Here is a 57,671-nt window from a genome sequence, read left to right on the forward strand (position 1 = left end):
TCGCCGTGCGCTACGAAGCCACCCTCACCATCGCCGCCATCAACCAATGGCTTCGTGCCCTACGAAACACGGCCTAGCGCGGTGCCGGCGACTGTTCAGGACCGACCGGTCACGGACGATGCGCCCCTACCCGCTGACGTGACGCGTCCGGCCCCGCAGCAGGCCCGATACTGGTGATCGAACCTGTGCGGGACCGGACGCTCCCACCTGATCGGATGATCAGCCGAAGCAGTTGGGCACGGGAGGCGAACTGGGTGTGCAGTTGGTGGGCCGGTTGCCGGTGATGGCCGACTTCTGGTCCACCGTGACCTGGCCGCCGTCGTTGAAGATCCCGCCGGGGGCCAGGGCGGAGATGTTCTCCGTGACCTTGGTTTCGGTGAGGATGACCGTGCCGCCGTTGTAGATTCCGCCGCCCTGCGAGCTCGTACCCACGGCCCTGTTCCGGTCGACGTGGCTGCGCCGCAGTACGACGGTGCCACTGCCGACGTGGACGCCGCCGCCGTGCTCGATGGTGCTGTTCGTGCTGGCGGTGTTCTCGCTGATCCAGGTGTCGTCGGCGACGAACTGGCCGATCTGGTTGAAGACGCCGCCGCCGCGTTGGCCGGCTTCGTTGTGGTGGACCTTGCCGTGTTCGAGGCGGAAGGCGCCGTCGCTGAAGATTCCGCCGCCCTCGCTGCCGGCTCGGTTGTCGTTGACCTCGATGTTCCGGGCTTCGGTGGTGGAGTTGATGCCGCCGCGGATACCGCCGCCGCGGAAGCCCGCGGTGTTGTTGTCCAGGCGGACGTGGTCGAGGACGGCCACCTTGCTGTTCGACAGCCCGCCACCCGCGCCACCGATCGGCAGGATGTTGACGACCCCGATCGTGTTGTTGTAACTCAGTCGGGTGTTCTCCACGGTGAGGTCGCCGTTGTTGTAGATGCCTCCGCCGTCGTACAGGGCGCTGTTGTTGCTGATGTTGCTGCCGCCGTCCTTCTTGTCCTTGTCCCAGTCCTTGCCGTCCCAGTCCTTGCCGTGATCGCTCCGGCCGAGGATCTTCGCGAAGCCGAAGTTGGCGATTCCGCCACCCAGGCCGTTGGTGCGGTTGTAGACCACGTCGGTGTTCTCGATGGTGGCCCTGCCGCCGATGTCGATCCGGATGCCACCGCCGCCGGCGCCGACCCCACCGTCGGCCTGGCCGCCCTTGATGGTGACGTCGCGCAGTGTCAGGTCGCCGCCAACTCCGACCTCGAGAATCCGGAACGGTGTGGCGTTGGCCGCGCGGACGATGGTGGAGCCGTTCCCGTCGATCGTGACCGGCCGGGTGATGATCGGCAGGCCGACGGCACCGAAGGGTACGGGCGGAGGGGGTGCGGACCTGGTGAGCGTGTAGGTGCACTTCTCGGCGAGCCGGAGTTTCACGCCGCTGCCGGCGTTCGCCCGGACGATCGCCGCGATCAGCTCGTCGGCGCCACAGGGTACGGACCGGAAATCGTCGTCCTTGCTGTCCTTGTAGTCGCCGTCCTTCTTGCGGTCCTTGCCGTCGCGGCCGCCCGGGTCCTGTTTTCCGTTGTCGTTGCCGCTGGCCCGGCTGCCGTCGGCGAGTGCCTGCGTTCCGGTGCTCGACAGGCCGGTGCCACTCTTTCCGAACGCTCCGCTCACCCCCGGCGTGAAGGCGGCCAGGCCGGCCAGCCCGGTCAGTCCGGCCACCCCGGCGACGAGCCAGCGCGCGCGCCTCCTCTTCGGTGGACCCGGCTGCTCCGCCGCTGCTTCGCTGATGTTCGGGTGTAGATAGTTGGACATCGAGCTACCTAGCCCTTCTCCGTACACCGTGTCTCTGCACGCCACAGTCGGTGCAGAAGGCGACAAATCGGTTGCCGCCACCAGGGTGAACGTAGTCGAGCGTTCTTCGCATCAACCGGCCTTATACGAAAAGTACCTGCATTCGGTACATACATCACCGCTGGGCGAGAAAGCGCAGGTACTCCACCCGGTCGAACGGGTTGCCGTCGGCGCGGGTCCGGCGCGGCGGGTCACCGGACACCGGGCGGTCGCCACCGGGCACCGACGACCACAACCCCTCCCCGCTGGACAGGTCCGGCAGCCGCCGCTGCGCCTCCGGCTCGGCCCGCGCCGGCAGCACCCCGCCGATCCGCCAGCCGGCCGCGATCTCGTCGGTGCTGTCGACCCGGGCGCCGAGTCGACCCAGGTACGACGTGACCGGTCCGAGCCGGTCGGCCGGTACCTCCGCCTCGAACCGGCGGCACGGCTCGAAGACCCGGGTGCCGGCCTCGGCGAGCGCCTGCATGAGGACGTACGGCGCCAGGTCCCGGAAGTGCCCGGCCGTGGTGATCGGCGACCAGTAGCCGCTGTGGGTGAGGGTGACCCGGATGTCGGTGACCGGCCAGCCGTGACATCCCTGGTCGAGAGCGGCCCGGGTGGCCTCCTCGATGGCCTTGTGGAACGACAGCGGCAACGCGCCGAGTCCGACCGCCAGCCGGTAGACCACCCCGGAGTCGGGCTCGACACGGAACCCGACGGTGCCGAAGAAGCCGTGGCCGATGATCTCCACCGCCGCGCCGGTGCCGGTCGGCCGCTCGACGTGCAGGAGCCGGCCCGGCCCGAACTCCGCCTCGATCCCGTACGTCTCGGCCAGCGTGGCCGCCAGCACCTCGCGCTGCACCTCGCCGTAGAGCAGCACGCTCGTGCCGCCGTCCGGGGCCACCCGGGTCCGGATGAGCGGGTCGGCGTCCGCGATGTCCAGCAGCGCGGCGTGCAGCGCCAGCGTCCGGGCCGGGTCACGGGGTCGAACCACCGCCTCCAGGGTCGGCGCCGGAAAGTACGACCGCCCGTCGAGTCCGGTCGAGCTGCCGACCTGGTCGCCGAGGCGTACCCCGGTCAGGCCGGCGACCCGGGCGATGTACCCGGCGGTCAGCGCCGCCGGCTCCTGGTTCCGCCCGGTCGGGTCGGCGTGCTCCGTGGCCGCGTCGAGCACGTCGAGCCGCGTGATCCGGGCGCGGGTAGCGGTGATCCGGCCGTCCGGCTCCCGGCGGTACGCGACGACCCGCTGCCGCGCCCGGAGCCGCCCGCCGTACGACCGCAGGTACGCCACCCGCTCGCCGGCGGAGTCGCGTTCGATGGCGAAGACCCGGGCCCGCGGCTCGGGCTCGGCCGGTGGCGACGCCGGGAGCAGGGCCGCGATGGCGTCCAGCAGCTCCGGTACGCCGGCCCCGGACATCGCCGAGCCGAACAGCAGCGGGTGGACCTGTCCGGCCGCGGCCTGCACCCGAAGCGCCCGGTCGATCCGGTCCGGGTCGGGCGGCAGGTCGTCCACCAGGGCGGCCAGCAGCTCGTCGTCGTGCTCGGCGAGGACCTCGGCGAGTCGGAGGGCGCCGCTCCGGTCGTACCGCGGATCGGAGAGCTGGAAGGCGGCCCCGGGGGTGCCGGGCGCGCGGACCGTGCCCAGCGGGGCGACGGCCGGGGTGAGCAGCCGGCGCACGTCCGCGACCAGCTCGTCGCTGCGGGCACCCACCCGGTCGATCTTGTTGACGAAGATCAGCGTGGGGAGCCGGAGCGAGCGGAGGATCCGCATGATCCGCCGGCTGTGCGGTTGTACGCCCTCGACGGCCGAGAGCACCAGGATGGCCGCGTCGAGCACCCCGAGCGCGCGTTCGACCTCGGCCACGAAGTCGCTGTGCCCGGGGGTGTCGAGCAGGTTGACCTGGCGGTCGCGTACTCCGAACGCGGTGACCGCGCTGCGGATGGTGATGCCACGGCGGCGCTCGATCTCGCCGGTGTCGGTCTGGGTGGTGCCCGCGTCGACGCTGCCGAGCCGGTCGATCACGCCGGTGGCGTGCAGCAGGCGTTCGGTCAGGCTGGTCTTACCGGCGTCGACATGGGCGACGATGCCAAGGTTGACGGTCTGCATGGGCTGACGGGTCCTCGAAAGCTCGCGTCCGGATGGGCGGGAAGGTTTCGAGTCCTCGCATCGCCGTGCTCCCGTCGGTCGTTTCGATCCCGTGTTGGCACTGTGCCGGTGGCCCCGGTCCAGCCGGGCCCAGGGTCAGGCTGGCACGGCCGGGCCGGCCGTGCCACCGAATTGCTACGCCGGCGACTCGATCGCGTCGAGGAGCACCTGGAGCACGTGCCGGTACGACTTCCCGGTGGCCCGGCTCATGCCCATCTCGCAGGTCCGGTTGCAGGAGGCGTACGCGTCGTGGTCGCGCTGGTTGACCTCGGCGGCCTGAGCCGCGGTGGCGCTGGCGGTGACCTCGGGATGCAGCAGCCCCCGGTCGCCGGCGAAGGCGCAGCATCCCCAACTGTCCGGCACGGTCACGGTGTCGGCGACAGCCCGGGCGACCGTCCGCAGGTCGTCGATGCCGCCCAGGTGCACGGTGGAGCAGGTGGGGTGCAGGGCCAACGAGCCCAGACGCCGGGGCTCCGGCAGCGTCGGCAGGAGGTGCTCGGCGGTGAACGTCACGCTGTCGACGAAGCGCAGAGCGGCATATCGGGCCCGGTCCCGCTCGGCCAGCGCGGCGGTCAGCTGCGTCAGCCCGTGCGTGCAGGATGACGCGTCGCAGACGATCGGCAGGCGGCCCTGGTCGCTGGCCTCCCAGAGCACCGCGAGGGTCCGCTCGGCCATCTCGCGGTGACCGGCGGGGTAGCCCTTGGACTGCCAGGGCGTCCCGCAGCACAGGCCCGCGGTGCCGGCCGGTACGACGAGCGGCACCCCGGCCAGTTCGGACAGGCGCAGGAACGCCGCCGCGGAGCCGCCGGACGGGCCGTCCTCGGGGGCGAAGATGCTGCCGATGCAGGCCGCGAAGAACACCGCGCGTGCGTCCGGCGCGCTGCGGGGTCCGGGGCGGCGAGCGCCGGCGCGCGGCATGTCGGCGCTCCACCGCGGCACGAGTTCGGTGGCACCGAGCCCACGGATCACCTCGGTGGCGGCGCGGGTCACCGGTGTCGGTACGACGTGTGCCGCGTTCAGCCCCACCCGGACGCCGGCCACGGCCGCCTTCCAGTGCCGGGCGGCACCGCGGGCGGTGCGCTGGGCGAGAGGGCTGTGCCGCTCGGCGCGCAGCCGCTTCATCGCCGCGCCGGTGTCGATGCCGACCGGGCAGGCGGTGACGCAGAGGCTGTCCGCGGCGCAGCTGTCCACCGCGGCGTACGCGTAGTCGGTGGTCAGCTCCCGGCGGCGCTCCTCGTCGCCGGCGGCGGTGGCGAGGGCGATCTGCCGTTGCAGGACGATGCGCTGACGGGGCGTGGTGGTGACGTCGGCGGTGGGGCAGACCGGCTCGCAGTAGCCACACTCGACGCAGGCGTCCAGCTCGGGGTCGACCGTCGGGACGGCCTTGAGCTGCCGCAGGTGCACGGTCGGGTCGTCGTTGAGCAGGACGCCGGGGTTGAGCATGCCGCTCGGGTCGCACAACCGCTTGAGCTCGCGCATCACGTCGTACAGCTCGTCGCCGTACTGCCGGCGGACGAAGGGGGCCATGGCCCGGCCGGTGCCGTGCTCGGCCTTGAGTGTTCCCCCCTCGGCCAGCACGAGCTCCACCATGTCGTCGGTGAACCGGGCGTAGCGGTCGATCTCGGCCGGTGTGTCGAACGACTGGGTCAGCATGAAGTGCAGGTTGCCGTCGCGGGCGTGTCCGAAGATCACCGCGTCCGGGTAGCCGTGCTGGTCGAACAGGCGGATCAGCCCGTCGCAGGTGCCGGTCAGGCGCGGCAGAGGCACCGCGACGTCCTCCAGCAGGGCCGTGGTGCCGGGCGTACGGGCACCGGCGACCGCGGTGTAGAGGCCCTTACGCAGGTGCCAGAGCCGCGCCCGTTCACGCGGCTCCCGGGTCAGTTCGGTGCCGGTGACGGCGGGCAGCTGGTCGAGCACGGGCCGGGCGTCGGCCAGCGTCGCGGCCAGCCGCTCCGCGCTGTCCTCGGTGAACTCCACCAGCAGCGCGGCGTGCCCGGTGACCGTCAGCTCCCGCAGGGCCCGGCTCGCGTCCGGGTCGCGTTGGCTGACCCGTAGCGCGGCCGCGTCGAGCAGTTCGGCGGTACGCGCGCCGGCGGCGAGCAGGGCGGGCAGCGCGTCGGTGGCGTCGGTGAGACCGGGCAGGATCAGCAGGCCGGTGGCGGCGTGGTCGTGGATCTCGACGGTACGGAAGACGGCCTCGGCCACGAAGCCGAGCGTGCCCTCGCTGCCGATCATCAGGTGGGCGAGCATCTCGACCGGGCTGCTGTGGTCGAGCAGGGAGTTCAGCCCGTACCCCATGGTGTTCTTCATGGCGAACAGCCGCTCGATCGTGGCGCGCGACCCCGGCGTCGAGCGCACCCGGTCGCGCAGGCGCAGCAGCCCGGCGTGCAGCTCGGGCTCGTCGGCCCGCAGCCGGTCGTCGGCGTCGCGCGCGGCAGAGTCGACGACGGTCCCGGACGGGAGGACGAAGCGCAGCGACTCCATGGTGCGGTACGCGTTGTCGGTGGTGCCGCAGGTCATCCCGCTGGAGTTGTTGGCCACCATGCCACCCACCGTGCAGGCGGCCTCGCTGGCCGGATCGGGGCCGAGCCGGCGTCGGTAGCGGGCCAGCCGGGCGTTGGCCTGCCGGATCGTCAGGCCGGGCTGGAGCCGGATGCGGCGGCCGTCGTCGAGCACCTCGGCGTGCCGCCAGTCGGTGCGGACGTCGACCAGCACGCCCGCGCCGCCGGCCTGCCCGGCGAGGCTGGTGCCGCCGCCGCGCAGGGTCAACGGCACGCCGGCCTCCCGGGCGCCGGCCATCAGCGCGCCCACCTCGGCCGCCGAGGTGGCGCGGACCACGGCCTGCGGCTCGAAGAGGTACGGCGAGGCGTCGTGGGCCGCCGCCAGCCTGCGGGGCAGCTCGGTGCTCGCCCGGGTCGGATCATCGAGGCGCGAGCGCAGCAGCTCGGCAACCTCGCGGGCATGGGCGTCGGCCGCGGTCGGCGTGGGTACGCGTACGGGTCTCATCGGCGGATCCTCCCGGGAACGTGGTCAGCCGGCCACCGGAGGCACGGCGGGACGGTCGACGATCACCAGCCGTCGCGGCGCGCTGTCGACCGGTGCCGGCAGCCGCAGCGGCTGTCGGCCGGGGGTGATGCTGCCGAGCACGGAGGCGTGTCGCGCGCCGGTGCCCGACGGCAGGGTGCCCGGCAGCCCGTGCACGGTCAGGTAGCCCAGCAACGCGAAGGCCAGCGCCTCCTTGGCGTCCGACGCGACGCCCACGTCGTCGCTGGACGACAGGTGTACGCCCGGCAACTCATCGGCGATCATGCGCATCAGCGTCGGGTTGTGTGCGCCGCCGCCGGAGACGACGAGCCGGGTGACGCCGCGGTCGCGGCAGGCGTCGGCCACCGTGACCGCCGTGAGCCGGGTGAGCGTGGCCAGCACGTCCTGCGGATCGGGCGTCGGCGCGTCGGCGAGGGCGGCGAGCAGGTAGGGCAGGTGGAACAGTTCCTTGCCGGTGCTCTTCGGGCCGGGCAGCCGGTAGTACGGCTCGTCGAGCAGCCGCCGCAGCAGGTCCGCGTCCACCTGCCCGGCAGCCGCCCCGCGCCCGTCCCGGTCGTACTCCTGGGCGCCCGCGCTGAAGTGGCGCGCGGCGGCGTCGAGGAGCGCGTTGGCCGGCCCGGTGTCGAAGGCCACCGGATCGGTGTCCGGCGCGACGACGGTGATGTTGGCGATGCCGCCCAGGTTCAGGGCGGCGGGGACGCCGGGCAGGCCACGCAGCAGCAGCGCGTCGAAGAGGGCGACCAGGGGGGCGCCCTGGCCGCCGGCGGCGACGTCGCGGCTGCGCAGGTCGGCCACGACCGGAACACCGGTGGCCTCCGCGATCCAGGCCGGCTGACCGAGCTGGAGGGTGCCACGGACCGTGCCGGCCTCGACCCAGTGGTGCATGGTCTGGCCGTGCGAGACGACCAGGTCGGCGTGGCCGTCGCAGAGCTCCGCCAGGGCCCGTACGCCGGCCTCGGCGAAGGCCTGGCCGATGCCGGTGTCCAGCACGCAGATCGCCTCGGTGCTGGTCGGCGCGGGCGGCAGAGCGGCGGCGATCTGCGTGCGCAGCTCGTCGGGGTACGGGTGGCTGAGCCGGCCCAGCGGGCGCATCCGCAGGGTGTCGCCGCTCAGCTCGAACTCGGCGGCGGCGGCTTCGATGCCGTCGTACGAGGTGCCGGACATCAGGCCGATCACGCGCATCAGGTCCTCCTTCACGCCCGGCCGCCGGGCGCCGTCGCCTCGGCCGCCTCGTCGCTGCGCCGGTGGTCGTACGGCACCGCGGGGGCCGGGTGGAACCGGCTCGACACCGCGCCGACGAGCAGGGTGATCAGGACTCCGATCGGCACCAGCCACTGCGCGGCGATGGCGGTGGGGACGGTGGTCCCGGCCGTCGTGACGTCGATCTTGACAGAGCGGACGATGTAGGTCATCACCGCCACGGTGACCAGGAAGGCGATCACCGCGTCGACCTGGTTGGCCCGCCGGACCAGGCGGCCGAGCAGGAAGGCCCCGAGCAGGGCCCCGTAGGTGTAGCCCGCGATGGTCAGGCCGGTCAGGTAGACGTTGCCGGTGCTCGAACTGAACGCGCACGCGAAGATCGCCATCAACACCGCCCAGACCAGGGTCATCACCCGGGCGAGCCGGAGCATCACCTCGTCCGACGGGACCTTCCGGAAGAAGCTGTGGATGAAGTCGGCGACGGTGGAGTTCGACATCGAGTTCAGCGCCGACGACAGTGAGCCCATCGCGGCACCGAGGATGCCGGCCACCAGCAGACCCGAGATGCCCACCGGCAGGGCATGCAGGATGAAGCTCGGGTAGAGGTTGTCGCTGCTGTCCAGGCCGAGTTCCTTGAAGGTCTGACCCTTGTTGTACGACCACAGCAGCGCGCCGACCAGCGAGAACGCCGCGAACTGGATCACCACGAAGATGCCCGAGGAGATCATCGCCTTCTGGCCCTCGCGCAGCGTGCGGGTGGACAGGATGCGCTGCACGATCAGCTGGTCCGATCCGTGGCTCGCCATCGCGAAGATCGCGCCGCCGATGATCGCGGTCGGCAGGGCGAACGGGCTGGTGAGCACGTGTGCGAGCGTGAAGTTGGTGTCGAAGAGCTGGAACTTGCCGGCGTCCAGCGCCTGCGTATAGCCGTCGAAGCCGACGGCGTGGCTGAGCACCGCGATGGCCAGGATCGCCCCGCCGAGGTAGAGCCCCATCTGGATGGCGTCGGTCCAGATGACCGCCTTGATGCCACCGAGGTAGGTGTAGACCACCGTGATGAGGGTCAGCACGATGATGATGGCCTGGTAGCCGACATTCAGCCCGAGCTCGTCCAGGAGCAGCTTGATGGGGATGGCCGAGGCGAAAAGCCGTACGCCCTCGGCGAGCAGGCGGGTGAAGACGAACGTCACCGACGCCAGACCCTGGAGTTTCAGGCCAAACCGCTCACCGAGGTACTGGTAGGCGCTGACGAAGCCACCCCGCTTGTAGAGCGGAATCAGCACCGCGGCCACGACGACGCGACCGATGACGTAGCCCAGGGCCAGCTCGACGTTGCCGAACCCCTGACCGCTGTAGGCCCCACCGGGCACGCTGATCACGGTCAGGACGCTGGTCTCGGTGGCGACCACGGAGAACGAAACGGTCCACCAGGGCAGCCGACCCTCGCCCACGAAGTAGTCCTTGGCGGATTTCTGCCTACCGGACAGGCGTAGTCCGACGAAGGCGATCACCACGAGGTACAGCACGATCACGACGAGGTCGAGTTGACGCACAGCTCACTCCCAACCAGCGGTTGTCGATAAGTGACGTTAGTCGAGGGTAACGCGAAACTTTTTGCCACTGACCGGCCAGCCTGGCTACGCTGTGGTCTCAGCCTGCTGGTATGGGGATGGGGCGGTGGTCCAGCAGAGCACACCCGGCGCGCCCGGCGGCCGGCGACTGGACACCAGCGAGAGGAACGATTGCCCCGTGGACCTCAGCACCCTCGGCACCGAGACCCGCAACGACAGGACCACCGATCTCGACCGGATGTCGCCCACCGAGCTGCTCCTCGCGATGAACGACGAGGACCGCTCGGTCGCACAGGCCGTCCGCCGGGCCGTTCCGGAGATCGCGGCCGCCGTCGACGTCGTCGTGGCGTCGCTGCGCCAGGGCGGGCGACTGATCTATCTCGGCGCCGGCACCAGCGGCCGGATCGGCATGCTCGACGCCGTCGAGATCCCACCCACCTTCGGTACGTCGCCGGACCGGGTCATCGGTCTGCTCGCCGGCGGGGCGGGAGCCTTCGGTGTGGCCGTCGAGGGCGCTGAGGACAGCCCGGCCGGCGCCGTCGCGGACCTCGACGCGGTTGGCCTGACCGCCCGCGACACGGTGGTCGGGCTCGCCGCCAGCGGTCGTACTCCGTATGTGGTCGGTGGTCTGGCACACGCCCGCGCGCGCGGAGCGACGACCGTCTCCGTGGCCTGCAACCGGGACGCGGTGATCAGCCGGTACGCCGACGTCGCCATCGAGGTGCCCACCGGCCCCGAGGTCCTCACCGGCTCCACCCGGCTCAAGGCCGGCACCGCCGAGAAGCTCGTCTGCAACATGCTCTCGACCGCCACGATGGCCCGGCTCGGCAAGGTCTACGGCAACCTGATGGTGGACATGAACGCCACCAACGAGAAACTCGTCGACCGGGCGCGTCGGATCGTCGCCGAGGCCGCCGACACCGACCTCGACACCGCGGCGCGGGCGCTCGCCGCGGCCCACGGGCACGCCAAGACGGCCATCGTGCTGCTGCTCGCGAACTGCACCGCCGAGGAGGCCGCGGCACGGCTGCGCGACGCCGACGACGACGTCCGGGCGGCCGTGGCGGCCTGACCCGGGGCGACGGGGCGACGTCGTCCCGTCCGGTCAGTTGGAGACCGAGCGCAGCCGTTCGGTGAGGAAGGCGCGCTCGACCTCGTTCTCGGTGAGGGCCAGGGCCTCCTGGTACGCGTCGGCCGCCGGCGCCCGCTGGTTCAGCTGGCGCAGGAAGTCGCCGCGGGCGGCGCTGAGATAGCCGTAGGTGGCCAGCACCGGCTCGGCGAGCAGCGGCGTGAGCGCGTCGAGACCGGCCTGCGGGCCGTCGCGCAGACCCACGGCCACGGCACGATTGAGCTCGACCACCGGCGAGGGCCAGAGCCGCAGCAGGACGTCGTACAGCCCGACGATCTCCGCCCAGTCGGTGTCCTGCCAGGTCGGCGCCTCAGCGTGTACGGCGGCGATCGCGGCCTCCACGGCGTACCGCGTCGGCGGCTGGCGGCGCAGCGCGTCGGTCAGCAGGGCGACGCCCTCACTGATCAGCCGGGTGTCCCAGCGCCCGCGGTCCTGCTCCGAGAGGAGTTGCAGCCGCCCGGTGGCGGACCGGCGGGTGTCGGCACGGGCGTGGATGAGCAGGAGCAGCGCCAGCAGGGCGCTGATCTCGGCATCGTTCGGCATGAGCAGGTGCAGCAGGCGGGCGAGGCTGATCGCGCTGTCCACCAGGTCCCGGCGGACGAGCTGCGCACCGGTCGGTGCCGTGTGGCCGGTGGTGAAGATCAGATGGAGGACCTCGAGGACCGCGCTGACACGCTCGGCGAGGTGCTCAGGAGGCGGCACGCGGTACGGGATACGGGCGGTGGCGATCTTCTTCTTGGCCCGGGTGATCCGCGCGGCCATGGTGGACTCCGGCACCAGGAACGCGCGGGCCACCTCGGCCGTGGACAGCCCGCAGACCAGCCGCAGCGTCAACGCGACCTGAGCCTCGCGGGACAGGGCGGGGTGACAGCAGGTGAAGACGAGCCGCAGGCGGTCGTCATCGAGGCCGTCCTCGGGGCCGGGCACCGCCTGCTCGGACACCAGCAGCGGTAGGGCCCGGCGAAGCACCGACTCCCGACGCAGCACATCCAGCGCCCGGTTCCGGGCGGTGGTCGTCAGCCACGCAGCGGGGCGATCGGGGATGCTGGTCGGCGTCCAGGTGTGCAGCGCCTGCGCGTAGGCGTCCTGGGTGCACTCCTGGGCGAGATCCAGGTCCCGGGTCAGGCGTGCCGTCGCGGCCAACACCCGGGCCCAGTCGCGGCGGTGCGCCTGCGCGACCGCCGCGACGACCTCGGCGCTCATCCGTGCTCGACAACCGGACGGATCTCCACCCCACTGTGACCGGCGGACACCTCGTACAGCCCTGAGGTCAGAGCGATCACCTCGTCGAGGTCGGCGGCTTCGATCAGGTAGTAGCCGCCGACCGCTTCCTTGGTCTCCAGAAACGGCCCGTCGGTGATGGCCAGCCGACCGGTCGGATCCGCGCGCAGTGCGGTCGCGACATTCGCCAGCTCCAGCTGCTGGCCGTCGAGGATGGCCGGCCCCGCTGCGACGGAGAAGGCGTGGTGGGCCTCGTCGCGCTGCCGCAGCTCCTGCGGGGACATCGCGGCCCACTGCCGCTCGTCGCCGTAGATGAGGATCAGGTACTTCGCCATGTCGGACATCCCATCGTCTGGAGCCCTGCCCGGGCCCGCCTACCTGTCCGACGAGTCAACCCGACCGTCGATCGACATTCGCGGGAACAATTTCGTCAGCGTGGAGATTCGCTGCCGCGACCTGGACCGAGCACCGCGACCTGGACCGAGCACCGGGGCCTGGTCAGGTGAGCCGGCCGTCGTGGGCGAGCAGCGCGATCTGGGTACGGTTGTCGAGGTCCAGCTTGGTCAGGATGTGCGAGACGTGGGCCTTGACCGTGGTCACGTTCATCAGCAGCTCGCTGGCGATCTCGGCGTTGGAGCGGCCGTGCGCGATGGCCAGCACGACCTCGCGTTCCCGGGGCGTGAGCAGGGCCAATTGGTCGCGCGCCCGCTCGTAGGACTCGGCGCCGAACGCCACCCGCTGCATCAGGCGGCGCGTCACGCCCGGCGACAGCATCGGATTGCCGGCCGCGACGGCGCGGACCGCCTGGCTGATCCGCTCCGGCGGGGTGTCCTTGAGCAGGAAGCCGCTGGCGCCCGCCCGCAGGGCCCGTACCACGTGTTCGTCGGTGTCGAACGTGGTGAGCACGATGACCTCGGGCGGTCGGTGGCGGCGGCGCAGGCGCTCGGTGGCGGTGATGCCGTTCACGCCGGGCATCCGGATGTCCATCAGCACCACGTCCGGCATGTGCCGGTCCACCGCGGTGATCGCCGCACCGCCGTCGGCGGCCTCACCCACCACGACGATCCCGTCGGCGCCGTCGAGCATCATCGTCAGCATCCCGCGTACGAGGGGATCGTCGTCGACGATGACGACCCGGACCACGCCCGTCACCTCGGCCACGGCAGCCACGCGGTGAGGTGGAACCGACCCGAGGCGTCGATGTGGTGGCCGACCCGACCGCCGGTGAGCGCGGCCCGTTCGGCGAGACCGATCAGGCCGGCCCCGCCGTCCCCGGTGGCACCGCCGTCGAGCGTGGTCGGGTTGCTGACCTCGATGCTCAGGCCGGAGCCCGGCGCGCCGCCGAGAGCGAGCAGGACCGGCTGCCCGGCGGCGTGCTTGCGGGCGTTGGTCAGTGCCTCCTGCGCGATCCGGTACGCGGTGCGGCCGACCGTCGGGGGGATCTCGACCGGTGGGCCGAGCGGGTCGTCCACCTCGATCTGCTGCCCGGCGGCCCGCGCCTCCTGGACCAGACGCGGCAGGTCGGCGAGGGTCTGCCCGGGTGGCGCGTCCGCCGGGGCTTCGGCGTCGTCGCTGCGCAGCAACGTGATGACCTCGCGCAGCTCGTCGAGGGCGTGGTGTGCGCTGGCCCGGATCACTCCGGCGGCGGCGCTGAGCCGCTCGGGCGGCGCGTCCGGCCGATATTCCATCGCGCCGGCCGCCGCCGCCAGCAGGGACAGCCGGTGGGCCAGCACGTCGTGCATTTCCCGCGCGATCCGGCTGCGCTCGGCCGCCCGCGCCTCGACGACCCGCCGTTCCTGCTCCTGCTCAGCCCGCCAGGCCCGGTCGCGCAGTGCCGCCAGCAGGGCGTGCCGGGCCTGTGCCCAGGTGCCCCAGCCGAGCAGGGCCGCGTACGCGGCTGTCATCAGCACCAGCCGCCACCCGTACGGCAGGCTGGGCATCGGCCGCCAGAGCGCCAGCACGGCCTCGCCCACCACGCCGAGCGTCGCCACCGCCGCGGCCTGCCGGAACGGGCGACTGCGGGCGGTGAACAGCACCGCGAAGCTCGCCACCGGGGTGGCCACCGGCGACAGCGCGACCAGGAGGCCGGCCAGCACGCCACCGACCTCCGGGCGGCGGACGACCACCGGAACGAGGGTCAGCGCGGCCACCGCCAGCGCGACGTCGGCACCGACCAGGACGGTGGAGCTGGAACGGGTGGCGGACCACAGCGCGGTGGCGACGAGGACGCCGATCGCCGCGGTCGTCACGCCCACCGGGGTGGAACGCCATGCCCGCGGTGGGTCGACCACGCACCTCGCCACATCCACCAGCGCAGGCTACTGGGCGCGCAGCGCGCCGGACCACCTCCTTTGGTAGTACGCCGCGCCGCCGACGGATGTACCCGCCGTGGCTCTCGGACCGACGTGCCCGGCCCGGCCCGATCGACAGACTCGGGGAATGACGAACACGCTTGTCCTACGTCGAGTCGCGGTGGCGGCCGGCGCGATCCTGGTGGCCGCGGCCGAGTTCGCGATCCTGCACTCGGCGGCCGGCGTCGAGCTGGCGGTCAACTCCGGGGACTCGACCCGGCAGGTCACCGTGGCCGCGGTCGTCGTGGCCGCCGCGCTCGCGGCACTGGCCGGTCGGGTGCTGCTCGCGGCGCTGGAACGCTTCACCGGCCGGGCCCGGATCTGGTGGACCTCGATCGCAATCGCGGTCCTGCTGCTGTCACTGCTGGTCGGGCCGCCGAGCGGTGTCGGCGGGGGAGCGAAGGCGACTCTCGCACTGCTGCACCTGAGCGTCGGCGTCGTCCTCATCGTGGGCCTGCCCCGGCCGCGCTCGCAGGGGCGGAACCGATGACCACGCTGACCGTACGCAAGCAGGACGGGGCCTTCGTCCTCGACTCGGGCGCCGGGCCGCGCGCCTCGCTGCGTACCGGCTGGACCTGGCGGTGCGGCGAGATCCGTACCGGCGCGGGCCTCTGGACGGTCGAGCCGACCGACCGCCGGCGGATCGGGTTCGCCGCGCAGGCCGAGCACGGCGCGGCGGTGCGGCTCGACCCGCGCCGGTCGCACGTGCCGGGGCCCGGCGGGGTGGCGCACTGGGCGTTCGGTCGCCGCGGCGGTGAGCTGACCCGCGACGGGCATCGTCTCGCGGTGCGCCTTTCCGGCCGGCTCGGCGGGCCGGTCCGTGTCGAGGTCACCGGCGAATGGGCCGAGGTGGAGCTGGTGGCGCTCACCGCCTGCTTCGCGCTGATGAGTCGCCGTCGGCGGCAAACGCTGATCATGATGGCGGTCATCGGTTCCGCCAACGGCGGCCCGATCGGTTGACCCGAGGCGTGTCCGGCGATGCGACCGGGGGCGGCCTAGGACCCGCCTTGCCGATCCTGGACCGGTGTCCCCGTCCGGGCGGGTGTGACCCGGCGCGTAGCTGCGGGGCGGGTGGGGGGACGGGCGGTGGTCGGCGTCGGCCCGGCGGCGCGGCCCGGCCCCGGCCCGGCGGCACGGCCCCGCCCCGCGTCCACGGCGAGGAGGGCGAGGGCGACCAGCGTCAGCAGCCCGCCGACGAGTGCCAGCGGGCGTGCCCCCGAGGTGGGCAGAAGCGTGCCACCGAGCAGCGATCCGCCGGCGATGCCGGCGTTGAAGGCGGTGCTGACGCCGGCCGACGCCATGTCGGTGCTGCCCGGAGCCAGTTGCAGCATCCGGTTCTGCACGGCGGAGCCGAACGCCGCGTAGGCGAGGCCGATCCCGGCGAGGAGTGCGACCACGGCGGGCCGGAGCGCGCCGAGCGCGTACAGGCCGAACAGCGAGGCCGTCCCGATGCTCAGCGGCGTCAGCAGGGAAGCGACCGGCCGGGTGTCCAGGGTCCGGGTGGCGGCCAGGGTGCCGACGACGCCGGCCGCGCCGGAGACGAACAGCAGCGGTGCCAGCACCGCGTCGGCGAAGCCGCTGACGTCGAGCAGGAACGGTGTGACGTAGGTCTGCAGGGTCATGAAGCCGCCGATGCCGAGGGCGGTCGCGATCAGCAACCAGGCGAAAGCCCGCCGGTCCGGTGCGGTGCCCCGGGCGGCGCCGCCGGCGGCCGGGGGATAGGAGGGAAGGAGGACGAGTACCGCGGCGGCGATCGCCAGACCGATCCCGGCCAGCACCGCGAACGCCACGCGCCAACCGGCCTGCTGTCCGAGCCAGGTGCCCAGGGGTACGCCGAGCACCGGGGCGAGCGTCGCCCCGGTCGAGAACAGCGCCACCACCCGGCCGCGTACCGCGACCGGGAAGGGCCCGGTCACGGTCGCGGTGGCGATGGACCAGAACAGCGCCTGGGCGAGCGCGGTCAGGAGGCGGGAGCCGGCCAGCACGGCGTACGTCGGCGCGAGCGCGGCAGCGGCGTTCGCGGCGGCGAACAGGAGCATCGTGACGCCGAGCAGCTGACGCCGGGGGATCCGCTGGGTCAGCCGGGCCAGCGGTACGGACGCCAGCACGACCACGACGGCGTACCCGCTGACCAGCAGACCCACCTGGGAGCGGGACCGGTCGAGATCGGGTGCGATGTGGGTCAGCAGGCCGACGGGCAGCAGCTCGGTCGTGATGAACGCGAACGCGGCGAGCGAGAGCGCGACGAGCACGGCCCTGGCCCTTCGCGGCGACACCTGCGGCGCCATGGCCCACCCCCTCAGGTTGGTCACCGTAATCGAGGGGCCCGACACCGTTCGAACCGCCGCCGGGGGGTCTGGACGTTTCGCCCGCGCGAGAGGGGTATTCAGGCGTACCGGCGTGGCCGGCGGTAACAGCGTCACGGAGTAAGGGAGCGCGTGTCATGCCCGATCCGCAGCCCACCATTGTTCTCGTGCACGGCGCGTTCGCCGAGTCGTCGAGTTGGAACGGTGTCATCGAAGGGCTGGGCGCCGCGTACAACTCGGTGGCCGCCGCCAACCCGCTGCGGAGCGTCGCGGGCGATGCCGCGTACCTGCGGGACGTGATACGCGGGATCGGCGGGCCGGTCGTCCTCGTCGGCCACTCGTACGCCGGCATGGTGATCACCCAGGCCGCGGCCGACGAGTTGTCCGTGCGTGCTCTCGTGTACGTCAACGCCTTCTGCCCGGACACCGGCGAGTCGGCGCTCGCGCTGTCCGCAAAATTCCCCGGCAGCACGCTCGCCGACACGCTGGTGCAGTATCCGGTGTCGACCGGCGGCAACGAGGTGGCGATCGGCCAGGACACCTACCACGAGCAGTTCGCCGCGGACGTGTCGGCCGACCGGGCCGCGCTCATGGCCCGGACCCAGCGGCCGATCACCGAACAGGCCCTGAACGACAAGCTCTCCGGCGCCCCCGCGTGGCGATCGCTGCCCAGCTGGTTCGTGTTCGGGGACGCCGACAAGAACATCCCGGTCGCCGTGCATCAGTTCATGGCCGAGCGGGCCGGCCCGCGGGGCCAGCGCGAGATCGTCGGCGGTTCGCACGCGGTGGCGGTGGCCCGGCCGAGCGAGGTCGCCGAGACCATCATCGAGGCGGTCCGTGGCGTGGGCGGTTGACGGGCAGCCGGTGCGGCCGGGGGACGCCGGCCGCACCGGCTGCCCTGGTGGTGGTCCGCCGTCACGGAGGGGACGGTTCGACGACGGGCCCGATGGGGCATCGGTGCCTCGGTAGGTGAGGCAGCGGAAGGGGACCGGCGGCCCACGGGACTGGGCGACCGGCTCAGGTGCCGTGGACCTCCAACTCCCACAGCGAGTAGCCGTACGCGGGCAGGGCCCGTTGGGTGCCCTGGACGCGCACATAACGGCCGGTCGCCGAGATGGCGATGTCGTCCACGCCGCCGTCGCCCGTGGTCGTGGTGTGGACCGGCGACCAGGTGACGTTGTCCGGGGAGACCTGGATCTGGTATGCCCGCGCGTACGCCGCCTCCCAGGTCAGCCGCACCCGTTCGAGGGTGCGGGACGCGCCGAGGTCCACCGAGATCCACTGCGGGTCGGCGTACGCGCTGCCCCAGCGGGTGGCCGCGTTGCCGTCCACCGCGTTGGCCGCCACGTGCGCGCTACCGGGCTCCACACTGGACGCGGTGACCGGCCGGCCCCGGGAGAGCAGGGTGCCACCGGTGGCGGTGCCGTAGACGTTGAGGTCCCACAGCGAGTAGCCCCACTGGGTGGCGCGCTGGGTGCCGTACACCCGTAGGTAGCGGCCGGTGCCGCTGACCGTGAGGTCGTCCACCCCGCCGTCTCCGGTGGCGGTGCTGTGGATCGGTGACCAGGTCACGTTGTCCGGCGACACCTGGACCTGGTACGCCCGCGCGTGAGCCGTCTCCCAGGCCAGCCGCACCCGGTTGATCGCGTACGTGGCACCCAGGTCGACCGAGATCCACTGCGGGTCGGCGTACGCGCTGCCCCAGCGGGTGGCCGCGTTGCCGTCCACGGCGTTGGCCGCTGCGTGCGTACTGCCCGGCTCGACGCTGGACGCCGTCACCTGCCGGCCCCGGGCCAGGTCGCTCGCGGGTGGCTCGCTCGGGCCGTCCGTCCTGATCCGGACGTTCCGGTAGTTGATGTCCATCCCGGCCCCGTCGTTCTGCAACCCGATGTAGCCGTTGGCGATGGCCCGGCTGCTGACGTAGTCGTTGATCTTGACTCCGTTGAGCCAGATCTCGACCCGCTGGCCGTGCACACCGATCTCGTAGGTGTTCCAGGAGCCGGGTGGGTTGAGCGCCGCCGCGCGGGCGGCCTGGTCGGGTGCCTGGAAGCTGTAGACGCTGCCGGTGGTGCGCGTCGGGTCGCCGTCGGTGGCGTCGATCTGGATCTCGTGACCGGCGTTGACCGGGCCCCACGGGTCACCCTGCGGATCGGGGAATCCGATGAAGACCCCGCCGTTGTCGTCGCCCGGCATCATCCAGTCGACCTTGAGCGAGTAGTTGCCGAAGGTGCGTACGGGGTACCAGAGCAACCCCATGCCACCGTTCGACGTGAGGGTGCCGTCGGCCAGGGTGAAGCCGCCCGGCCCGGCCTGGCGCCACTGCCCGAGGCTGGCCTGCGTGCCGTCGAACAGCGGGGTGTAGCCGGGCTCCGGCCGGCAGTCGGCCGCCACTGCCCCGGCCGCCACCTGGATGCCGCCGAGCAGCATCCGGGTGAAGTTCGGGTCGCTGTAGCTCTGCTCGGTGTGGCCGAGGCCGGTGTACCAGGAGCGTCCGCCGCCGTAGCTGTGGCACCAGGTGATCGGGTGGTCGCCACCCATTGACCCACCCGTGTACGACGACTCGTCGAGGCTGGCCAGCACCTTGACCGCGGAGCGGGGGTTGGCCCGGTAGTTGTACCACTCGTCGGTGCGGGGCCAGGTCGACGGCAGGTGCGCGGTGGAGGCGTTGGCCCGGTCCTCGACCCGGACGGTCGCCTGCTGGATGGCCGGGTGCGAGGCGAAGTACGCCCCGACCAGGCCGCCGTACCACGGCCAGTCGTACTCGGTGTCGGAGGCGGCGTGCACCCCGACGAAGCCACCGCCGCCGGCCATGTACGCCTCGAACGCGCCCTGTTGGCCGGCGTTCAGCACGTCGCCGGTGGTGCTGAGGAAGACCACCGCCTGGTACTGGGCGAGGTTGGCCGTGGTGAAGGTGGCCGCGTCCTCGGTGGCGGTGACGGTGAAGCCGTTCGCCGCACCGAGTTGTTGGATGGCGGCGATGCCGTTCGGAATGGAGGAGTGCCGGAAGCCGGCGGTCTTGGAGAAGACCAGGACCTTGCCCAGCGGTGCGGCCTCGGCCGGGGTCGCGGCCACCGTCGTCGCACCGGTGGCGACGGTGAGTTCGGCGACCACGGCGGCGGCGAGGGCGGTGATGGTGCGTCTGCGCATGAGGGCTCCTTGTCAGAGGGCGACCAGGTCGAACTTCTCCCAGGGGCCGATCGCGTCCCGGTTCGCGATCAGTGCCTCGGCCCCGCCGTTCTCCGCGACCACGTACCGGTTGTTCACCGTCGCCCGCAGACTGACCGAGCCGTCCGCGTTGCGTACTAGGGCGAAGGTCTCCCACGACCCGGCGGACGGCCGGTTGGCGATCAGCGGGTTGGCGCCGGCGTTCTCGGCGCAGACGAACTGGTTGTTCACCCGGGCCCGTAGCGCGATGTTGCCGCCGCCGAGATCGACCTGGTCGAACTGCTCGGAGCTGCCCACGCTGGTGGCGGACGCGACCAGGTTGCCCGCGCCGGCGTTGGTGGCGCTGACGTAGCGGCCGTTCGCCTGGGCCCGCAGCGCGACCGCGCCGGTCGCCGGTGGGCTGCCGCCGGTGAGGATCCGCAACGCGTCGATCATGCCCACCGAGGTGGTCTTGTTGACGATCCGGATCGTGTGCGAGCCGTTGGTCAGCCCGGTCTTGCGGAACACGACCTGCTGGGCCTGACGGGGGCCGGAGACGTTCAGGTTCACGTTGGTCTGCAGGACGTTGTCCAGGTAGACGTCGACGTTGCCCATGTCGCTGAACTGCTCGGACAGGTACTCCACCCCCGTGCCGGTGAAGGTGTAGCTGGCGGCCGAGCCGACGGTGGTGCTGTGGTGGGTGTCGTCGTTGTAGTCGCCGTACCCCCGCGCGGTGGTGTGGTGCCAGTTGGCGTCGTAGGTCAGCATCGTGTCGTTGACCAGTCCACCGCCTCCGGCGCCGCCGAGGCCCAGGGTCGAGGCGGTGCCGGACAGGCTCTTCTCGCCCTGGTTGGCGGTGCCGGTCAGGGTGGTGGTCGCGTACGACGACAGTGGCTTGGCGGTGCGCTCCAGCACGTACACCGTGTTCGCCGCGGTGGCGAAGCTGATCTCGGCGGCCGAGGTGGTGGTCAGCACGGCGTTGTCCGAGGTACGACGGACCCGGACCTCCTGGCCGCCCCACGGGTTCACCACCCGGGCCGTCTTGCCGTACTGGCTGCGCAGCCCGACGTACTTGACCTCGCCGGCCTCCCGCTCCGAGCTGACCAGGAACCCGTCCTTGGCGAGCAGCGTGAACTTCCCGACGAAGCTGGCGTCGGTCGGCACGGCCGGGAAGACCCGGATCTTGTCGTTGTACGACTGGAGCAGCGACTCGTTCATCGCCGTCAGGTGTACGCCGAGGTACTCGAAGACGCCGTTGGTGTTGTTGGTCATCCCGTTGGGGTAGTTCTGGTACTTCTGCAGCATCGTCCGCATGCCCTGGAACGCCTGGTTGCCGAGCCCGAGCCGGGCGGCGTGCACGTGGTCGTTGGACCAGACGTTGCCGTACGGGTGGGGCCGCACGTTCCAGGTGTTGATGGCGGTCTGCTGGTCGGGGTAGCCGATGCCGGTCTGGTCGTACGGCCAGGCCAGCTCCAGCGCCACGTTCTCGTTGTTGCGGGTCTGCGAGATCGGCGGGTCGTGCGGCAGGTACGCCCCGTTCTGGACCTGGTACGGGGCCAGGTTGTTGACGATGCTCTGCCAGTTGGCCCGCAACCCGGCGTCGAGGCCGAGCTGCTGGCTCACCTGGATCGTGAGCGGGAAGAGCAGCCGTACCGCCGCCAGGTCGGTGATCGCGTTGCGGACGTCCCAGTACGTCTCGTGGGCGTTCGAGTTGGCCATGTACCACCGGCCGGTGCCGCTGTCGTAGTCCAGCATGTCCTCGTAGAACTTCACCGCCTCGCGCATGTACGGATAGGCGGTGTTGCGCAGGTACGTCTCGTCGTTGCTGTACCGGTACTGCAGGTACATGTTGTAGGCGGCCTCGGTGCCGGTCGAGTAGAGGTCGTTGACGTAGTCGCTGTTGACCGTGCCCCGGGCGTTGCCGTCCCAGCCCATCGTCTCGGGCACCCAGAGCCCGTCGCTGCCGTAGCGGGTGGTGGTGTACGACTTCAACGCGGCGAGGTTGCGGCTGTAGAGCCGGTTGAAGCCCGCCAACAGGTCGACGTGGTTGCTGGCCAGGAACGAGTTGTAGACGTCGCGCTGGTTCCAGTACCAGTACCCGTTGCTCCACTTCGAGTTGTCCTGGGTGGCCCTGAAGACCCCGTTGATGAAGTGCAGCGGGTAGTTGCCGTAACCACCCGCCGCGATCATGTAGGTCGCCAGGTAGTAGACGTTCTCCAGGTAGTCGGCGTCGCCGCCCGCGTTGGAGTACTGGACGAACGACTTGGCCCAGAAGTCGTGCCACCAGTTGCGGTAGTTGTTCAACGTGGTCGTGTAGCCGGCGCTCTTGGCCGCCGCCAACTGGTTCTTCGCCTGGTTCACCGAGTTGAGGCCGGGCGAGTTGATCCGGCTGGCCGCGGTGAACCACACGGTGTAGCTCGACGTGGGGGTGATCGTCAGCCGGACCCGGGTGCCGTTGACCACCTGGGAGGAGTACGCGGCTCCCTCGACCGTGGCGGCCAGCGTGTACCCGAAGTTGTTCGCGTCGGTCTGCCCACGGCTCAACCCGACGCCGGTGGCGTCGGCGAAGGTCGAGACGGTACGCCAGGTGTTGAGGTCCGGGACGTCCGCGATGTTCTGGACGGTGTTCATGTCCCACAGGCTCAGGTCGAGCCCGACGCTGCTCACCCCAGGTCGGGTGTCCTCGACGTGGATGCCCATCACCTCGGAGTTGGGCGCGCCCAGCACCGTGACGGTGCGGTTGTTGTCGTACTTCGTGGTCAGTGTCCCGTCGTACAGCGAGAGGCGCTGCTGGAAGGTGGTGTAGCCGGTGTCCATCTGCGGGTTGCTGTAGAGGTTGACCAGCCCGGCGGCGTAGGTCGACTGCTGGGCCAGGTCGACACCGGAGACCTGGGCGGTCAGGCCGTTGTCGTTCCAGACCATGGCGCCGGTACGGCCGTTGCCGACCGTGAGCCCGTGCAGGGGGTTGGTGTTCGGGCGGTTGTAGACGATGTCGTGCTTCGCCAGGTAGCCGGCCCGGTTGACGTTCAACGTCCCGGTGCTGGTGCCGAACGCGGCGTCCGTCGGTGCCGCGGTGGCTGGCCCGGCCGGTCCGACGGCGACGACACCACCGGCGAGCAGGACGGCGAGCGCGATTCGTAGCGGCGTCGTCATCTTCATCGACACGATCTCCTCTGGATCGTCCGTGTGGATGCATGTCTCGCACCCCGGGAGGTGCCCCGGTCTGCCCGCGTCCGCCGAAACGAGGGCGATGTCGAGACGACGTGGAACGGTGCCCACCGCGCCGGGTTGACGGCAATACGATGAACATCGACCCACATCGTTAAAGTGCAGTTAACATCGGACGTCTTCGAGGGTCAATCCCTCGGCAGCGGAATTCTTCGGCTGCGCCCGTCGAGAGGTGACGCGAGACATCCGACCTATTAGCGTGCCGCCGGTCGAGCCGGAGTGGCCGGCGGGTGCGGATCCCGCCGGCCACCACGCCGAAGCGTCACGGGTGGTTGGTGAGGTACCCGCCCATGGTCGAGAAGTAGTCCTGTGCGGCAAGCTCGGTGCCGTCCTCGGTCCGGACCCGGGTGATCAGCAGGCCCGGGTTGCGGCCGTGGCGCGCGTCGGCGCCGGCGACGATCGCCACGCCGTCGCCCTCGCGGTAGAAGATCCGTCCGGGGGTGCCGCCGTACCGGGCCTCGGAAACCTCCGCGGCGAGGACCGCCAGTCGCTTGCCGCGGTGGTAGGTGTACGCGCTCGGGTACGGGTAGGACTGCGCGCGGACCAGCCGGTCCAGGTCCTCGGCCGGCCAGGTCCAGTCGATCCGGCAGTCCTCGTCGGCCCGCTTGTGGAAGAAGCTGGCCCGGGACCGGTCCTGTGCGACCCAGTCGGTGCGGCCCGAGGTGAGCAGTGCGAGGCCGTCGACGGTGATCGGGCCGAAGAGTTCGAGCGTGCGGTGGAAGAGGTCCGTCGTCGTGTCCCGAGGGCCGACCGGCACCGCCCGCTGCAACACGATGTCCCCGGCGTCGAGGGTCTCGTCCATGACGTGTGCGGTCACGCCGACCTCCTTCTCGCCGTTGATCAGTGCCCAGATCAGCGGGGAGAAGCCCGCGTATGCGGGCAGTAGCGAGTCGTGCACGTTCAGCGTGCCGAACCGGGGGAGGTTGAAGATCTGCGGCGGGATCCAGGTGCGCCAGTTGGTGGCCACGATGACGTCGGGTTCGGCGGCGCGCAACTGCTCCATGAGCTCGTCGCCGTCCGGACGGTTGCGGAGCAGGACCGGGACGCCGTGCTTCTCGGCCAGCTCGGCGACCGAATCGTCCCAGATCTTCTCGTAGGCGTGGTCGCTCTTGGGGTGGGTGACGACCAGCACCACCTCGTGTTCGGAGTTGAGCAGCGCCTGCAGGGTGCGGTGCCCCCAGGTCTGGTACCCGAACATGATGACCCGCATGGGCGATGTCCCTCCTTCGCATCGGAGTCCGCAGTGGACTCCAACTTCGCACCGACGTGGCTTGATGTCGCCGTGGCGCCGATCGTACTATAGGTTAGCCTTGCCTAAGTGGCACAGGGTGTTCGTTGGTGTACGTCCTGCGCAGGCGTCGATCGTTTCCATACCCGGGCGTGGCCCGGCCCACGTGATGGGACGCGTATGTCAGAGGAACTTTCCGGTGGTGGCGAGCCGCCAGTCCATGACCTTGTCGGTGTCGGGTTCGGGCCGTCCAATCTGGCCCTGGCGATCGCGATCGCCGAGCACAACGCCGACCTGCGAGGGACGCCCGGCGCCCGGGCGGTGACCGCCGCCTTCGTGGAACGTCAACCGCGGTTCGGTTGGCACCGGGGGATGCTCCTCACGGACGCGACCATGCAGGTCTCCTTTCTCAAGGACCTGGTCACTCTGCGTAATCCCCGGAGTGACTTCAGCTTCCTCAGCTATCTGCAGAGTCGGGACCGGTTGATCGACTTCATCAACCACAAGAACTTCTTCCCGTCCCGGGTCGAATTCCACGACTACCTACAGTGGGCCGCCGAGCGCGTCGATGGTGACGTCGCGTACGGCCACGAGGTGGTCGCGGTGCACCCGGTGATCCGCGCTGGTGAGGTCGCCTACTTCGACGTGGTTGCCCGCGACGTGACCGGCGCCGGCGAGCCGCGCATCTATCGGGCCCGCAATCTCGTGCTGGGCACCGGCCTCGTCCCGCGCCTGCCGGACGGGGTGACTGCCGACGACCGCATCTGGCACACCCGCGACCTGCTGCCCAACGCGGAACGTCTGAAGGAACTGACCCCGTCGCCGTCGCGGATCGTCGTCGTCGGCGCCGGGCAGAGCGCCGCCGAAGCGGTGGACTACCTGCACCGGGAGTTCCCTGGCGCCGAGGTGTGCGCGGTGATCACCCGCTACGGCTACAGCCCGGCCGACGACAGCGCATTCGCCAACCGGGTCTTCGATCCCGCGGCGGTGGACGACTACTTCATGGCATCGCCGCAGGTCAAGCAGATGATCCTCGGCTATCACGGCAACACCAACTACTCCGTCGTCGACCATGACCTCATCGAAGACCTGTATCGCCGTGTCTACCAGGAGAAGGTCCGCGGCGAGGAGCGGCTGCGACTGCTCAACGTGTCGAGGGTGGTGGAGGCGGAGCGCGCGGGGGACCGGATTCGGACGGTCGTCGAATCGATGATCACTGGTGCCCGCACGGCGCTGGACGCCGACGCGGTGGTGTTCGCCACCGGTTACCGGACGCCTGACCCGGCCTGGTTGCTGGGCGATGTCGCCGCCGAGTTCCAGCGCGACGAGGCGGGCCAGGTGATGGTCTCCCGGGACTACCGGATCGAGACCACGCCGCAGGTCCGGGCCGGGGTCTACCTGCAGGGCGGCACCGAACACACCCACGGCATCTCGTCCTCGTTGCTGTCCAACACGTCGATCCGGTCCGCGGAGATCCTCGAATCGATCGTTGAATACCTCGAGTTCACCGCCGAGTCGATGGCCTTCGACTCGCCACCGACGGCCTCGTACGCGCACTGAGAGCGGGTTCCGATCACCGCGCCGGCCACGACCGTGGCCGGCGCGGCTCGGCGTCGGTGGTTCAGTCGGTACGCGGGGCGCTCAGCGGTGCCAGGTGGTGCCGCCCGGCCGGGATGATCAGCGGCGTGCCGCTGATCGGGTCGACGGTGATCTGGCAGTCGATGTCGAACACCTCGGCCACCATCTCGGGGGTGATGACGGCCGCCGGGTCGCCCTGCGCGACGATCCGGCCGGCCTTCATGGCGACCAGGTGATCGGCGTACCGGCAGGCCTGGTTGAGGTCGTGCAGCACCATCACGACGGTCCGGCCGTCCCGCCGGTTGAGGTCCACCACGAGGTCGAGGACGTCGATCTGGTGCGACAGGTCGAGGAACGTGGTCGGCTCGTCCAGCAGCAGGACCGGCGTCTCCTGCGCCACCGCCATCGCGATCCACGCGCGTTGCCGCTGCCCGCCGGAGAGCTCGTCGACCGGACGGTGGGCCAGCTCGGTCATGTCGGTCGCCGCGAGCGCGGTGGTCACCGCGGCTTCGTCCGACGTGGACCACTGACGCCACCAGGTCTGGTGCGGCGAGCGGCCCCGGCTGACCAGATCGGCCACCGTCAGGCCGGCCGGGGTCACCGGGGACTGGGGCAGAATGCCCACCTGGCGAGCCACCTGGCGGGTCGGAAGGCTGTGAATGGCCTCGCCGTCGAGCCGTACGCAGCCCGCGGTCGGGGGCATCAGCCGGGCCAGCGCGCGCAGCAGCGTCGACTTGCCGCAGGCGTTGGGACCGACGATCACGGTGATCCGGCCGGTCGGCAGGTCGAGGTCGAGGCCGTCCACGACGATTCGACCGGGGTACGCCAGCCGTAACCGCTCAGCTCGCAGGTCGGGATGGTGCCCGGTCATCGTCAGCCTCCAGTGCCGGCTCGGTTGGCGCGAGCGAGAAGCCGCAGCAGGAATGCCGCGCCGAGCGCGCCGGTGACGACGCCGACCGGCAGGTCGGCGTCCGGGATGAGGTACCGCGCCAGCAGGTCGCTGGTGAGGACCATGAACGCCCCGGTCAGTGCGGAGGTGACCGGTGGCGGGGTGGCCTGTCCGGCGAGCCGTTGTGCCACCTGCGGCGCGGCGAGGGCGACGAACAGTACGGGCCCGGCGGCTGCGGTGGCGAACGCCACCAGCCCGACGCCGGCCAGGAGCAGACCGAACCGGGCGCGCTGGACCGGGGTGCCGAGGCCCCGAGCCACGTCGTCGCCGAGCGAGAGAGCGCGGCTCCAGACGGTCAGCAGCAACGTCACGGGCAGCAGTACGCCGACCGCCACGGCCAGCGGCAGCACGGTCTCCCAGCCGCGACCGTTGACGCTGCCGACCAGCCAGCCGAAGGCCTCCTGGGCCTCGTGGAGCTTGGCGCGGGTCAGCAGATAGTCCGTGGCGCTCGTGCACATCCAGGAGATGCCGATGCCGATGAGAATGATCCGATACCCGCTGGCCCCGCGCCGCCAGGCGAGCAGATAGATCAACAGGGCCGTGGCGAGCGCGCCGAGCACCCCCAGCGTCGAGCTGCTCAGCCCCGCGCCGGTGCCGAGCACGATTCCGCCGACGACCGCGGTGGTCGCCCCGGCGTTGATCCCGATCATGTCCGGGCTGGCCAACGGGTTTCGGGTGATGGTCTGGAAGATGGCACCGGAGACCGCGAACGCCGCGCCGACGAGCAGACCGGTCAGTGCGCGGGGCAGCCGCAGTTCGCGGACGACGAACGCGGGACCGGGGTCGTCGGAGCCGGCCAGGGCGCGCAGTACGTCCGGCAGGCCGACCGGATAGTCGCCGAGCGCGAGGCCGACGCAGAAGACGACGAACGTCGCGGCGGCCAGTGCGACGCAGACGGCCAGGGTGCGTGGCCGCAGCACGCCGGAGACCGGCGGCACGGCCAGCCGGAACGCTCCCGGCCGGATCGGGGTGACCCGGGTGCTCGTCACAACTCCGCCACTCGTTGACGTCGAACCAGCGCGATGAAGAACGGACCACCGACAAACGCGACCACGATGCCGGCCTGCACCTCCTCGGGTCGGGTGACCACCCGACCCACGATGTCGGCGAACAGCAGCAGACATGGTGCGAGCAGGGCGGTCACCGGCAGCAACCAGCGGTGATCCGGCCCGGTGATCATTCGCGCGACGTGCGGCACGACGAGTCCGATGAAGACGATCGGGCCGGCGATGGCGACCGCCGTGCCGGCCAGCAGGGTGATCGCCAGCACCGCCTGGATCCGGATCGTGCCGAGCCGGCGGCCCAGGGCGATCGCGGTGTCGTCGCCGAGCGCGAGGCTGTTCAGTGCCGGTCCGGCCGCGATCGCGAGCAGCGCGCCGACGGCCAGGAACGGAGACATCCGCCACAGCAGTCCGGGGTCGGCGCCGGTGAGGGAGCCGGCCGACCAGAACCGGAACCGGTCCAACGCCTCGGGATGCCGGAGCACGATCGCGCTCGTACACGACCCCAGCAGGAAGGTGAGCGCGATACCGGCCAGGGCGATCTTCACTGGGGTCGCGCCGCCGTGGCCGAGGCTGCCCAGCAGATGGACGGCGACGGCGCCGGCGAACGCTCCGGCGAAGCCGAACCAGACGTACCCGGTGGCGGAGCTCAGGCCGAGGCCGGCCACCGCGACGACGATGGCGAACGAGGCGCCGGCGCTGACGCCGAGAAGTCCCGGGTCGGCCAGCGGATTGCGGGTGAGGCCCTGCATCAGCGCGCCGGACAGTCCGAGCGCCAGCCCGACCAGGACGGCGCAGAGGGTCCGGGGCAGTCGTACGCCCCAGACGATCGCGTCGACCTGCGGGTTCGTCGCGCGTGCGGTGGCCCGGTCGAAGACGGCCCGGTAGACCTCGTCGAGCGGGACGGCCTTGCTGCCGGCGGCGAGCGAGAGCACACACAGGCACACCAGGAGCGCGGCCGCGGCGATCACCAGAGTCGTCCGCGCCGAGCCCGGCACGGCACGCCGTTGCGGGCTGTTGCCCGGTCCGGTCACGGTTTCGGGCCCCGCAGCAGCTGTCCTCATCCTGCCTCCATGGTGGAGATGCTAGGGGTAGCCCACCGCCGGCCGAGCAGACCGGGGTCCCTTGTTAGTTAGGATAGCCTCACCTATGATGTGGCCGATTGTGTCGCCTCGTCGGAGGGAATCCGTTGCTCACGTCGCCGAGATCCACCGCGCACTCGCGCGCCCACTACCGGAGCCGCTCGACTGTGGCGCGGATGACCGCGGCGCTGGCAGCAGCCGTCCTGGCCCTCACTGGCTGTGGTGGCACGGACACCGCCTCGCCCAATCCGCAACCGAACACCTCCGCGACCACCGGCTTTCCGGTGAGCGTGCAGCACAAGTACGGCACCACCGAGATCGCGGCGGCGCCCACCCGGGTGGTCACCCTCGGGCTGAGCGACCAGGATCCGGTGCTGGCGCTCGGCGTCGTCCCGGTCGGCGCGATCGACTGGTTCCTGGAGCGGCCCTACGGCAAGTGGCCCTGGGCGCAGCCGCTCTGGGCCGGCAAGACCCCGGAGATCGTCGGCGAGCGCGACGAGTACAACCTGGAGAAGGTCGCCGCCCTCAAGCCAGATCTGATCATCGGCCTGTACTCGGGCATGAGCAAGGACCAGTACGACAAGCTCGCCAAGATTGCGCCGACGGTCGCCCAGCCCGTCGGGTTCGACGACTACGCCGCGCCGTGGCAGGACATGACCCGGCTGGCCGGCAAGGCGCTCGGCAAGGAGGCCAAGGCCAACGAGCTGATCGCCGCCATCGACGCCCGGCTGGCCAAACTCGCCGCGGAGCACCCGGACTTCGCCGGTAAGTCCGTCGCCGTGGTCGAGCCGTACGAGCCCGGCAAGTACGCGATCTTCGCGCCCACCGACCCCAAGGTCGTCCTGCTGACGAAGCTCGGCTTCACCGTGCCGAAGGCGATCGTGGACGCGGCCGGTAAGGAGTACGCGGCCGAGATCGGCTCCGAACAGCTCTCCCTCGTCGAGGTGGACAAGCTGGTGTTCCTCACCGCGGACGCCAATACCGAGCCCACCGTCAAGGCCGACAAGGTGTATCAGACGCTCGCGGTCGCCAAGGAGAACCGTGCGGTCTTCCTGCCGTACGAGGAACCGCCGGTCGGCGCCGCGCTGTCGTTCAGCACGGTCCTGAGCATCCCGTACGCGTTGGACCAGCTCGTACCCCTGCTGTCCAAGTAGACGCCCCCCCCAGAACCAGTCCACCGAACCGACTTCGCCACCGAGGGGCGGTACTTCGCTGTGCCCGAAAGTCTTCCGACCAGCGCCAGTGAGCTGGTGCGTACCGACGCCCTCGAGACGCCGTTGGCGACCTGGACCGAACTCTTCTCGGTCCAGGTGCGCCAGCGGCCGCAGGCGGTGGCCGTGGTCTACGAGGACACCGCCCTCACGTACGCGGAACTCGACGAACGGGCCAACCGTCTCGCGCACGCCCTGATCGCCCGGGGCGCGGGGCTGGAACGCGTGGTCGGGCTCTGCCTGCCCCGCTCGGTCGACCTGATCGTGGCCGTGGTGGCGGTACTCAAGACGGGTGGCGCGTACCTGCCGATCGACCCCGAGTACCCCACCGAGCGGATCGGCTACCTGCTCGCCGACGCGGCGCCGATCTGCGTACTCACCACGGTGGAGTTGCGGGCCGTACTGGAGTCGGACGTCGTACCGTCGCCGGTGCTTCTCGATGATCCGGGGTTCGCCGACGAGTTGGCCGCCCGGTCCGCGGCCGAACCCACCGACGTCGAGCGGGGTGGCGCGCTCACCCCGCTCGGCGCGGCCTATGTCATCTACACGTCCGGGTCGACCGGGCGCCCGAAGGGCGTCGTCGTGTCGCACTCCGGCGTCGCGAAACTGCTCGCCACCGCCACCGACCGTCTCGCGGTCGGCCCGCACAGCCGGGTCCTGCAGTTCGCCTCGCCGAGCTTCGACGTGGCGTTCTTCGACCTGTGCCTCGGGCTGCTCACCGGCGGGCGGCTGGTCGTCGTGCCGGCGGACCGTCGGGTGCCGGGCCCGCCCCTGACCGAGTACGCCCACGCCCACGGCGTGACCTTCATGATCCTGCCGCCCGCGCTGCTCGCCGCGCTGCCGGCCGAGTGCGACCTCCCGGCCGGGGCGACCCTGCTGGCCGGCACCGAGCGGGTGTCCGCAGAACTCGTCGCGCGGTGGGCGCCCGGCCGGTCGATGTTCAACGCGTACGGTCCGACCGAGGTGACCGTCAACTCCACCCTTGGCCGGTGCGACCCACAGACCCCGCCCGGCGCCACGGTGCCGATCGGCGTGCCGGACCCGGACACCCGGTGCCACGTCCTCGACGCCACGCTGCGCCCGACCCCGGTCGGCGTGGTCGGCGAGTTGTATCTGGGCGGACCGGGCCTGGCCCGTGGCTATCTGGGCCGCCCGGCGCTCACCGCGGAACGCTTCGTCGCCGATCCCTTCGGCCCTGCCGGCGAACGGCTCTACCGCACCGGCGATCTCGTACGCCAGCGTGAGGACGGGCAGCTCGAGTTCGTCGGCCGCGCCGACAACCAGGTGAAGGTCCGCGGCTACCGGATCGAGCCGGGTGAGATCGAGACGGTGATCGGTCAGCATCCGGCGGTCGCCCAGGTGGCTGTCGTGGCGCGCGAGGACCGGCCCGGCGACGTGCGGCTCGCCGCCTACGTGGTGCCGCGACTGGACGGCCCGTCTCTCGACGTCACCGGCGACGCCGCCGCCGATCAGGTCGGGCAGTGGAAGCAGTTGCACGAACTGCTGTACACCGCCGGCCGTACCGAATCGTTCGCGGAGAACTTCACCGGCTGGAACAGCAGCTACGACGGGCTGCCGATCCCGGCCGAGCAGATGCGCGAGTGGCGCTCGGCCACGGTCGACGCCATCCTCGCCCTGCGCCCGCGCCGGGTGCTGGAGATCGGTGTCGGCAGTGGCCTGCTGCTCAACCGGATCGCGCCGCAGGTCGAGGCGTACTGGGGCACCGATCTGTCCGAGGAGGCCATCCGTACGCTCCGCGGCCAGGTCGCCGGTACGCCCGAACTGGCCGGCACGGTCGAGCTCTCGTCGCGGCCGGCCGACGACGTGCAGGGGCTGCCCACCGGCTTCTTCGACACCGTCGTGATCAACTCGGTGGCGCAGTACTTCCCCGGCGTCGACTACCTGCTCGACGTACTCGCCAAGGCGGTCGGCCTGCTGGCGCCGGGCGGGACCGTCTTCCTCGGCGACGTCCGGCACCTGCGGCTCCTGCCGGCGTTGCGGGCCGGTATCGAGACGCTTCGCCACCCCGACGACGCGGACCCGGCGACCGTCTGGCCGGCGGTACGGCGTGCCGTGCGGTGGGAGGGCGAGCTGCTGGTCGACCCCGACCTGTTCACCGCCTGCCGAGCGGCCCTGCCCGGCGTCGCCGACGTGGAGGTGCGGGTCAAGCGGGGTCGGTTCCACAACGAGCTGAGCCGGTACCGCTACGACGTGGTGCTGCGTACCGAGTCCACCAGCGCCGACGACGAGGCCGCCCCGGTGGACGAGCTGGCGTGGCACACGCTGCCCGGCGGACTGGCCGGGCTGAGCGCGCGCCTGACCGCGGACGCCTCCCGCCCGGTGCGGGTCACCGACCTGCCGAACGCCCGGCTCACCGCCGACGTCGCGGTGCTGCACAGCCTCGATCCCGGCCCGGACACCGCGCCCCACGGGTCGGCCGTTGACCCGGAGGACCTCTACCGGCTCGCCGACGAGCACGGCTGGCAGGCGGCGGTCACCTGGACCGCGGACACCCGCGACGGGCGGTTGGACGTCGTCCTCACCCCGCCCGGAGCGCGGCAGCCGCAGGCCTACCGGGCCGGACGCACCGAACCGGACCCGCACCGGTACGCGAACCGCCCGGCGCCGTTCCGTGACGTCAACGCGCTGATGACCGCGGTGCGTGCGCACGCGCGGAGCTGGCTGCCCGACTACATGGTGCCGTCCGCGTTGGTGCCGCTGGACCGGCTGCCGATGACGACCGCCGGCAAGCTGGACCGGGCCGCGCTGCCGGCCCCCGACTTCGCCGCGCTGACCACCGGCGGTGCCGCCCGCGACGCCCGCGAGGAGGTGCTCTGCGCGCTGTACGCGGAGGTGCTCGGCCTTCCCGAGGTGGGCGTGGACGACGACTTCTTCGCCCTCGGTGGCGACAGCATCGTGTCCATCCAACTGGTGATCCGGGCCCGGCAGGCCGGCCTGACCGTGACTCCGCGGCAGGTGTTCCAGCACCGTACCGTCGCGGCATTGGCCCCGTTCGTCACCACGACGGCGACCGACGTGGTGGACGATCCGAACGCCGGCGTCGGTGACCTGCCGCTGCTGCCGATCATGGCCTGGTTGGACGAGTGCGGTGGCCAGTTCGACGCGTTCAACCAGTGGCTGCTGCTCCGCCTGCCAGCCGGAGCCACCGAGGACGGCCTGGCGCGCACGTTGCGGGCGGTCGTCGACCGGCACGACGTGTTGCGTACCCGCCTCGTCCGGGCCACCGCCGGCACGCCCGGACGGCTCGTGGTCGCGCCGCCCGGCTCGGTCGCGACGGACGGCTGGCTGCACCGGATCGACGCGGCCGGCCTGCCCGAGGGCCGGGTACGCGCGCTGGCGGACGACGCCGCGCGGCAGGCGGGCGGTCGGCTGGCCCCCGAGGGCGGCGTGATGGTGCAGGCGGTCTGGCTGGACACCGGCGCCGGTCGCCCGGGATACCTGGTGCTGGCGGTGCATCACCTGGTCGTCGACGGCGTCTCGTGGCGGATCCTGCTGCCGGACCTCGCCGAGGCGGGTGCCGCCGTCGCCGAGGACCGGCCCGTCGCGCTCGCACCGATCGGCACGCCCCTGCGCCGGTGGGCGGAGATCACCACCGCCGACGCGCAGCGCCCGAACCGGATCGCCGAGCTTGCACACTGGACCGATCAGCTCGTCGGCCCCGACCCGGGGCTCGGGGAGCGTCCGCTCGACCCGGTCGGTGATCTGGCCACCGTGCGGCGGATCACCCTGCGTCTGCCCACCGGTCCCACCGCCAAGCTGCTGAGCAGCGTGCCGGCGGCGTTCCACGCCGGGGTCAACGACGTGCTGCTCACCGCCCTGGCACTGGCGGTCACCGACTGGCGTCGACGCCGTGGCGTCGACACGCCGCCGGTGCTGCTCGCCCTCGAAGGGCACGGCCGCGAGGAGCAGATCCATCCCGAGGTACGCCTGTCCCGCACGCTCGGCTGGTTCACCAGCATCTTCCCGGTACGCCTCGACCTCGGCCAGGCGGACGTCTCCGACGCGTTGGCCGGTGGCCAGGACGCCGGTACGGCCCTGAAGCGGATCAAGGAACAGCTGAACGCGGTACCCGACCACGGCCTCGGGTTCGGCCTGTTGCGCTACCTCAATCCGGAGACCGCTGCCGTCCTGGCGGCACTGCCCACCCCGCAGATCAGCTTCAACTACCTGGGCCGGTTCGCCGTCGCCACCCACCAGGACGCCCCGTGGACGCCGGTTCCCGGTGCCGGCGTGCTGGCCGGCGGGTACGACGCCGAGATGCCGGTGGCGCCGTACACGGTGGAGGTCAACGCCTTCACCGAGGACTACCCGGACGGGCCCCGGCTCGGGGTGACCTGGGCGTACCCCGGCGCCCTGCTGGACGACGCGAGCGTCGCCGAGCTGGCCGAGGGCTGGTTCGCCGCGCTCACCGCGCTGGTCGAGCACACCGCCGCACCGGGCGCCGGCGGACACACCCCGTCGGACTTCCCGCTCGTACCGCTGGAGCAGGACGACGTCGACGAGCTGACCGCCGCGGTGCCGGGCCTCGCCGACGTACTCCCGCTGACCCCGCTCCAGGACGGCTTCTACTTCCACGCCAACACCGGCGACACCGACCAGTACGAGGTGCAGCAACTCGTCACGCTGGACGGGCCGGTGGACGCCGCCGCCCTGCGCCGTGCCGTGCAGGCGGTGCTGGACCGGCACGCCCCGTTGCGGGCCGGCTTCTTCGAACTCGCCGACGGTCGGGTCGTCCAGGTCATCGTGGACGGTGTCGAGGTGCCGTGGCGCGTCGTCGACCTGCCGGCCGACGACGCCTCGGCGATCGAGAAGGAACTCGCCGGGCAACGGGCCGACGGCTTCGACCTCGAAGCGCCGCCCCTGCTGCGCTGTCTGCTCGTACGGCACGCCGAGGACCGGCACACGTTGGTCCTCACCCACCATCACATCGTCACCGACGGCTGGTCGGTGGCGGTCTTCCTGCGTGACCTGCTGGCCGGTTACGCCCCGTACGGTGAACCGCCGCGGCTCGCCGCGGTCACTCCGTACCGCCGGTATCTGGAGTGGTTGGCCGGTCGTGACCGGGGGGCGGCGGGCGATGCCTGGCGGGCGGCGCTGGCCGGCCTCGACGAGCCGACCCTGCTCGCGGAGCCGGCGCGGGGCAGCGCGTCGGTCCGACAGGTCGCCGTCGAGCTGCCGGACGCCGTCGCGGCCGACCTGCCGGCGCGGATCCGGGAACGCGGCCTCACCCTCGGGGCCGCCCTGCACGGCGTCTGGGGTCTGTTGCTCGGCCGGGTGACCGGCCGGCGTGACGTGGTCTTCGGCAGCACCGTCTCCGGCCGGCAGGCCGAGGTCGCCGGGATCGAGTCGATGATCGGCCTGTTCATCAACACCGTGCCGGTCCGGCTGCGCTGGCACCCGGCGGAGCCGCTCGCCGAGGTGCTGACGAGGCTCGCCACCGAGCAGGCCGAGCTGCTCGACCACCAGCACCTCGGGCTTGCCGCGATCCAACGGCTGGCCGGCGCCGGGGAGCTGTTCGACTCACTCGTGGTGCTGGAGAACTGTCCCGACCACACCGGCCTGTCGGCCCCGGACGGTTCGCTGAGCGTCACCGACGTCGCCTTCCGCGAGGCCACCCACTACGCGGTCAGTCTGCTGGTGGCGTCCGGGCCCCGGCTGGGGCTCACCATCGAGTACGACGAGGCACGGGTCGCACCGGCCCTCGTGGAGCAACTACGCACCGGACTCGCCCGGCTGCTCGCCGCGTTCGTCGACGCGCCCGCCGCCGCGGTGGGCCGGATCGCCCTGCGTGCGGCGACCGTGCCCGCGCTCGTCGGGCCGCGACTGGACGACCCGCGGACCACCCTGCCCGCGGCGATCGCGGCGCAGGCCGTACGGACCCCCGAGGCGATCGCCGTGCTGGCCGGCGAGCGCACCCTGACCTACCGCGAACTGGACGACCGGGCCGCCGAGCTGGCTGCCCGGCTGGTCGCGCAGGGCGCCGGACCCGAGCGGATCGTGGCCGTGGCCGTGCCACGTCGGGCGGAACTGGTCGTCGCGCTGACCGGCGTTTTGAGGTCCGGCGCGGCGTACCTGCCGTTCGACCCGACGCACCCGGTCGAGCGGCTCGCCGCGGTGCTCGCCGACTCCGGGGCGCGCATCGTGGTGACCACCGCCGAACTGGTCGCCCGTCTGCCCCGCATCGAGGGCCTGTCGTACGTGCTGGTCGGGGACCGGCCGGTCGGTCCCGCGCCGACGCCCGCGCCGGTCGGTGCGGCACCCGAGCACGCCGCGTACCTGATCTACACCTCCGGCTCGACCGGCCGGCCGAAGGGTGTCCTGGTCAGCCACCGGGCGATCGTCAACCAGCTGGAGTGGTCGCAGCGGCAGTTCCGGCTCGACGCCGACGACCGGATGCTCCAGCTCGCCCCGGTGGGCTTCGACACCTCGGTCTGGGAGATCTTCTGGCCGCTGTACGCCGGGGCGGCCGTGGTCCTCCCGCCGCCGGACGCCGCTCAGGATCCCGCCGACCTGGCCGCGCTGGTGCGGCGGCACCGGGTCACCGCCATCACGCTGGTGCCGTCCCTGGTGTCCGCCTTCCTGCTCTCCGACCAGGTACGCGCCGACCAGGGCTGGGCGGCCACCCTGCGCTGGGTGTCCTGCGGTGGCGAGGCGCTCCCCGGTGACCTCGCACAGCGGTGGTACGCGGCGACCGGCACCCGGCTGGACAACTTCTACGGCCCGACGGAGGCCGCCGTGCAGGTCACCTGGTGGCCCAACGACGGCGCACACGGCACCGCCGTGCCGATCGGCGGCCCGGTCGGCAACACCCGCCTCCATGTTCTCGACGACTGCCTGCACCCGGTGCCGGTGGACGTTCCCGGCGAGTTGTACGTCGCCGGTGCTCAGTTGGCCCGCGCCTACCACGGCCTGCCCGCCCAGACCGCGCAGCGGTTCGTCGCCGATCCGTTCGGCGCTCCGGGGGAGCGGATGTACCGCACCGGCGACCTGGTACGGCGAAACTCCGACGGCACGCTGACGTACGTCGGCCGCGCCGACGACGAGATCAAGGTGCGCGGCACCCGGATCGACCCGGCCGAGATCGAGTCCTGGTTGGCCGCGCAGCCCGGCATCGCCCAGGCCGCCGTCGCGGCCCAGTCCACCGGCGCGGGCGCGACCCGGCTGGTCGGCTGTGTCGTGCCGGCACCCGGTGCGCCGCGACCCGACGGCGCGGCTCTGGTCGCCGCGGCCGGTGCCGCCCTGCCGGCTGCCCTGGTGCCGTCGGCCGTGGTCGTCCTCGACGCGCTGCCACTCACGCCGAACGGCAAGATCGACCGTGCCGCGGTCGCCGCCCTGCCGACCGGCACCGGCGGTCGTGCCGCCGCCGAGAGCGTTCCGGCTGACGTACCGGTGGTCGACGGCCAGGAGAAGACGCTCATCGACGTCTTCGCCGCCGTCCTCGGACTGTCCGAGGTGGATCCGGACGGCGACTTCTTCGCCCTCGGCGGGGACAGCATCCTCTCCATCGCCGTCTCCAGCCGGGCTCGCCGCCTCGGCCTGCCCATCGGCCCGCGCGAGGTGCTCACCCTGCGGACGCCCAGGGCGCTGGCGGCACACGCCCGGACGACCGCCCCCGCCGTGCCGGTGCCGGACGACACCACCCGGTCCGACGGGGTGGGCGACGTGCCGCTGCTGCCGATCGTGCACTGGTTGCGGGACACCGGGGCGCCCATCGAGCGGTTCACCCTGCCCGTACTCCTGACGATGCCCGCGTCGGTCGACCTGTCCGGCCTGACCAGGGTTCTCCAGGCCGTCCTGGACCGGCACGACGGGCTGCGGTTGCGGCTGCGTCGCATCGCGTCGGTGCTGTGGTCCCTCGAGACCGCGCCGGTGGGCGTCGTCGACGCGGGCGACCTGATCCACCGCGTCGACGTGTCGTCGGTACCCCAGCAGGGGCTCGCGGAGGTGATCGCCGCGGAGGCGGCCGCCGCCACCGACCGGCTCGACCCCGACGGCGGCCTGATGCTGCAGGCCGTCTGGTTCGACGCCGGCGATCTTCCGGGCCGGCTGCTGCTCGTGGCCCACCACCTCGCGGTGGACGGCGTGTCCTGGCGGACCCTCCTGGAGGACCTCGCCTCGGCCGCCGCCGGGACGCCGCTGCCCGCCGTGGGCACGTCGCTGCGGCGGTACGCCCAGGCCGTGCAGGCCCAGGCCCAGGCGCCGCAACGGTTGGCCGAACTCGAACACTGGATCCAGGTGCTCGCTCCGGGCGCGGAGCTGCTGCCCGGCACGGTGCCCGCACCCGCGACCGGGGCCCGGCGGCACACCAGCCGGTTGAGCGCCACCGAGACCCGTACCCTGCTCACCGCCGTGCCCACCGCACTGCGTGCCGAGATCACCGACGTGCTGCTCGCGGCGCTGCACCGCAGTGTCACCGGGTGGCGCGGCGCGACCGGCCGCGATGCCGGCGCGGACCTGCTGGTGGAGGTCGAACGGCACGGCCGGGAAGAGATCGAGCCCGGCTTGGACCTCGCCCGTACGGTCGGCTGGTTCACCGCCGTGCAGCCGGTCCGGCTCGACGGCGACGGCGACAACCTGTTCGCTCTCGTCGCCCAGACCGGCGCGCGCCTGCGTGCCGCGTCGGACGGTGGCCTCGGGTACGGCATGCTGCGCCACCTGAACGCACAGACCGCGCCGATCCTGGCCCGGCTCGCCGCACCCCAGGTGCTGTTCAACTACTACGGTCGGTTCCCCGCCGGGACCGGCGAGCCGTGGACGCCGGCCGCCGAGGAACTGGTCACCGAGGTCAACGGTGGACTGGCGCTGGCACACCTGCTCCAGGTCGACGTCGTGTGCGCCGAGACCGACCGTGGCCCGGAGTTGGTCGCGACCTGGACTTGGGCGGACGGGCACCTCACCGAGGACGACGTCACCCGCTTCGCGGACGGCTGGGCCGCGGCACTGCGCGAGCTGGCGGACGTCACCGGCTCGACGACCAGCTCCACTCTGCTCGCCCTTTCGCCGGACGAGATCGCCCACGTCGGGGATCTCAGTCCCGCACCGGTCGGCGACATCTGGCCGCTGTCGCCGTTGCAGGAGGGCCTGTACTTCCACGCGAGTTACGACGCCGGCGCGCTCGACGTCTACACCGGGCAGGACGCCTTCGATCTGGCGTACCGGGTCGACGTCGAGCGGTTGCGCCGTGCCGGTGCCGCGCTGCTGGCCCGCAACGACGGGATGCGGGCCGGGTTCACCAGCGACGGACTGAGCCAGCCGGTGCAGTTCGTCCCGGACGGTCTCGCGCTCAGAGTGGACGAGGTCGACCTGAGCGACCTCGGCGAGGCGGAGTGCGCCGCGGCGGTGGCCGAGGTGCTGGCCGCCGACCGGGGCCGCCAGTTCGACCTGGCGAACCCGCCGCTGTGCCGGCTCACCCTGATCCGGCTGCCCGGCGGCCGGGACCGGCTGGTGGTCAGCCACCACCTGATCCTCTGGGACGGCTGGTCCGAGGAACTCTTCGTCGAGCAGTTGTTCACGCTCTACGAGCGCGACGGCGACGGCACGGACCTGCCGCCCGCCGGCTCGTACCGGGATCACCTGGCCTGGCTCGGTGGGCAGGACACCGGATCGGCGATCGAGCACTGGCGGGAGGCGCTGGCCGGGCTCACCGAGCCGACCATGCTCGGGCCGGCCGACCGGAGCCTCGCGCCCGCACTGCCCGAGCGTCACGTCGTCGAGTTGCCGGCGGCGCTCGGCGACCGGCTGCGGGACGTGGCCCGACGGCACGGCCTCACCCTCAACACGGTGTTCAGCGCGGCCTGGGGTCTGGTGCTCGGTGGCTTCGCCGGGCGCGGCGACGTCGTCTTCGGGATGACCGTCGCGGGCCGACACGGGGACGTACCCCTGGTCGACAGCATCATCGGGCTGTTCCTCAACACCGTGCCGATCCGGGTGACGCCGGATCCGCGCGAGTCCGTGCTCGACCTGCTGCTGCGCGTGCAGGAACAGCGGATCACCCTGATGGAGTTCGACCACCTCGGACTCGCCACCATCCAGCAGGCGGCCGGGCACACCCAGCTCTTCGACACCCTGTACGTGATGCAGAACTTCGTCGACGAGACCGAGTCGGCGGACCTGCGACGTCGGCACGGCATCGTGGCCGTGGACGGCGTGGACGCCACCCACTACCCGCTGACTCTCGTCATCACCCCCGGCAACCGGTTCCGGGTGGCGCTCGACCACCGGCCGGAGGTCGTCGACGGACCGGCCGCCCGGGCCCTGCTGGAACGCCTCGCCGGCACCCTCGATCGGATGGCGACGAGCCCGGACCGACCGGTCGGCACGCTCGGCCTGCTCACCAGCCACGAGTGGGACACGCTGCACGAGGACTGGAACCGCACCCGGCACCCGGTCGGCACCGACACCGTCGCCGACCTGCTCGCCGACCAGGCAGCCCGCACACCCGAAGCGGTGGCGCTGGTCGCGGGGACCCAGCAGCTGACGTACGCGCAGCTCGACGAGCGGGTCAACCGCCTCGCACGGCTGCTGCTGGCCCGGGGCGCCGGGCCGGAGACCGTCGTGGCGCTGGCGTTGCCCCGGACCCTGGACATGGTGGCCGCCCTGTTCGCGGTGCTGCGTACGGGCGCGGCGTACCTGCCACTGGAGTTGGACCTGCCGGCCGAACGGCTCGCACTGCTGCTCGCCGACACCGAGCCGCTGTGCGTGCTCACCGTCGCGTCGGTCACTCCGTTGCTGCCGCCGTCGGCCGCTCCGCCGGTGGTGCTGGACGCCCCGGCGGTGCTCGCCGAACTCGACGCGCTCACCGACGGGCCGCTCGCCGACAGCGAGACGCCGACGTTCCGGCGCGGCGATCGGCGTCGTCTCGACCACCCGGCGTACATCATCTACACGTCCGGGTCGACCGGACGGCCCAAGGGCGTGGTCACCCCGTACCGAGGGCTGACCAACATGCAGCTCAACCACCGCGAGGCGATCTTCGGCCCGGTGGTGGCGGCGGCCGGACGGCGGCTGCGCATCGCCCACACCGTCTCGTTCGCCTTCGACATGTCCTGGGAGGAACTGCTCTGGCTCGTCGAGGGCCACGAGGTGCACGTCTGTGACGAGCAACTGCGTCGCGACGCGTCGGCGTTGGTCGCGTACTGCGACGCCCACCGGATCGACGTGGTCAACGTGACCCCGACGTACGCCCACCACCTGATCGAGCAGGGACTGCTCGCTCAGGGACCGGGGCGGCACCGGCCGCCGCTGGTGCTGCTCGGTGGCGAGGCCGTGCCCGAGCAGGTCTGGAGCAGGCTGCGCGACACCGACGGCGTGACCGGCTACAACCTGTACGGCCCGACCGAGTACACGATCAACACGCTTGGTGGCGGGACCGAGGACAGCGCCACCCCGACGGTCGGCACGGCCATCTGGAACACCCGCGCGTACATCCTCGACGAGTTCCTGCGCCCGGCGGTCCCGGGTGCGCCGGGAGAGCTGTACATCGCCGGGATCGGGCTGGCCCGCGGTTACCACCGGCAGACCGGGCTGACCGCCGAGCGGTTCGTCGCCGACCCGTACGGCGAGCCGGGGGAGCGGATGTACCGGACCGGTGACCTGGTCCGGCGACGTCCGGACGGCAATCTGGACTTCCTCGGCCGTACCGACGACCAGGTGAAGATCCGCGGCTACCGGGTGGAGCTGGGTGAGGTGGAGACCGCGATCAGCGGACATCCGCTGGTCGCCCACGCCGCCGTGGTGACCGACGACGCGGCGGCCGACGGGGTGAAGCGCCTGGCCGGATTCCTGGTACGCGGCCCGCAATGGGTCGAGGCGGATGATGACGGCGTGCTGCGTCAGGTGCGCGCGTACCTCAAGGAGCGCCTGCCGGACTACATGGTGCCGGCCGCCCTGGTCGCGGTGGACCGGCTGCCGTTGACCGTCAACGGCAAGCTCGACGTCCGGGCGCTGCCGGCCGTGACCGTGCAGACCTCGGCGGCCAGCCGGCCACCCGAGACGCCCGCGCAGGCGGCGCTCTGCGAGATCTACGCCGAGCTGCTGGGCCTGCCGGGAGTCGGCGTCGACGACAGCTTCTTCGACCTCGGCGGGCACTCGCTGCTGGCGATCCGCCTGGTCAGCCGGGCACGGACGGCGCTCGGCGCGGAACTGTCCATCCGTGACCTCTTCGAGGCCCCGACCGTGGCCGAGCTCGCCGCCCGGATCGACCGGACGCCGGACGGCGCCACGCCCCGGCCGCCACTGCGACCCGCCGAACGGCCGGCGCGGCTGCCCCTGTCGTTCGCGCAGCGTCGCCTCTGGGTGCTCGACCAGATGCAGGGGCCGTCGGCCGCCTACAACTTCCCCCTGACCCTGCGGCTGCGCGGCCCGCTGGACGTCGGCGTCCTGCACGACGCGCTGCACGCGGTGGTCGGGCGGCACGAGGCTCTGCGTACCGTCATCGACTCGGTGGACGGCGAGCCGTACCAGCGGGTCCTGCCCGTGCGGCGGGCCCGTCCGCCGCTGGACGTGGTGGACGGCGCCGACGTGCCCGGCGCGGTGGCGACGGCGGCGGCCCGCCCGTTCGACCTGACCGCCGACCTGCCGCTGCGGGCCACCGTCGTCCGGGCGGGGCCGGACGAGCACGTCCTCGTCCTGCTCCTGCACCACATCGTCACCGACGAGTGGTCGGACGGGCCGTTCCTCGCCGACCTCTCGGCCGCCTACGCGGCGTTGCTGGCCGGCCGCGAGCCGCGGTGGACGCCGCTGCCTGTCCAGTACGCCGACTACGCCCTGTGGCAACGCGAGCTTCTCGGCGAACCGGACCAGCCGACCGACCTCGCCGCCGAGCAGTACGCCTTCTGGCGAACCACCCTGGACGGGGCACCCGAGGAACTGTCCCTCCCGCTCGACCGGCCCCGGCCGGCCGAGGTGGGCGCGGACGGCGACGAGGTGACCGTCGACCTGCCCCCCGCCGTCGTCCGCGGGTTGCGCCGACTCGCGGCCGACGCCGGCGCCAGCCCGTTCATGGTCGTGCACGCGCTGACCGCCGCACTGCTGCACCGGGTGGGTGCGGGTGACGACATCCCCCTCGGCGCGCCGATCGCCGGGCGCACCGAGGAGGCACTGCACGATCTCGTCGGTTTCTTCGTGAACACGCTGGTGCTGCGTACCGACCTGACCGGCGAGCCGAGCTTCGTCGAGCTGCTGGCCCGGGTCCGGGACCACGACCTCGCCGCGTTCTCCCACCAGGACGTGCCGTTCGAGGCGGTCGTGGAGGTGGTCAACCCGGCCCGGTCGCTGTCCCGGCACCCGCTGTTCCAGGTGATGGTCGTGCACCGCAACCACGTGTCCGACGCGTTCACGCTGGACGGGCTCGACGTCGAGGACGAGCCCCTGGCCTCCGGTACGGCCCGCTTCGATCTCGTGGTCGAGCTGGCCGAGCAGGGCGGCGACGCCATGTCGTGCCGGCTCACGTACCGGACCGAGCTGTTCGACCCCTCGACCGTGCGGCTGCTGGCCCGCCGACTCGTGGCGCTCGCCGCCGCCGCGGTCGCCGACCCGACCGCACCGGTGGGCGGGCTCGACGTCCTGGTCGACGACGAACGGGAACGCGTACTGCGTGGGTTCAACGCGACGTCCCGCCCGGTCGCCGAACTGACGCTGCCCGCGGCCTTCGCCGCACGGGTCGCCGAGAGCCCGGACGCGATCGCCGTGGTCGACGGCGACCGTGCGATCAGCTACGCCGAACTCGCCGACCGTGCCCGGCGGCTGGCCCGCAGGCTGGCCGCCCAGGGGGTACGCCCGGAGGACGTGGTCGCCGTGGCGACGCCCCGGTCGCTCGAGACCATCGTGGCCGTGCTCAGCGTGCTCGAGCTCGGCGCCGCGTTCCTGCCGCTCGACCTGGAACACCCGTCCGACCGGCTGGCGTTCATGCTGACCGACTCGCGGACGCGGCACGTGCTCACCACGACCGCGGTCGCCGGCAAGCTACCCGAGGTCGACGGTGTCGCCCGGGTGTTGGTCGACGTCGACGATCCGGTGCCGAACGGGTGGACCGGCCCGCTGCCGGAGCCGCCGGACGGGCTCGACCACGCCGCGTACGTCATCTACACCTCCGGCTCCACCGGCCGGCCCAAGGGCGTCACCGTCACGCACGAGGGGATCGGCAGCCTGGTCGCCACCGCCGTCGACCCGATGGGGGTGACCGCGCGGAGCGGGATCCTGCAGTTCGCCTCGATCGGCTTCGACGTGTTCGCGTTCGAGCTGGCGATGGCGTTGTGCACCGGGGCGCGGCTGGTGATCGCGCCGGACGAGGCACGGACGCCCGGACCAGCGCTGACGCGGCTGTTGACCACGTACGCGGTCAGTCACGCGATTCTGCCGCCGTCGCTGGTGGCCGCGCTCCCGCCGGGCTGCGAACTGCCGGCCGGGCTCACCGTCCTGGTCGGCACCGAGCAGGTGCCGCCCGAGGTGATCTCCCGGTGGGCGGCGACGTTGCGCCTCTTCGTCGCGTACGGCCTCACCGAGGCGACGGTGAACTCGACCCTCTGGCGGGCCGAGGCGGGCTGGTCGGGTGCGGTGCCGATCGGCCGGCCGGACCCGAACACCGTGGCGTACGTCCTGGACCGTCACCTGCGCCCGGTACCGCCCGGCGCGGTCGGTGAGCTGTACATCGCCGGCCGGGGGCTGGCCCGCGGTTACCTCGGCCGCCCGGCCCTGACCGCCCAACGGTTCGTCGCCGACCCGTACGGCCCTGCGGGCGCCCGGATGTACCGGACCGGCGACCGGGCCCGGTGGCGTGCCGACGGCCTGCTCGACTTCCTCGGCCGGGTCGACGACCAGGTGAAGATCCGCGGCCACCGGATCGAACCCGCCGAGGTCGAGATGGCGCTGACCGCCCATCCGGACGTGGCGCAGGCGGTCGTCGTCGTCGACGGTTCCGGGGACGCCACACGGCTCGTCGGGTACGTCGTCGCCGCGACCGGCACGGTCGATCCCACCGCCGTGCGGGACGACCTGACCGCCCGGCTGCCCAGCTACCTGGTGCCGGCGCTGATCGTGGCCGTCGACGGCGCGTTGCCGCGCACCCCGAACGGCAAGGTGGACCGCCGGGCCCTGCCCGCGCCGGACTGGACGGCGCTGGTCGGCGACGCTGCGCCGGTCACCGATGTGCAGGCCCGCCTGGCGGACCTGTTCGCCGACATCCTCGGGTTGCCCCGGGTCGGCGTGGACGACAACTTCTTCGCCCTCGGCGGGCACTCGATGTCGTGCATGCGGCTGGTCGGCCGGGTGCGGTCCGCGTTCGGCGCCGAACTGGCGGTGCGGGACGTGTTCAACACGCCGACCGTGGCCGGGCTGGCCCGGCTGGTCGACCGGAGGGACGACAACAGCACGGCGCCGGCGCTGGTGGCCCGCCAGCCGGACGACGATCCGGACGGCCGGGCCGCGCCGGTGCAGCGGCACCTGTGGCAGGCGCACGAGGCCGCCGCGCCGCACGGTGGGTGGGACCTCGCCTTCGCGTTCCACGGCACCGACCTGGACGGCGACGCGTTCGCGGCGGCCCTCGACGACGTGGTCGACCGGCATGTCCCGTTGCGTACCGGCTACCGCTGGTCCGATGGCGATCTGTCCAGCACCGAGGTCGACCGGCCGGTGCTGGAGCGCCTCGATCCGACCGCCGAGCCGCTCGACGCCCGGCTCGACGCCCTCGGCCGGGAACCGGTCGACCTGACCGGTCGGGCGCCACTGCGGGCCCGACTCCTCACCGACGGCACCGGCACCGCGGCGGTACTGCTCACGCTCCACCACCTCGCGGTGGACGAGTGGTCCGTGGTGCCGCTGATCCGCGACCTCGCCGAGGCGTACGAGGCCCGATGCTCCGGCCGGGCCCCGAAGTGGACACCGTTGCCGGTCGACTACGCCGACTACGCGCGATGGGCGTACGCGCTGCTGGGTGACCCGGCGGACCCCGCCAGCCGGTACGCCCGCCAGCTCGACCAGTGGCGCTCGTCCCTGGCCGGGATGCCGAGCCGGCTGGAACTGCCCGGTGTACGGCCGCAGCCCGCCGCCGCCCGCACCAATCGGAGCGGTCTGGTGTCGGTCGTGCTCGACGTGGCGGTGCACCGCGCGGTGGACGAGCTGGCCCGGCGTACCGGCACCAGCATGTTCATGGTCATGCACGCCGCGCTGGCGGCGTTGCTGACCGGCCGGGGAGCGGGCACGGACCTGCCGATCGGCGCGCTGGTCGCCGGCCGGACCGAGCCGGTCCTCGCCGATCTGGTGGGTTGTTTCCTCAACACCGTGGTGTTGCGCACCGACACCGCCGGCGACCCGACCTTCGCCGAACTGCTGGCCCGGGTCCGGGAGACCGATCTCGGCGCGCTGGACCGGCAGGACCTGCCGTTCGACGCGCTGCTGACGGCCGTCGACGGGCTGACGTCGCCGCAGGTGATGATCGTGCACCACGAGGAGGCCCGGCTCGCCCAGGTCGGCGGTGACGGCGTACGGATCGAGTCGGTGAACACCGGCGCTGTCCGCGCCGATCTGACGCTGAGCTTCTATGAGCCGCTCGACGACCGCCCGGTGCACTGCGACCTGGAGTACGCCGCCGATCTGTTCGACGACGCGACCGCCGCCGATCTCGGCGAGCGGTTTCGCCGGCTGTTGACGACTGCCGTGGCCGACCCCGACCGACGCCTGTCCGACCTGCACGACGATGACGAGAGGACGATCTGATGACCAACCCCTTCGAGGATCCGGACGGCCGGTACACGGTTCTGGTCAACGACGAGGACCAGCACTCGCTGTGGCCGTCGTTCGTCGACGTGCCGGCCGGCTGGACCGTCGTGTTCGGTGAGGACTCGCGTGCCGCGTGCCTGGACTACGTCGAGCGCACCTGGACCGACCTGCGGCCCCGCAGCCTCCAGGACAAGATGGCCGCGGGCTGACCGCGCGGTGTTGGACGCCGGCCACCGGCGCCGGCCGGCGTCCACGCGGTCAAGTGTGACGTTCTCCGCACCAGCTTGATGATCAGGTAGGGGATCTAGTTAGGTAAGGCAACCCTTACTTGAGCCATGGAGTACGTCATGCGTTTTGTTCCCTCCCGAGGCCGCCGGTTGCTGCTCGCCGCCGTCGCCACCGTCATGACCCTGAGCGCGTGCTCGACGACCGGTACGCAGGACGACGGCGCGAACGCCGCCGCGTCGGCCGCTGCCGGTGGCCAGTTCCCGGTCACCGTCACCACCGCGTTCGGTGACATCACCATCCCCCAGCAGCCGAAGCGGGTCGTCACCCTGGGCTGGAGCGACGCCGAGGTCGCGCTCGCTCTCGGCGTGCAGCCGGTGGGCGACGCCGACTGGATGGCCTTCGGCGGTGACGGCCAGGGCGCCTGGAACCAGGGCCGGTACACGACCCCGCCGCAGAAGGTCGGCACCCTGGAGGTCGACATGGAGAAGGTCGCCGCGCTCAAGCCCGACCTGATCCTCGACACCCGCTCCAGCGGCGACAAGACGCGCTACGACCAACTCGCCGGGCTGGGCGTGCCGGTCGTCGACATCCCGGTCGGCGCCCAGGCCTACCGCACCACCTGGGAGCAGCAACTCGACCTGGTCAGCAAGGCGCTGGGCAAGACGGCCGAGGCTGCCAAGCTCAAGGCCGACCTGGATGCGCAGTTCGCGTCCGTGGCCGCCGCGAACCCGAACTTCAAGGGCAAGACCGTGAGCGCCGGAGTGAAGACCAGCCGGGGCTGGGGCGCCTACGTGAGCGGTGACGGCCGGGTCGACTTCCTCCAGAAGCTCGGCTTCCAGGACGCCCCGGCGATCGAGCAGCTCAAGGGCGACAGCTTCTCCGTCCAGCTCTCGCAGGAGCAGGTGGGCAAGTTGGACGCCGACCTCACCACGATCTTCATGATCGGTGTCACCGCCGACGAGGTGAAGAGCGACAAACTGCTGCAGGCCGTTCCGTCGGTGAAGGCCGGCCACGTGGTCTACCTGGACGACAAGTCCATCTCCACCGCCTTCTCCAGCAACTCGGTCCTGGGCCTGAAGTACGCCCTGGACAAGGTTCCGCCGCTGATCGCCACCGCCCTGAACGGCTGAACCTCATGCCGGACACCCGGGTACGCCGGGCCGTCGCGCTCTCCACGGGTCTCGTGGTTCTCGCGGCGGCCCTCGCCGGCGCGACGTTGCTCAGCCTGGCCATCGGCTCCCAGCACGTGCCCTTCGGGACGGTGCTGGAGGCGGTGGTGCACCCCGACGACGCGAGCCGCGACAGCCTCATCGTCACCGAGGTACGCATCCCACGGACCCTCATCGGGCTGCTGGCCGGAGTCGCCCTCGGTCTGGCCGGCGCGATCATCCAGGCCGTGACCCGCAACCCGCTGGCCGACCCGGGCATCCTCGGCGTCAACGCCGGCGCCGGGCTGGCCGTGGTCATCGGCATCAGCGTCTTCGGTGTCACCAGCCTCACCGGGTACGTCTGGTTCGGTTTCGCCGGCGCCGCGGTGGCGGCCGTGGTCGTCTACACGATCGGCTCGCTGGGCCGTGGCGGCGCCACCCCGGTCAAGCTGGCCATCGCCGGCACCGCCCTCACCGCGGCGCTCCTCTCGTTCACCACAGCGGTGCTGGTCACCGACGTGCAGACCTACGACCAGTTCCGGTTCTGGCAGGTCGGGGCGCTCTCCGGACGTGACATCGACATCGCCCGGCAAGGTCTGCCGTTCCTGCTGATCGGTGTGGTGATCGCCCTGGCCTCGGTGCGGTCGCTGAACGCGCTCGCGCTCGGCGACGACGTGGCCACCTCGCTCGGCCAGAACGTCTCCATCGCCCGGCTGATCGCCGCGGCGGCGGTCGTCGTGCTCTGCGGCACGGCGACCTCGATGGCCGGACCGCTGGTGTTCGTCGGCCTCATCGTCCCGCACGTCGCGCGGATCATCACCGGACCGGACCACCGCTGGCTGCTGCCGTACTCGATGCTGCTCGCACCACTGTTGCTGCTCCTCGCCGACGTGCTCGGGCGCGTCATCGCCCGACCGGGCGAGGTGCAGGTCGGCATCATCACCGCGGTGGTCGGCGCGCCCTTCTTCGTGGCCCTGGCCCGTCGACGCAGGCTGGCCGAGCTGTGAGCGCCGACATCGTCGCGGCGGTCCGGCACCGCGAACGTGCCCGCTCCCGCACGGTCACCGTCGTCCTCGCGGTCGTGCTGGTCGCGCTGTTCGCCCTGACCCTGTCGTACGGGGCGTTCCAGGTCTCGCTGCCCGACATCGTCCGCTCCCTGCTGGGGCAGCCGACGCCGCCGCAGGTCGACTACATCGTGCAGACACTGCGGCTGCCACGCGCACTCGTCGGCGTACTCACCGGGCTCGGCTTCGGGCTCGCCGGCGCGATCTTCCAGCAACTCATCCGCAACCCGCTGGCCAGCCCCGACGTCATCGGTGTGACGTCGGGCGCGACCACGGCGGCGGTGCTGTCCATCGTCCTGTTCTCGACCAGCGGCGGCGTGGTCTCCGTCATCGCTCTGGGTGGTGCACTGGCCACCGCACTGCTCATCTACCTGCTCGCCTGGCGCCGTGGGGTGGGCGGCTACCGATTCGTGCTCGTCGGCATCGGAGTCGGCGCGGCCTCGGCCGGCCTCACCTCGTTCCTGCTGACCCGTGCCGACGTGCGCGTCGCCCAGGAGGCGCTGATCTGGCTCGCCGGCAGCCTGAACGGCCGCACCTGGGGGGACGTCGGACCGCTGACGGTGGCCTCGCTGATCCTGGTGCCGGCCGCCCTGCTGGTCGGCCGGGCGCTGACCGGGATGCAGCTCGGTGACGACACGGCTCGTGGCCTCGGCCTCCCGGTGGAACGCAGCCGCCTCGCGCTGCTGCTCATCGGCGTCTGCCTGGCCGGCACGGCGACGGCCGCGGCGGGCCCGATCGCGTACGTCGGGTTCATGTCCGGGCCGATCGCGGCCCGGCTGGTCGGCGGCGGCCGTCCCGTCCTGCTCCCGGCCGGGTTGGTGGGTGCCGTGCTGGTGCTCACCGCCGACTTCATCGGCGCGCACCTGCTCGGCCCGACCCAGTTCCCGGTCGGTGTGGTCACCGGAATCATCGGTGCCCCGTATCTGCTCTGGCTGCTCGCCAGGGCCAACCGATCCGGTCGAGGAGGATGACCGTGCCCGTACCGTCCACCCTGCACGCCCAGGACGTGTCCCTCGGCTATGGCGACCGTCGCGTCGTCGGCGACCTGAGCCTCCACATCCCGACCGCCAAGGTCACTGTCATCGTGGGCCCGAACGCCTGCGGGAAGTCGACGTTCCTGCGCGGTCTCGCCCGGTTGCTGCCGGCCACCTCCGGCGCCGTTCTGCTGGACGGCAGGTCCATCCACTCGACCCCCAGCCGTGACGTCGCGCTCAAGCTCGGCATCCTGCCGCAGGGACCGATCGCGCCGGACGGCATCACCGTCAGCGACCTGGTGAGCCGGGGCCGGCATCCGCACCAGGGCTACTTCCGCCGGTGGACCAGCGAGGACGACGAGGCTGTCGGAGCGGCGCTGAGCGCCACCGGCACGCTGGAACTTGCCGCACGCTCGGTCGACGAGCTCTCCGGCGGGCAGCGGCAGCGCGTCTGGATCGCGATGGCGCTGGCCCAGCGTACGGGGATCCTGCTCCTCGACGAGCCCACCACCTATCTGGACGTCAGCCACCAGGTCGAGGTCCTCGACCTGCTCATGGACCTCAACGAGGCCGAGGGCTCGACCGTGGTGATGGTGCTGCACGACCTCAACCTGGCCTGCCGCTACGCCGACCACCTCGTCGTGATGAAGGACGGTGCGATCGTCGCGGCGGGCGAACCCGGCGCGGTGCTCACCGAACACGTCGTCGAGAGCGTGTTCGGCATGCGGTGCCGCGTGATGTCGGACCCGGTCTCGCACACTCCCTTGATCGTCCCGATCGGACGGCACCGGGTCGGCAGCTACCGGAAGGCGGGGGAGACCGAGTGAGGATCACCACCGAGGCACAGCTACGCGAGGTCATCGACCACCCCCACCCGGAACTGCGGGACAAGGCGATCACCGTGATCGACGACGAGAGCGCCCGATTCCTGTGCGCGACCACGTTCTTCCTACTCGCGACGACGGCAGCGGACGGCACGGTGGACGTGTCCCCCCGTGGCGAGGTCCCGGGCGGCATCACGGTCCTCGACGAGAGACACCTGGCCTTCGGGGACCGCCCCGGCAACCGCCGCCTGGACAGCTTCCGCAACATCCTGCAGTGCCCGAACGTCGGCATGCTCTTCATCGTGCCGGGCCGCCACGAGACGCTGCGCGTCAACGGCCGGGCCGAACTGTTCACGGCGCCGGCCTTCGCGGAGGCGGCGCTCGGCGTGGTCGTCGAGGTGGACGAACTTTTCCTGCACTGCGGCCAGTCCCTGCGGCGCGGCTCGGTCTGGGAGCCGGCCGGCTGGCCCTCGCCGGAGACGGTCCCGTCCTTCGGCGCGATGATCAGAAGTACGGCCGCCGCGCGCCGCCGGGCGACAACGCTCCGCTGAACCCGTTCGAGGTTGCCGGCCCCCGGCAGCCGTAGCGCGTGGACGCGACGTGGGGCCGGCCCGGTCGTGCCGGCCCCACGCTGTCGCCGAATTGGTGGGTCAGCAGCCCGTCCAGCGCACCGGGGTCACCCGGTCGGCATTGCGGAAACCGACGATGGTCCCCGTGTCGGCGATGGACCGGGCACCGATGGTCACCCGCTCGCCGCCGCCCGGCAGGACCCGGGAGGTGGACCCGCGCACGACCCGGTCACCGCCCACCACGACGCCCTTGGTGTTGACGTCCCCCAGCCCGGCCAACTGCTGATCGAGCGTCGTGTACGAGCCGTCCCGGAGGTCCCACCGCACCTTGACCGGGCTGGTGCCGCCCAGGCCGACCTGGCCGATCGCCCAGCGGCCCGCTGCCGCGCCGACCATGGTCCACTCGGCGCCCGGAGCCGTGAGCGGGGCGATCCGGCCGTTCGGCCGACGGACCCAGCCGGTCCAGGCGCCGAAGTCCCCGGCGGAACCGACGATGGTCCCGTTGGCCGTGATCCCACTCGGCATGGCGTTGGCCGGGGCGTCGAGCACCTCGACCGTGCCCGGGCGGGCGGCCGGCCAGCGCAGCGCGACCCACGCCCCGGGGACGATGTCCGAGCCGTAGCCGACGATGTCGCCGTTCTCGTTGATGGCCGTGACGGCGATGCCAGTGGACGGCACCACCGGCAACAGCTCGACCCGGCCGTCGCGGTACCGCCACGGCTGCCCGATGCCGGTGTCCGCCCAACCGTTGCCGATCACCACACCGTCGGCGTTGACGTCGGCGACGTCGCCGACGATCGACGACTCGATCGTGGTGAGCTGGTCGCGGTCCCAGAGCAGCAGCAGAGACTGGTTTCCGCTGTCACTGACCCGCAGGGCCGCGCCGGCAACGAACCGACCCGTCGGGTCGACCGCGTTCGCCTCGGCGCGGTAGGTGTCCGTCGGGTACGGCAATGTGCTGATCGTGCAGGCGATGGCCGTGGCCCCGGGTGCGGCGCTCGCCGTCGCGGAGACCGCGACGCCGAGAGAGGTGGCCAGCAGGCCGGCGGCGGTGCCAGCGAGGATCCTGCGTCGAGCACTTCGAGTCATCTTTGCTCCCCGTGTGGGCCTGGGTGTTCCCGGGCGTCAGTCGATACCGGTCTCACTCCTGAGTGGGCTTCACGGTTGCGGCCGGCCGGATAAGCGACAGAATCGGCCGCCGCACGGGGCGACCGTGACGGCTCCTACGGTCGTGGTGTCATGCCGTCCAGAAGGGCTTTGAGGACGCGCTCGACGTACTCGTGTGTCAGCGGCTCTTGCGTGATGAGGAACCTGAAGTACAGCGGGCCGGACAGCAGAGCCATGGCCACGTCCAGGTCGAAGTCGGGTGAGAGCTGCCCCTGCTGCTGGGCTCTTCTCAACCGGGCGACGGTCCGGTCCGCCTGGGGGCGGATGAAGCGTTCGTTGAGTGCGGCGGCGACCTTGGGATCGTGCTGGGCCTCGCCGATCAGGGCCTGGTAAAGGGGGCCCAGTGGCGGCTGGCCCAGGAGGTCGACGGCCGCGTGGATCTGTTGGCGCAGGTCGGCCACGACGTCGCCGGTGTCGGGGTAGTCGAGCCCGGGTTCGCCGGAGGTGAGCACCGCGTCGAGGAACAGGGCGCCCTTCGAGGGCCAGCGGCGGTAGATCGTGTGCTTGCCGACGCCGGTGCGGGCCGCGACTCCCTCGATGCTGAGTTTGGCGTAGCCGACTTCCTGTGCCAGTTCCAGTGTGGTGCGCATGATCGCTTGGGTCCGGCTGGCGGCCCTGGTGAGTCGGTCGTCGCTCATGCCGACACTGTAGCGGCACGGCACGTGCCGTTGACAATCTCGGACCGCTTGATCCAGACTGTGCGCGGTCAGAAACGGCACGGCACGTGCCGTTTCGATTTTGCCAACGTTGGAGTCGCGCGGCGGCAAGCTCCCGCTGACAACTCCAGCCCCACACCACCGCGAGCATCGGCTCGCCGGAAGGGAAGCATCATGTCCGAGACGATCAGCTGGAACGCCGACAGCGAGGTGCGGGTCCAGGGTGACGGGGACGTCGGGGACCCGGCCGGCCGGCGGTTCGACGTCGCCCACTGGCAGCAGCGGTTCGACGAGCTGCGCCAGATCCACCATGTCCCCGGTGCGAGCCTGGCCGTGGCGATCGGCGCGCAGGTTCACGAGCTGGCCAGCGGCGTGCTGCACCGCGGCACCGGTGTGGCGGTGACCCCGGACTCGGTGTTCCTGTCCGGCTCGATCGCCAAGGTCTACACCGCCACGCTCATCATGCGGCTGGCCGACGAGGGGAAGCTGGACCTACAGGCGCCGGTCGTGGACGTACTGCCGGAGTTCGCCACGCCCGACGCCGCAGCCACCAGGACGATCACCATCCGGCAGCTGCTGTCGCACACCGGCGGCGTGACCAACGACTTCAACTTCGATGGCGGTCGGGGTGACGACTGCCTCGCCAGGTACGTCGAAGCCGCCCGGGAGGTGGCGCTGGACTGCCCGCCCGGCACGGCCATCTCGTACGGCGGACTCGGCTACATCGTGCTGGGCCGCGTCATCGAAAGGCTCACCGGTCTGACCTGGGACCAGGCGCTGAAGAACCTCCTGTTCGAACCGCTCGGCCTGGAACGCTCGGTGACGCTGCCGGAAGAGGCGCTGCGCTTCCGCGTCGCCATGAGCCACCTGGGTGAGTCTGGGAGCTATCCCGATCCAGCCCCGTCCTGGGACCTGATGCCCCGCTCGGCCGGTCCGGCGGGCCGGGTCATCGTCTCCGCTGGCGACATGGCCCGCTTCGCCCGGATGCACCTCGACGGCGGCCTCGCGCCCGACGGCACCCGGGTCCTCACCGCCAACGCCGTCGCCGCCATGCGAGACCGCGAGGTCGACGTGCCCGACAAGTGGACGGTCAGCGCCGACGGGTGGGGTCTGGGCTGGACGCTCTACGACTGGGACGGCATCGCCGGCTACGGTCACGACGGCGCAGCCATCGGCCAGTACGCGTACCTGCGGGTCGTCCCGCACGCCAACGTCGCCCTGGTCCTGATGACCAACGGCGGCGCCGCCCGCCTGCTGTACGCCGACCTGTTCCGCGAGCTGCTCGCCGAACTCGCCGGCGTCACCATGCCCGCACCCTTCGCCCCGGCGTCCGTGCCACCTCCGATCGACCTCGCGCCGCTGCTCGGCACGTACCGGCGTGAGGGTGTCGTCATCACCGTCTCCCGCAACGAAGACGGTTCGGCGCACATGCGGTACGAGTTCGTCGACGACATGAAGGACATGTCACCGCCCCTGGAGATGGACCTGGAGCCGGTCACCGAGACGGTCTTCGCCGCCTCCGGCGCGGGCCCGTCGTTCAGCGAGGACTACATGCCGGTGGTCTTCTCGACCCTCACCAACGGCACCCAGGTCTGCTACGTGGGCATGCGCGCCACCCCCAAGGACGCCGGAGAAATCCTTGGCCCGCCGCACCCCTGATACGCAGGGCTGATACCCCGACGCCTATCGGCACGGCGCCGTGCCGGGAAACCGGGCCGCGGGTGGCCAGCCAGGTCATCGGGTACGAGGTCAGCTACCTGCCGCTTCGTTTCGAATGCCAGCTCGGCACAGGCGAGACCGTCGCGTGTGGGGTCATCGCCGCCACCTCGGCGAACCGCCCCCGACGGCCGATAGGATCCTTCGGGTGACGCGTCCCGTGCTGCTCGACTGCGACCCGGGCATCGACGACATGGTGGCCATCCTGACGGCGGTGGCCAGCCCCGAAGTGGAACTGGTCGGGGTCACCACCGTCGGTGGCAACGTCGGAATCGACACCACGACCCGCAACGCGCTGGACGTGCTGGCGCTGGCCGGCCGGGCCGACATCCCGGTGGCCCGCGGCGCGGACCGACCGTATCTGCGCTCGCTGGACAGCCGCGCCGCCTCGGTGCACGGCGACAACGGGCTGGGCGGCATCACGCTGCCGACCTCCGGCACCGCTCCGGTCGACGCCACCGCGTTGGAGTTGATCGTCGCGACCGTACGGGCCGCCACCGAGCCGGTGACGCTGGTGGCGACCGGGCCGCTGACCAATGTGGCGCACCTGTTCGCGGTGCACCCCGACGTGGCGTCGCGATTGGCCCGGCTGGTGGTGATGGGCGGCTCGATCGGCGCCGGCAACCGAACGCCGGCCGCCGAGTTCAACATCTGGGCCGACCCGGAGGCTGCCTACCGGGTGCTGACCGAACCGGGGCTGCCCCGGCCGGTTCCGACCACGCTGGTCGGGCTGGACGTCACGTACCGCACCGCCTACGGTCCGGACGACCTGCGCCGGTTGCGCTCGGGCGGCGGCGTGGCCTCCCTCTGCGCGGACGCGCTGGAGCACTACCTCTCGGCGTATCGACGGGACCACGGAATGGACGTGGTGCCGCTGCACGATCCGCTGGCGATGGCGGAGGCGATCCGGCCCGGCCTGGTCACCGCCCGGCCGGCGTACGTCGAGGTGGACACCACGACCGGACCGAGCCGCGGCAACACTCTCGTGGACCTGCGCGGCGTGCTGGGCCAGCCGACCGTCGAGGTGGCGGTGGACGTCGACGTCCCGTCCGCATTGGAGTTCATCTCGGGTCGGCTGGAGTTCCGGCAAGGGTGACCTCGTCGAGGACGGCTGACTCGCCGCCCGCCGGAGTTCCATTTTCAAACCCCACCTGGGGGTCCCTGTCTTCACCCCTCTCGACAGAGGCTCCCTGACCGTTGCGGATGCGGGTTTCCTGAGGCTGAGGTTCCGCTGATGTCGCCGACGAAGAGGGGTGCCGAATGTCTGACAACAACAGCCGCCGCCGGTTCTTGCTGGGTGCGGCCGGCCTCGCCGCAGCTCCTGTGGTGGCCGGGGTGGCAGGTTGCACCCCCGGCGAGCAGACACCGGCCGGGCGGCGCACCGCTGGGTCGGCGGCCGGGGGCGGAGCCACCGCCGCCAACGCGATCACGCTGGCCGCCCGGCGCAGGCTGGGCTCGCTGGAGGTCTCCAGCGTCGGCCTGGGATGCCAGACCATGCCCGGCACTCTGTACGGGCCGGTCAGCAGCCGCGAGAACATGATCACGATCATCCGCACGGCGGTCGATCAGGGTGTGACCCTGTTCGACACCGCGGAGGTGTACGGGCCGTTGGAGTCCGAACGGATCCTCGGCGAAGCCCTTCAACCGGTGCGGGACCGCGTCGTGATCGCCACGAAGTTCGGATTCGAGGTCGACCAGCAGACCGGCGAACGTGGCGGTCTCGACAGCCGGCCTGATCACATCCGCCAGGCCGTCGACGGCATGCTGCAACGGCTGCGCACCGACCGCATCGACCTGCTCTACCAGCACCGCGTCGACCCCGCGGTGCCGATCGAGGACGTGGCGGGCGCGGTCAAGGAACTGATCACCACCGGCAAGGTCCGGCACTGGGGCCTGTCCGAGCCGGGAGTGCAGACGATTCGCCGCGCGCACACGGTGCAGCCATTGGCGGCGATCCAGAACCAGTACAACCTGCTGGCGCGGGACCCGGAGGAACAGGTCCTGCCGCTGTGCGAGGAACTCGGGATCGGGTTCGTCTGCTGGGCGCCGCTGTCGTACGGCTTCACCACCGGAACGATCAACCCCTACACGCGGTTTGCCGAGGGCGACTTCCGCGCGTCCGTGCCGCAGTTCTCGCGGGAGAACATGACGGCCAACATGGCGGTGGTGCAGCTGCTCCAGAATTGGGGTGTGCGCAAGGGTGCCACGCCCGGCCAGCTCTCGCTGGCCTGGTTGCAGGCGCAGAAGCCGTGGATCGTGCCGATCCCGAGTGCCACCCGAACCGCGCACCTGCTGGAGAACATCGGCACCGAGGATGTCACGTTCGCCGGTGACGAACTGCGAGACTTCACCACCGCCCTGAACGCGATCAGGATCCGGGGTGAGCGGGTGCCGGCCCCGGTGC

34 protein-coding genes (1 of these 34 running past the window's edge) are annotated in these 57,671 nt (G+C 71.8%); 16 read left to right on the forward strand and 18 right to left on the reverse strand.

Features of this window, described 5'->3' with window-relative positions; all coding sequences use genetic code 11:
* Window positions 1–219: 219 nt before the first annotated feature.
* The 5 genes from ACFQGL_RS24140 to ACFQGL_RS24160 all read right to left on the reverse strand — a co-directional run bounded on the left by ACFQGL_RS24140 (window position 220) and on the right by ACFQGL_RS24160 (window position 9,741).
* The gene (locus ACFQGL_RS24140; RefSeq protein ID WP_377514665.1) at window positions 220–1,779 is read right to left on the reverse strand and encodes a hypothetical protein; all 1,560 of its coding nucleotides are present in this window, start codon (window positions 1,777–1,779) and stop codon (window positions 220–222) included.
* A gap of 154 nt (window positions 1,780–1,933) precedes the next feature.
* Entirely contained in the window at window positions 1,934–3,904 is a 1,971-nt protein-coding gene (locus tag ACFQGL_RS24145; RefSeq protein WP_377514666.1) for a GTP-binding protein, read from the reverse strand.
* Between the two features lie 174 nt (window positions 3,905–4,078).
* The gene (locus tag ACFQGL_RS24150) at window positions 4,079–6,949 is read right to left on the reverse strand and encodes an FAD-binding and (Fe-S)-binding domain-containing protein (RefSeq protein ID WP_377514667.1); all 2,871 of its coding nucleotides are present in this window, start codon (window positions 6,947–6,949) and stop codon (window positions 4,079–4,081) included.
* A 24-nt stretch (window positions 6,950–6,973) separates the two neighbouring features.
* The gene (locus tag ACFQGL_RS24155) at window positions 6,974–8,170 is read right to left on the reverse strand and encodes an anhydro-N-acetylmuramic acid kinase (protein ID WP_377514668.1); all 1,197 of its coding nucleotides are present in this window, start codon (window positions 8,168–8,170) and stop codon (window positions 6,974–6,976) included.
* 11 nt (window positions 8,171–8,181) lie between these two features.
* The gene (locus ACFQGL_RS24160; RefSeq protein ID WP_377514669.1) at window positions 8,182–9,741 is read right to left on the reverse strand and encodes a sodium:solute symporter; all 1,560 of its coding nucleotides are present in this window, start codon (window positions 9,739–9,741) and stop codon (window positions 8,182–8,184) included.
* 196 nt (window positions 9,742–9,937) lie between these two features.
* On the opposite strand from ACFQGL_RS24160, the gene murQ reads away from it, so the two are divergent.
* Window positions 9,938–10,831, forward strand: a complete 894-nt coding sequence (murQ, locus tag ACFQGL_RS24165; RefSeq protein WP_377514670.1) for an N-acetylmuramic acid 6-phosphate etherase — start codon at window positions 9,938–9,940, stop codon at window positions 10,829–10,831.
* A 33-nt stretch (window positions 10,832–10,864) separates the two neighbouring features.
* Here murQ and ACFQGL_RS24170 read toward each other — a convergent pair whose 3' ends face one another.
* From ACFQGL_RS24170 to ACFQGL_RS24185, 4 genes are all read right to left on the reverse strand, one after another.
* Window positions 10,865–12,091, reverse strand: coding sequence for an RNA polymerase sigma factor (locus ACFQGL_RS24170; protein WP_377514671.1), 1,227 nt, complete (start codon window positions 12,089–12,091; stop codon window positions 10,865–10,867).
* Entirely contained in the window at window positions 12,088–12,444 is a 357-nt protein-coding gene (locus tag ACFQGL_RS24175; protein WP_377514672.1) for a YciI family protein, read from the reverse strand. The genes ACFQGL_RS24170 and ACFQGL_RS24175 overlap by 4 nt, the downstream gene beginning before the upstream one ends.
* A 163-nt stretch (window positions 12,445–12,607) precedes the next feature.
* Window positions 12,608–13,270 carry a response regulator gene (locus tag ACFQGL_RS24180; RefSeq protein WP_377514673.1) on the reverse strand — a complete coding sequence of 221 codons (663 nt, stop codon included), beginning with the start codon at window positions 13,268–13,270 and terminating at the stop codon, window positions 12,608–12,610.
* Window positions 13,258–14,418, reverse strand: a complete 1,161-nt coding sequence (locus tag ACFQGL_RS24185) for a sensor histidine kinase (protein WP_377514674.1) — start codon at window positions 14,416–14,418, stop codon at window positions 13,258–13,260. The genes ACFQGL_RS24180 and ACFQGL_RS24185 overlap by 13 nt, the downstream gene beginning before the upstream one ends.
* 130 nt (window positions 14,419–14,548) lie before the next feature.
* Between ACFQGL_RS24185 and ACFQGL_RS24190 the strand changes: the two genes are divergently transcribed.
* Together ACFQGL_RS24190 and ACFQGL_RS24195 are read left to right on the forward strand one after the other, a co-directional pair.
* Window positions 14,549–14,950 (forward strand): DUF6069 family protein, encoded by a 402-nt coding sequence (locus ACFQGL_RS24190; protein WP_377514675.1) that lies wholly within the window; start codon window positions 14,549–14,551, stop codon window positions 14,948–14,950.
* Complete coding sequence (locus ACFQGL_RS24195) at window positions 14,947–15,420, forward strand: hypothetical protein (RefSeq protein ID WP_377514677.1); 474 nt, start codon at window positions 14,947–14,949, stop codon at window positions 15,418–15,420. The genes ACFQGL_RS24190 and ACFQGL_RS24195 overlap by 4 nt, the downstream gene beginning before the upstream one ends.
* Before the next feature lie 35 nt (window positions 15,421–15,455).
* On the opposite strand, the gene ACFQGL_RS24200 is transcribed toward ACFQGL_RS24195, so the two are convergent.
* Window positions 15,456–16,748, reverse strand: a complete 1,293-nt coding sequence (locus tag ACFQGL_RS24200; protein ID WP_377514678.1) for an MFS transporter — start codon at window positions 16,746–16,748, stop codon at window positions 15,456–15,458.
* 155 nt (window positions 16,749–16,903) lie between these two features.
* Here ACFQGL_RS24200 and ACFQGL_RS24205 point away from each other — a divergent pair, with 155 nt between their 5' ends.
* Window positions 16,904–17,620 carry an alpha/beta fold hydrolase gene (locus ACFQGL_RS24205; protein ID WP_377514680.1) on the forward strand — a complete coding sequence of 239 codons (717 nt, stop codon included), beginning with the start codon at window positions 16,904–16,906 and terminating at the stop codon, window positions 17,618–17,620.
* 163 nt (window positions 17,621–17,783) lie between these two features.
* Here ACFQGL_RS24205 and ACFQGL_RS24210 read toward each other — a convergent pair whose 3' ends face one another.
* From ACFQGL_RS24210 to ACFQGL_RS24220, 3 genes are all read right to left on the reverse strand, one after another.
* A complete protein-coding gene (locus ACFQGL_RS24210; RefSeq protein ID WP_377514681.1) occupies window positions 17,784–19,913 on the reverse strand; it encodes a ThuA domain-containing protein in 2,130 nt (709 codons plus the stop codon).
* Between the two features lie 12 nt (window positions 19,914–19,925).
* A complete protein-coding gene (locus ACFQGL_RS24215) occupies window positions 19,926–23,069 on the reverse strand; it encodes a glycosyl hydrolase family 95 catalytic domain-containing protein (protein WP_377514682.1) in 3,144 nt (1,047 codons plus the stop codon).
* Between the two features lie 331 nt (window positions 23,070–23,400).
* Window positions 23,401–24,348, reverse strand: coding sequence for a methionyl-tRNA formyltransferase (locus tag ACFQGL_RS24220; RefSeq protein WP_377514684.1), 948 nt, complete (start codon window positions 24,346–24,348; stop codon window positions 23,401–23,403).
* Between the two features lie 198 nt (window positions 24,349–24,546).
* Here ACFQGL_RS24220 and ACFQGL_RS24225 point away from each other — a divergent pair, with 198 nt between their 5' ends.
* Window positions 24,547–25,926: a lysine N(6)-hydroxylase/L-ornithine N(5)-oxygenase family protein gene (locus tag ACFQGL_RS24225; RefSeq protein WP_377514686.1), complete on the forward strand. Its 1,380-nt coding sequence runs from the start codon at window positions 24,547–24,549 to the stop codon at window positions 25,924–25,926.
* Between the two features lie 61 nt (window positions 25,927–25,987).
* On the opposite strand, the gene ACFQGL_RS24230 is transcribed toward ACFQGL_RS24225, so the two are convergent.
* From ACFQGL_RS24230 to ACFQGL_RS24240, 3 genes are read right to left on the reverse strand one after another with little or no spacing between them, the layout of a single operon-like run.
* Window positions 25,988–26,815, reverse strand: a complete 828-nt coding sequence (locus ACFQGL_RS24230; RefSeq protein WP_377514687.1) for an ABC transporter ATP-binding protein — start codon at window positions 26,813–26,815, stop codon at window positions 25,988–25,990.
* Window positions 26,816–26,817: 2 nt separating this feature from the next.
* The gene (locus tag ACFQGL_RS24235) at window positions 26,818–27,882 is read right to left on the reverse strand and encodes a FecCD family ABC transporter permease (RefSeq protein ID WP_377514689.1); all 1,065 of its coding nucleotides are present in this window, start codon (window positions 27,880–27,882) and stop codon (window positions 26,818–26,820) included.
* On the reverse strand, window positions 27,879–28,958 hold the full coding sequence (locus tag ACFQGL_RS24240; RefSeq protein WP_377514690.1) for a FecCD family ABC transporter permease: 1,080 nt from the start codon (window positions 28,956–28,958) through the stop codon (window positions 27,879–27,881). Before ACFQGL_RS24240 ends, ACFQGL_RS24235 begins: the two co-directional genes overlap by 4 nt.
* A gap of 194 nt (window positions 28,959–29,152) precedes the next feature.
* Here ACFQGL_RS24240 and ACFQGL_RS24245 point away from each other — a divergent pair, with 194 nt between their 5' ends.
* The 8 genes from ACFQGL_RS24245 to ACFQGL_RS24280 all read left to right on the forward strand — a co-directional run bounded on the left by ACFQGL_RS24245 (window position 29,153) and on the right by ACFQGL_RS24280 (window position 51,710).
* On the forward strand, window positions 29,153–30,130 hold the full coding sequence (locus tag ACFQGL_RS24245; protein WP_377514691.1) for an iron-siderophore ABC transporter substrate-binding protein: 978 nt from the start codon (window positions 29,153–29,155) through the stop codon (window positions 30,128–30,130).
* Between the two features lie 60 nt (window positions 30,131–30,190).
* Window positions 30,191–46,918: an amino acid adenylation domain-containing protein gene (locus ACFQGL_RS24250; RefSeq protein ID WP_377514693.1), complete on the forward strand. Its 16,728-nt coding sequence runs from the start codon at window positions 30,191–30,193 to the stop codon at window positions 46,916–46,918.
* The gene (locus ACFQGL_RS24255; protein WP_377514750.1) at window positions 46,915–47,130 is read left to right on the forward strand and encodes an MbtH family protein; all 216 of its coding nucleotides are present in this window, start codon (window positions 46,915–46,917) and stop codon (window positions 47,128–47,130) included. The genes ACFQGL_RS24250 and ACFQGL_RS24255 overlap by 4 nt, the downstream gene beginning before the upstream one ends.
* A 138-nt stretch (window positions 47,131–47,268) precedes the next feature.
* Window positions 47,269–48,279, forward strand: coding sequence for an iron-siderophore ABC transporter substrate-binding protein (locus ACFQGL_RS24260; RefSeq protein WP_377514695.1), 1,011 nt, complete (start codon window positions 47,269–47,271; stop codon window positions 48,277–48,279).
* Window positions 48,280–48,284: 5 nt separating this feature from the next.
* Window positions 48,285–49,304 carry a FecCD family ABC transporter permease gene (locus ACFQGL_RS24265; protein ID WP_377514696.1) on the forward strand — a complete coding sequence of 340 codons (1,020 nt, stop codon included), beginning with the start codon at window positions 48,285–48,287 and terminating at the stop codon, window positions 49,302–49,304.
* Window positions 49,301–50,332 carry a FecCD family ABC transporter permease gene (locus ACFQGL_RS24270; protein WP_377514698.1) on the forward strand — a complete coding sequence of 344 codons (1,032 nt, stop codon included), beginning with the start codon at window positions 49,301–49,303 and terminating at the stop codon, window positions 50,330–50,332. The genes ACFQGL_RS24265 and ACFQGL_RS24270 overlap by 4 nt, the downstream gene beginning before the upstream one ends.
* Window positions 50,329–51,162: an ABC transporter ATP-binding protein gene (locus ACFQGL_RS24275; RefSeq protein ID WP_377514700.1), complete on the forward strand. Its 834-nt coding sequence runs from the start codon at window positions 50,329–50,331 to the stop codon at window positions 51,160–51,162. Before ACFQGL_RS24270 ends, ACFQGL_RS24275 begins: the two co-directional genes overlap by 4 nt.
* Entirely contained in the window at window positions 51,159–51,710 is a 552-nt protein-coding gene (locus tag ACFQGL_RS24280) for an MSMEG_1061 family FMN-dependent PPOX-type flavoprotein (RefSeq protein ID WP_377514701.1), read from the forward strand. The genes ACFQGL_RS24275 and ACFQGL_RS24280 overlap by 4 nt, the downstream gene beginning before the upstream one ends.
* Before the next feature lie 99 nt (window positions 51,711–51,809).
* Here ACFQGL_RS24280 and ACFQGL_RS24285 read toward each other — a convergent pair whose 3' ends face one another.
* Window positions 51,810–52,817, reverse strand: a complete 1,008-nt coding sequence (locus ACFQGL_RS24285) for a hypothetical protein (RefSeq protein WP_377514702.1) — start codon at window positions 52,815–52,817, stop codon at window positions 51,810–51,812.
* A 134-nt stretch (window positions 52,818–52,951) separates the two neighbouring features.
* On the reverse strand, window positions 52,952–53,533 hold the full coding sequence (locus tag ACFQGL_RS24290; RefSeq protein WP_377514703.1) for a TetR/AcrR family transcriptional regulator: 582 nt from the start codon (window positions 53,531–53,533) through the stop codon (window positions 52,952–52,954).
* A gap of 192 nt (window positions 53,534–53,725) precedes the next feature.
* Here ACFQGL_RS24290 and ACFQGL_RS24295 point away from each other — a divergent pair, with 192 nt between their 5' ends.
* From ACFQGL_RS24295 to ACFQGL_RS24305, 3 genes are all read left to right on the forward strand, one after another.
* The gene (locus ACFQGL_RS24295; protein WP_377514704.1) at window positions 53,726–55,210 is read left to right on the forward strand and encodes a serine hydrolase domain-containing protein; all 1,485 of its coding nucleotides are present in this window, start codon (window positions 53,726–53,728) and stop codon (window positions 55,208–55,210) included.
* A gap of 205 nt (window positions 55,211–55,415) precedes the next feature.
* A complete protein-coding gene (locus ACFQGL_RS24300) occupies window positions 55,416–56,363 on the forward strand; it encodes a nucleoside hydrolase (protein WP_377514705.1) in 948 nt (315 codons plus the stop codon).
* A gap of 164 nt (window positions 56,364–56,527) precedes the next feature.
* On the forward strand, window positions 56,528–57,671 hold the 5' portion of the coding sequence (locus ACFQGL_RS24305; RefSeq protein ID WP_377514706.1) for an aldo/keto reductase. The gene runs 35 nt beyond the window's last position; the window shows 1,144 of its 1,179 coding nt (coding positions 1–1,144); it begins with the start codon at window positions 56,528–56,530; its stop codon lies beyond the right edge, outside the window.

This window comes from Micromonospora vulcania, from assembly GCF_042658605.1.
In the GTDB taxonomy this organism is placed as follows: domain Bacteria; phylum Actinomycetota; class Actinomycetes; order Mycobacteriales; family Micromonosporaceae; genus Micromonospora; species Micromonospora vulcania.

Excerpts from the sequence above, each read along its gene's own strand:
- ACFQGL_RS24265 (WP_377514696.1), top strand. The coding sequence starts at position 48,285 with ATGCCGGACACCCGGGTACGCCGGGCCGTCGCGCTCTCCACGGGTCTC.
- ACFQGL_RS24285 (WP_377514702.1), bottom strand. The coding sequence starts at position 52,817 with ATGACTCGAAGTGCTCGACGCAGGATCCTCGCTGGCACCGCCGCCGGC.
- ACFQGL_RS24190 (WP_377514675.1), top strand. The coding sequence starts at position 14,549 with ATGACGAACACGCTTGTCCTACGTCGAGTCGCGGTGGCGGCCGGCGCG.
- ACFQGL_RS24195 (WP_377514677.1), top strand. The coding sequence starts at position 14,947 with ATGACCACGCTGACCGTACGCAAGCAGGACGGGGCCTTCGTCCTCGAC.
- ACFQGL_RS24220 (WP_377514684.1), bottom strand. The coding sequence starts at position 24,348 with ATGCGGGTCATCATGTTCGGGTACCAGACCTGGGGGCACCGCACCCTG.
- ACFQGL_RS24175 (WP_377514672.1), bottom strand. The coding sequence starts at position 12,444 with ATGGCGAAGTACCTGATCCTCATCTACGGCGACGAGCGGCAGTGGGCC.
- ACFQGL_RS24170 (WP_377514671.1), bottom strand. The coding sequence starts at position 12,091 with ATGAGCGCCGAGGTCGTCGCGGCGGTCGCGCAGGCGCACCGCCGCGAC.
- ACFQGL_RS24140 (WP_377514665.1), bottom strand. The coding sequence starts at position 1,779 with ATGTCCAACTATCTACACCCGAACATCAGCGAAGCAGCGGCGGAGCAG.
- ACFQGL_RS24275 (WP_377514700.1), top strand. The coding sequence starts at position 50,329 with ATGACCGTGCCCGTACCGTCCACCCTGCACGCCCAGGACGTGTCCCTC.
- ACFQGL_RS24210 (WP_377514681.1), bottom strand. The coding sequence starts at position 19,913 with ATGCGCAGACGCACCATCACCGCCCTCGCCGCCGCCGTGGTCGCCGAA.
- ACFQGL_RS24260 (WP_377514695.1), top strand. The coding sequence starts at position 47,269 with ATGCGTTTTGTTCCCTCCCGAGGCCGCCGGTTGCTGCTCGCCGCCGTC.
- ACFQGL_RS24145 (WP_377514666.1), bottom strand. The coding sequence starts at position 3,904 with ATGCAGACCGTCAACCTTGGCATCGTCGCCCATGTCGACGCCGGTAAG.
- ACFQGL_RS24200 (WP_377514678.1), bottom strand. The coding sequence starts at position 16,748 with ATGGCGCCGCAGGTGTCGCCGCGAAGGGCCAGGGCCGTGCTCGTCGCG.
- ACFQGL_RS24230 (WP_377514687.1), bottom strand. The coding sequence starts at position 26,815 with ATGACCGGGCACCATCCCGACCTGCGAGCTGAGCGGTTACGGCTGGCG.
- ACFQGL_RS24245 (WP_377514691.1), top strand. The coding sequence starts at position 29,153 with ATGACCGCGGCGCTGGCAGCAGCCGTCCTGGCCCTCACTGGCTGTGGT.
- ACFQGL_RS24155 (WP_377514668.1), bottom strand. The coding sequence starts at position 8,170 with ATGCGCGTGATCGGCCTGATGTCCGGCACCTCGTACGACGGCATCGAA.
- ACFQGL_RS24205 (WP_377514680.1), top strand. The coding sequence starts at position 16,904 with ATGCCCGATCCGCAGCCCACCATTGTTCTCGTGCACGGCGCGTTCGCC.
- ACFQGL_RS24150 (WP_377514667.1), bottom strand. The coding sequence starts at position 6,949 with ATGAGACCCGTACGCGTACCCACGCCGACCGCGGCCGACGCCCATGCC.
- ACFQGL_RS24240 (WP_377514690.1), bottom strand. The coding sequence starts at position 28,958 with ATGAGGACAGCTGCTGCGGGGCCCGAAACCGTGACCGGACCGGGCAAC.
- ACFQGL_RS24225 (WP_377514686.1), top strand. The coding sequence starts at position 24,547 with ATGTCAGAGGAACTTTCCGGTGGTGGCGAGCCGCCAGTCCATGACCTT.
- ACFQGL_RS24215 (WP_377514682.1), bottom strand. The coding sequence starts at position 23,069 with ATGAAGATGACGACGCCGCTACGAATCGCGCTCGCCGTCCTGCTCGCC.
- ACFQGL_RS24295 (WP_377514704.1), top strand. The coding sequence starts at position 53,726 with ATGTCCGAGACGATCAGCTGGAACGCCGACAGCGAGGTGCGGGTCCAG.
- ACFQGL_RS24290 (WP_377514703.1), bottom strand. The coding sequence starts at position 53,533 with ATGAGCGACGACCGACTCACCAGGGCCGCCAGCCGGACCCAAGCGATC.